Annotated in this window: 54 protein-coding genes (2 of these 54 cut by a window edge); 36 read left to right on the top strand and 18 right to left on the bottom strand. The window is 69.8% G+C overall.

Features of this window, described 5'->3' with window-relative positions:
* The 9 genes from ACSQ2G_RS16800 to ACSQ2G_RS16840 form a co-directional block, all read left to right on the top strand.
* Positions 1-1280 carry the 3' portion of a porin gene (locus ACSQ2G_RS16800; RefSeq protein WP_436032772.1) on the top strand. It extends 190 nt beyond the left edge of the window, so the window shows 1280 of its 1470 coding nt (coding positions 191-1470); its start codon lies beyond the left edge, outside the window; the stop codon is at positions 1278-1280.
* Positions 1281-1413: 133 nt separating this feature from the next.
* A complete protein-coding gene (locus tag ACSQ2G_RS16805) occupies positions 1414-2466 on the top strand; it encodes a sulfate ABC transporter substrate-binding protein (RefSeq protein ID WP_436032774.1) in 1053 nt (350 codons plus the stop codon).
* A gap of 157 nt (positions 2467-2623) precedes the next feature.
* Positions 2624-3745, top strand: a complete 1122-nt coding sequence (lovK, locus tag ACSQ2G_RS16810) for a photosensory histidine protein kinase LovK (RefSeq protein ID WP_436032776.1) — start codon at positions 2624-2626, stop codon at positions 3743-3745.
* A gap of 17 nt (positions 3746-3762) precedes the next feature.
* Positions 3763-4230, top strand: coding sequence for a response regulator (locus ACSQ2G_RS16815; protein WP_436032778.1), 468 nt, complete (start codon positions 3763-3765; stop codon positions 4228-4230).
* A 2-nt stretch (positions 4231-4232) separates the two neighbouring features.
* Positions 4233-4517, top strand: a complete 285-nt coding sequence (locus tag ACSQ2G_RS16820; RefSeq protein ID WP_436032780.1) for a SemiSWEET family sugar transporter — start codon at positions 4233-4235, stop codon at positions 4515-4517.
* A 250-nt stretch (positions 4518-4767) separates the two neighbouring features.
* Positions 4768-5682, top strand: coding sequence for an acetylglutamate kinase (gene argB, locus ACSQ2G_RS16825; RefSeq protein ID WP_436032782.1), 915 nt, complete (start codon positions 4768-4770; stop codon positions 5680-5682).
* Positions 5679-6341: a pyrimidine 5'-nucleotidase gene (locus ACSQ2G_RS16830; RefSeq protein WP_436032784.1), complete on the top strand. Its 663-nt coding sequence runs from the start codon at positions 5679-5681 to the stop codon at positions 6339-6341. Before argB ends, ACSQ2G_RS16830 begins: the two co-directional genes overlap by 4 nt.
* 1 nt (position 6342) lies before the next feature.
* A complete protein-coding gene (gene dapD, locus ACSQ2G_RS16835; protein WP_436032785.1) occupies positions 6343-7188 on the top strand; it encodes a 2,3,4,5-tetrahydropyridine-2,6-dicarboxylate N-succinyltransferase in 846 nt (281 codons plus the stop codon).
* 134 nt (positions 7189-7322) lie between these two features.
* On the top strand, positions 7323-8624 hold the full coding sequence (locus ACSQ2G_RS16840; RefSeq protein ID WP_436032787.1) for a leucine-rich repeat-containing protein kinase family protein: 1302 nt from the start codon (positions 7323-7325) through the stop codon (positions 8622-8624).
* Positions 8625-8656: 32 nt separating this feature from the next.
* On the opposite strand, the gene pseG is transcribed toward ACSQ2G_RS16840, so the two are convergent.
* From pseG to ACSQ2G_RS16855, 3 genes are all read right to left on the bottom strand, one after another.
* Positions 8657-9715 (bottom strand): UDP-2,4-diacetamido-2,4,6-trideoxy-beta-L-altropyranose hydrolase, encoded by a 1059-nt coding sequence (pseG, locus tag ACSQ2G_RS16845; RefSeq protein WP_436032788.1) that lies wholly within the window; start codon positions 9713-9715, stop codon positions 8657-8659.
* Positions 9712-10428: a cytidylyltransferase domain-containing protein gene (locus ACSQ2G_RS16850; RefSeq protein ID WP_436032903.1), complete on the bottom strand. Its 717-nt coding sequence runs from the start codon at positions 10426-10428 to the stop codon at positions 9712-9714. Before ACSQ2G_RS16850 ends, pseG begins: the two co-directional genes overlap by 4 nt.
* Positions 10429-10811: 383 nt before the next feature.
* Positions 10812-11294 carry a cupin domain-containing protein gene (locus ACSQ2G_RS16855; RefSeq protein WP_436032905.1) on the bottom strand — a complete coding sequence of 161 codons (483 nt, stop codon included), beginning with the start codon at positions 11292-11294 and terminating at the stop codon, positions 10812-10814.
* A gap of 52 nt (positions 11295-11346) precedes the next feature.
* Between ACSQ2G_RS16855 and dapE the strand changes: the two genes are divergently transcribed.
* Positions 11347-12501: a succinyl-diaminopimelate desuccinylase gene (dapE, locus tag ACSQ2G_RS16860; protein ID WP_436032789.1), complete on the top strand. Its 1155-nt coding sequence runs from the start codon at positions 11347-11349 to the stop codon at positions 12499-12501.
* On the top strand, positions 12501-12941 hold the full coding sequence (locus ACSQ2G_RS16865) for an EamA family transporter (RefSeq protein ID WP_436032791.1): 441 nt from the start codon (positions 12501-12503) through the stop codon (positions 12939-12941). The genes dapE and ACSQ2G_RS16865 overlap by 1 nt, the downstream gene beginning before the upstream one ends.
* Before the next feature lie 197 nt (positions 12942-13138).
* On the opposite strand, the gene ACSQ2G_RS16870 is transcribed toward ACSQ2G_RS16865, so the two are convergent.
* The 3 genes from ACSQ2G_RS16870 to ybaL all read right to left on the bottom strand — a co-directional run bounded on the left by ACSQ2G_RS16870 (position 13139) and on the right by ybaL (position 17757).
* Entirely contained in the window at positions 13139-15265 is a 2127-nt protein-coding gene (locus tag ACSQ2G_RS16870; protein ID WP_436032793.1) for a M13 family metallopeptidase, read from the bottom strand.
* Positions 15266-15345: 80 nt separating this feature from the next.
* Positions 15346-15846 carry a copper chaperone PCu(A)C gene (locus tag ACSQ2G_RS16875; RefSeq protein WP_436032795.1) on the bottom strand — a complete coding sequence of 167 codons (501 nt, stop codon included), beginning with the start codon at positions 15844-15846 and terminating at the stop codon, positions 15346-15348.
* Positions 15847-16107: 261 nt separating this feature from the next.
* Positions 16108-17757 carry a YbaL family putative K(+) efflux transporter gene (gene ybaL / locus ACSQ2G_RS16880; protein ID WP_436032797.1) on the bottom strand — a complete coding sequence of 550 codons (1650 nt, stop codon included), beginning with the start codon at positions 17755-17757 and terminating at the stop codon, positions 16108-16110.
* 71 nt (positions 17758-17828) lie between these two features.
* On the opposite strand from ybaL, the gene ACSQ2G_RS16885 reads away from it, so the two are divergent.
* A complete protein-coding gene (locus ACSQ2G_RS16885; protein ID WP_436032799.1) occupies positions 17829-18092 on the top strand; it encodes a helix-turn-helix transcriptional regulator in 264 nt (87 codons plus the stop codon).
* A 39-nt stretch (positions 18093-18131) separates the two neighbouring features.
* Positions 18132-19904 (top strand): cation:proton antiporter domain-containing protein, encoded by a 1773-nt coding sequence (locus ACSQ2G_RS16890; RefSeq protein ID WP_436032907.1) that lies wholly within the window; start codon positions 18132-18134, stop codon positions 19902-19904.
* Between the two features lie 213 nt (positions 19905-20117).
* Here ACSQ2G_RS16890 and ACSQ2G_RS16895 read toward each other — a convergent pair whose 3' ends face one another.
* Positions 20118-21617, bottom strand: a complete 1500-nt coding sequence (locus ACSQ2G_RS16895) for a serine hydrolase (RefSeq protein ID WP_436032801.1) — start codon at positions 21615-21617, stop codon at positions 20118-20120.
* A 165-nt stretch (positions 21618-21782) separates the two neighbouring features.
* On the opposite strand from ACSQ2G_RS16895, the gene ACSQ2G_RS16900 reads away from it, so the two are divergent.
* The 8 genes from ACSQ2G_RS16900 (at position 21783) to ACSQ2G_RS16935 (ending at position 31023) form a co-directional block, all read left to right on the top strand.
* Complete coding sequence (locus ACSQ2G_RS16900) at positions 21783-22427, top strand: TetR/AcrR family transcriptional regulator (RefSeq protein WP_436032803.1); 645 nt, start codon at positions 21783-21785, stop codon at positions 22425-22427.
* Complete coding sequence (locus ACSQ2G_RS16905; protein WP_436032805.1) at positions 22424-23410, top strand: HlyD family secretion protein; 987 nt, start codon at positions 22424-22426, stop codon at positions 23408-23410. The genes ACSQ2G_RS16900 and ACSQ2G_RS16905 overlap by 4 nt, the downstream gene beginning before the upstream one ends.
* A complete protein-coding gene (locus ACSQ2G_RS16910) occupies positions 23407-24333 on the top strand; it encodes an ABC transporter ATP-binding protein (protein WP_436032807.1) in 927 nt (308 codons plus the stop codon). Before ACSQ2G_RS16905 ends, ACSQ2G_RS16910 begins: the two co-directional genes overlap by 4 nt.
* On the top strand, positions 24330-25505 hold the full coding sequence (locus ACSQ2G_RS16915; protein ID WP_436032809.1) for an ABC transporter permease: 1176 nt from the start codon (positions 24330-24332) through the stop codon (positions 25503-25505). Before ACSQ2G_RS16910 ends, ACSQ2G_RS16915 begins: the two co-directional genes overlap by 4 nt.
* Before the next feature lie 327 nt (positions 25506-25832).
* Positions 25833-27038, top strand: coding sequence for an outer membrane beta-barrel protein (locus ACSQ2G_RS16920; RefSeq protein WP_436032811.1), 1206 nt, complete (start codon positions 25833-25835; stop codon positions 27036-27038).
* Positions 27039-27506: 468 nt separating this feature from the next.
* The gene (locus ACSQ2G_RS16925) at positions 27507-29387 is read left to right on the top strand and encodes a ribonucleoside-diphosphate reductase subunit alpha (RefSeq protein WP_436032813.1); all 1881 of its coding nucleotides are present in this window, start codon (positions 27507-27509) and stop codon (positions 29385-29387) included.
* A 182-nt stretch (positions 29388-29569) separates the two neighbouring features.
* Positions 29570-30577, top strand: coding sequence for a lipid A-modifier LpxR family protein (locus tag ACSQ2G_RS16930; RefSeq protein WP_436032815.1), 1008 nt, complete (start codon positions 29570-29572; stop codon positions 30575-30577).
* 116 nt (positions 30578-30693) lie between these two features.
* Positions 30694-31023 (top strand): hypothetical protein, encoded by a 330-nt coding sequence (locus ACSQ2G_RS16935; RefSeq protein WP_436032817.1) that lies wholly within the window; start codon positions 30694-30696, stop codon positions 31021-31023.
* Here the strand turns inward: ACSQ2G_RS16935 and ACSQ2G_RS16940 are convergent.
* The 3 genes from ACSQ2G_RS16940 to ACSQ2G_RS16950 form a co-directional block, all read right to left on the bottom strand.
* Positions 31013-32365, bottom strand: coding sequence for a patatin-like phospholipase family protein (locus ACSQ2G_RS16940; protein ID WP_436032819.1), 1353 nt, complete (start codon positions 32363-32365; stop codon positions 31013-31015). The genes ACSQ2G_RS16935 and ACSQ2G_RS16940 overlap by 11 nt on opposite strands.
* Before the next feature lie 20 nt (positions 32366-32385).
* Positions 32386-33099 (bottom strand): PAQR family membrane homeostasis protein TrhA, encoded by a 714-nt coding sequence (trhA, locus tag ACSQ2G_RS16945; protein ID WP_310086164.1) that lies wholly within the window; start codon positions 33097-33099, stop codon positions 32386-32388.
* A 268-nt stretch (positions 33100-33367) separates the two neighbouring features.
* Positions 33368-34138, bottom strand: a complete 771-nt coding sequence (locus tag ACSQ2G_RS16950; protein WP_436032821.1) for a sulfite exporter TauE/SafE family protein — start codon at positions 34136-34138, stop codon at positions 33368-33370.
* Between the two features lie 424 nt (positions 34139-34562).
* Here ACSQ2G_RS16950 and ACSQ2G_RS16955 point away from each other — a divergent pair, with 424 nt between their 5' ends.
* The gene (locus ACSQ2G_RS16955) at positions 34563-35225 is read left to right on the top strand and encodes a DUF998 domain-containing protein (protein WP_436032823.1); all 663 of its coding nucleotides are present in this window, start codon (positions 34563-34565) and stop codon (positions 35223-35225) included.
* Between the two features lie 77 nt (positions 35226-35302).
* On the opposite strand, the gene ACSQ2G_RS16960 is transcribed toward ACSQ2G_RS16955, so the two are convergent.
* Positions 35303-35974: a glutathione S-transferase family protein gene (locus tag ACSQ2G_RS16960; RefSeq protein ID WP_436032825.1), complete on the bottom strand. Its 672-nt coding sequence runs from the start codon at positions 35972-35974 to the stop codon at positions 35303-35305.
* Between the two features lie 136 nt (positions 35975-36110).
* On the opposite strand from ACSQ2G_RS16960, the gene ACSQ2G_RS16965 reads away from it, so the two are divergent.
* Positions 36111-37151, top strand: coding sequence for a ribonucleotide-diphosphate reductase subunit beta (locus ACSQ2G_RS16965; RefSeq protein ID WP_436032827.1), 1041 nt, complete (start codon positions 36111-36113; stop codon positions 37149-37151).
* A 398-nt stretch (positions 37152-37549) separates the two neighbouring features.
* Here ACSQ2G_RS16965 and ACSQ2G_RS16970 read toward each other — a convergent pair whose 3' ends face one another.
* The 3 genes from ACSQ2G_RS16970 to ACSQ2G_RS16980 all read right to left on the bottom strand — a co-directional run bounded on the left by ACSQ2G_RS16970 (position 37550) and on the right by ACSQ2G_RS16980 (position 39794).
* Positions 37550-37945: a YidB family protein gene (locus ACSQ2G_RS16970; RefSeq protein WP_310086182.1), complete on the bottom strand. Its 396-nt coding sequence runs from the start codon at positions 37943-37945 to the stop codon at positions 37550-37552.
* Positions 37946-38033: 88 nt separating this feature from the next.
* Positions 38034-38453, bottom strand: a complete 420-nt coding sequence (locus ACSQ2G_RS16975; RefSeq protein WP_436032829.1) for a DUF6491 family protein — start codon at positions 38451-38453, stop codon at positions 38034-38036.
* Positions 38454-38534: 81 nt separating this feature from the next.
* Positions 38535-39794, bottom strand: coding sequence for a dicarboxylate/amino acid:cation symporter (locus tag ACSQ2G_RS16980; protein ID WP_436032831.1), 1260 nt, complete (start codon positions 39792-39794; stop codon positions 38535-38537).
* 208 nt (positions 39795-40002) lie between these two features.
* Between ACSQ2G_RS16980 and ACSQ2G_RS16985 the strand changes: the two genes are divergently transcribed.
* Entirely contained in the window at positions 40003-41457 is a 1455-nt protein-coding gene (locus tag ACSQ2G_RS16985; RefSeq protein ID WP_436032833.1) for an AMP nucleosidase, read from the top strand.
* Positions 41458-41610: 153 nt separating this feature from the next.
* Here the strand turns inward: ACSQ2G_RS16985 and ACSQ2G_RS16990 are convergent, their stop codons facing one another.
* Entirely contained in the window at positions 41611-42366 is a 756-nt protein-coding gene (locus ACSQ2G_RS16990) for an alpha/beta fold hydrolase (protein ID WP_436032835.1), read from the bottom strand.
* Positions 42367-42464: 98 nt separating this feature from the next.
* Between ACSQ2G_RS16990 and ACSQ2G_RS16995 the strand changes: the two genes are divergently transcribed.
* The 5 genes from ACSQ2G_RS16995 to ACSQ2G_RS17015 all read left to right on the top strand — a co-directional run bounded on the left by ACSQ2G_RS16995 (position 42465) and on the right by ACSQ2G_RS17015 (position 47747).
* The gene (locus ACSQ2G_RS16995; RefSeq protein WP_436032837.1) at positions 42465-43061 is read left to right on the top strand and encodes a hypothetical protein; all 597 of its coding nucleotides are present in this window, start codon (positions 42465-42467) and stop codon (positions 43059-43061) included.
* Positions 43062-43102: 41 nt separating this feature from the next.
* Positions 43103-43876: a tyrosine-protein phosphatase gene (locus ACSQ2G_RS17000; RefSeq protein WP_436032839.1), complete on the top strand. Its 774-nt coding sequence runs from the start codon at positions 43103-43105 to the stop codon at positions 43874-43876.
* Positions 43877-44108: 232 nt separating this feature from the next.
* Positions 44109-45560, top strand: a complete 1452-nt coding sequence (locus ACSQ2G_RS17005) for an MFS transporter (protein ID WP_436032841.1) — start codon at positions 44109-44111, stop codon at positions 45558-45560.
* A 52-nt stretch (positions 45561-45612) separates the two neighbouring features.
* Complete coding sequence (gene pabB / locus ACSQ2G_RS17010; RefSeq protein ID WP_436032843.1) at positions 45613-46965, top strand: aminodeoxychorismate synthase, component I; 1353 nt, start codon at positions 45613-45615, stop codon at positions 46963-46965.
* A complete protein-coding gene (locus tag ACSQ2G_RS17015; protein WP_436032845.1) occupies positions 46962-47747 on the top strand; it encodes an aminotransferase class IV in 786 nt (261 codons plus the stop codon). The genes pabB and ACSQ2G_RS17015 overlap by 4 nt, the downstream gene beginning before the upstream one ends.
* Here the strand turns inward: ACSQ2G_RS17015 and ACSQ2G_RS17020 are convergent.
* The 3 genes from ACSQ2G_RS17020 to ACSQ2G_RS17030 form a co-directional block, all read right to left on the bottom strand.
* Positions 47740-48276: a TadE/TadG family type IV pilus assembly protein gene (locus ACSQ2G_RS17020; protein ID WP_436032847.1), complete on the bottom strand. Its 537-nt coding sequence runs from the start codon at positions 48274-48276 to the stop codon at positions 47740-47742. The two genes, ACSQ2G_RS17015 and ACSQ2G_RS17020, sit on opposite strands and share 8 nt — an antisense overlap.
* On the bottom strand, positions 48273-48842 hold the full coding sequence (locus tag ACSQ2G_RS17025; protein ID WP_436032849.1) for a TadE/TadG family type IV pilus assembly protein: 570 nt from the start codon (positions 48840-48842) through the stop codon (positions 48273-48275). Before ACSQ2G_RS17025 ends, ACSQ2G_RS17020 begins: the two co-directional genes overlap by 4 nt.
* Before the next feature lie 159 nt (positions 48843-49001).
* Positions 49002-49418, bottom strand: coding sequence for a pilus assembly protein N-terminal domain-containing protein (locus tag ACSQ2G_RS17030; protein ID WP_436032851.1), 417 nt, complete (start codon positions 49416-49418; stop codon positions 49002-49004).
* Positions 49419-49730: 312 nt separating this feature from the next.
* On the opposite strand from ACSQ2G_RS17030, the gene ACSQ2G_RS17035 reads away from it, so the two are divergent.
* The 7 genes from ACSQ2G_RS17035 to ACSQ2G_RS17065 form a co-directional block, all read left to right on the top strand.
* Positions 49731-49907 carry a Flp family type IVb pilin gene (locus ACSQ2G_RS17035; RefSeq protein WP_436032853.1) on the top strand — a complete coding sequence of 59 codons (177 nt, stop codon included), beginning with the start codon at positions 49731-49733 and terminating at the stop codon, positions 49905-49907.
* Between the two features lie 76 nt (positions 49908-49983).
* On the top strand, positions 49984-50154 hold the full coding sequence (locus ACSQ2G_RS17040; protein WP_436032855.1) for a Flp family type IVb pilin: 171 nt from the start codon (positions 49984-49986) through the stop codon (positions 50152-50154).
* Between the two features lie 243 nt (positions 50155-50397).
* Positions 50398-50910, top strand: a complete 513-nt coding sequence (locus tag ACSQ2G_RS17045) for an A24 family peptidase (protein WP_436032857.1) — start codon at positions 50398-50400, stop codon at positions 50908-50910.
* Between the two features lie 200 nt (positions 50911-51110).
* Complete coding sequence (gene cpaB / locus ACSQ2G_RS17050) at positions 51111-52001, top strand: Flp pilus assembly protein CpaB (protein WP_436032859.1); 891 nt, start codon at positions 51111-51113, stop codon at positions 51999-52001.
* Positions 51998-53761 (top strand): type II and III secretion system protein family protein, encoded by a 1764-nt coding sequence (locus ACSQ2G_RS17055; protein WP_436032860.1) that lies wholly within the window; start codon positions 51998-52000, stop codon positions 53759-53761. The genes cpaB and ACSQ2G_RS17055 overlap by 4 nt, the downstream gene beginning before the upstream one ends.
* A gap of 10 nt (positions 53762-53771) precedes the next feature.
* Positions 53772-54485: a CpaD family pilus assembly protein gene (locus tag ACSQ2G_RS17060; protein WP_436032861.1), complete on the top strand. Its 714-nt coding sequence runs from the start codon at positions 53772-53774 to the stop codon at positions 54483-54485.
* Positions 54485-54965, top strand: the 5' portion of a protein-coding gene (locus ACSQ2G_RS17065) for an AAA family ATPase (RefSeq protein ID WP_436032863.1). Its footprint extends 1085 nt past the window's final position; the window shows 481 of its 1566 coding nt (coding positions 1-481); it begins with the start codon at positions 54485-54487; its stop codon lies off the right edge, out of view. Before ACSQ2G_RS17060 ends, ACSQ2G_RS17065 begins: the two co-directional genes overlap by 1 nt.

Below are 54965 nucleotides of genomic sequence, written 5' to 3' on the forward strand. Positions count from 1 at the left end.
ACCTGAAGGCCGCGACCGCCGCCAGCCTCAAGGACGTGCGCACCGCCCAGGCCCAGACCACCGTCAGCATCGCCGGCGGCAAGCCCACCATCGCCTCGGGCGACGGGGCCTTCAGCGCCAACATCCACGCGGTGATGCAGCTGGACGCCACCTGGTACAACCAGGACAGCGGCCAGCCCGCGACCACCACCGGCCGCGACCTCAACAGCGGCACCAACTTCCGCCGCGCCCGCCTGGGCGTCGACGGCCGGGCCTTCAAGAACTTCGACTACGGCGTGCTGCTGGACTTCGGCGGCGCGGGCACCGACGGCGCGGGCCAGCTGCAGGAGCTGTACCTGCAGTACAACTACGCGCCGTTCAAGGTGAAGGTCGGGGCGTTCGCGCCGAACCTGGGCCTGGAGGACGCCGCCTCGACCAACGGCTCGCTGTTCCCCGAGCGTCCCTCCGGTTCCGAGGCCACCCGCGGCCTGGCCGGCGCCGACCGCCGCATCTCGCTGCAGGCCCAGGCCGTGGGTGAGCGCTGGCTGATCTCGGGCGCGGTGACCGGGGCCAAGGCCGGTGACGGCGCCACCTTCGACGAGCAGCTGGGCTACGTGGGTCGCGTCGCCTTCGTCCCGTTCAAGGGCTATGACTGGCTGACCCATGTCGGCGTCAACGCCAGCCGGATCGCCCAGCCCGCCCAGACCGCCGTGGCCGGCGCCTATCCGGTCACCGTGGAAGACCGTCCCGAGCTGCGCACCGACGGCACGCGCCTGGTCAGCTCCGGCGCCATCGACTCGTCGGGCGCCCGCCACTACGGCTTCGAACTGGCCGCCCAGAAGAAGAACTTCCTGATCCAGGGCGAATATTTCGACATCGCGCTGGACCGCCGCAACCGCGCCGCCAACGTCACCGACCCGAAGTTCTCGGGCTGGTACGTCGAGGGCGGCTGGGTGCTGACCGGCGAGCAGCGCAAGTACAACCCCGCCAACTTCGCCTTCGACGCCCCGACCATCGCCAACCCGTTCGATCCCAAGGCCGGCAAGTGGGGCGCCTGGGAGCTGGCGGCCCGCTATTCGGTGCTGGACCTCAACCACCACGAATATGCGACCGTGGCGGCCGACCGGGTGCGCGGCGGCGTGCAGGAGATCGCCACCGTCGGCCTCAACTGGTTCCCCAATTCGGTGACCAAGTTCTCGCTGGACTATCTGGACGTCGACGTCGACCGTCGCGACGCCGCCGCGGTCCAGATCGGCCAGAGCTACAAGGCCGTCAACCTGCGCAGCCAGTACGCGTTCTAGAACTGGGCGGAGCCACGTCCCTCTCCCTTCGCGAGGGAGGGACGTGGACCGACGCCCGGCGCGGCGTCGCCAGCCAGGGCCAGGCTGGTCGCGATTTTTCAAGATCCATCTTCTCAAGCGAGGCGACATCGCCATGACCCAAGATCTCAAGACCCCCACGCGACGCGGCCTGCTGGGCTCGGGCGCGGCCGGCGCCGCGGCCCTGGCCGTTCCCGCCGCCCTGGCCGGATCGGCCCACGCCCAGGGCGTCAAGCCGCTGACCCTGCTGAACGTCAGCTACGACCCGACGCGCGAGCTCTACAAGGACATCAACGCCGCCTACGCCAAGTACTGGAAGGACAAGGTCGGTCAGACCCTGACCATCAACCAGAGCCACGGCGGCTCGGGCAAGCAGGCCCGCTCGGTGATCGACGGCCTGCAGGCCGACGTGGTCACCCTGGCCCTGGCCTATGACATCGACGAGATCGCCGCCAGGGCCAAATTGCTGCCGGCCAACTGGCAGTCGCGCCTGCCGCAGAACTCCACCCCCTACACCTCGACGATCGTGTTCCTGGTCCGCAAGGGCAATCCCTGGAAGATCAAGGACTGGGGCGACCTGATCAAGCCGGGCATCGATGTGATCACCCCCAACCCCAAGACCTCGGGCGGGGCGCGCTGGAACTACCTGGCCGCCTGGGCCTGGGCCCTGAAGCAGCCGGGCGGCAACCCGGCCAAGGCCGAGGCCTTCGTCGGCGAGCTGTTCCGGCACGTGCCGGTGCTGGACACCGGGGCGCGCGGCGCGACCACCAGCTTCACCCAGCGCGGCCTGGGCGACGTGCTGCTGTCGTGGGAGAACGAGGCCTATCTGGCGCAGGAGGAACTGCCGGGCAAGTTCGACATCGTCTATCCGTCGCTGTCGATCCTGGCCGAGCCGCCGGTCGCCCTGATCGACAGGAACGTCGACCGCCACAAGACCCGCCTGGCGGCCGAGGGCTACCTGAACTTCCTCTACAGCCCCATCGCCCAGGACCTGATCGGCAAGAACTACTACCGTCCGCGCAACGCGGCCGCGGCGGCCAAGTACGCCTCGCGGTTCAAGGCGATCCCCCTGGTGACCATCGACGACACCTTCGGCGGCTGGAAGAAGGCCCAGGCCGCCCACTTCGCCGACGGCGGCGTCTTCGACCGGATCTACAAGCCGAAGTAAGGGGCCAGGCCTCTCATTAACGACCCAGACGACCATGGCGGCGGAAACACTTGGTGTTTCCGCCGTTGTGCGTTCTGTTCGCCTGTCTGGAACCCGACTTGCCAGCCGGCGTTCTCGGAAACCACGGGGCAGGTCAGAAGGTCGGGCTTCTCACGAAATGACGGACATCTTGCGGTCGGAGCGCGCGGCGGAGGAACTGGCCGCCGAACATGGCGTCGGGGATCCGTTCGCCGCGGCGATCCGCGCCGCCCGCACGGCGATGATCGTCACCGACGCCCATCAGCCGGACAATCCGATCATCTTCGCCAATGACGCCTTCCTGGGCCTGACCGGCTATCACCGCGACGAGGTCATCGGCCGCAACTGCCGTTTCCTGCAGGGACCCGACACCGATCCCGCCGCCATTGGCGCCCTGCGGCGCGCCATCGCCCACGGCGAGGAGGTCACGATCGACATCCTCAACTACCGCAAGGACGGCACGACCTTCTGGAACGCCCTCAGCCTGTCGCCCGTGCACGGCAAGAGCGGCCAGATCGACTACTTCTTCGGCTCACAGCTGAACATCAGCGACAAGAAGCGGGTCGAGTTCGAACTGGGCGACGCCCGCGACCGTCTGGAGGCCGCCGTCGAGGCCCGCACCGCCGACCTGACCCAGGCCCTGCAGCAGAAGACCGCCCTGCTCCACGAGGTGGACCACCGGGTCAAGAACAACCTCCAGCTCATCTCGTCCCTGCTGCTGCTGCAGAACCGCCGCGTCACCGACCCGGCGGTCAAGAGCAGCCTGCGGGGCATGCTGGAACGGGTCAGCGCCATCGCCACCGTCCATCGCCGCCTGTTCCAGAGCGACGACGTCGAGCGCTTCGACGTCTCGGCCTTCGTGCGCGACCTGGTCGGCGACATGGTCGGGTCGGCGCGGCGCGACGACATCAAGGTCCGGCTGGACCTGGAACGGGTCGATATCGCCGCCTCCAAGGCCGCGCCCCTGGCCCTGGTGCTCAGCGAGCTGTTCTCCAACGCCCTGCGCCACGCCTTCCCGCCCGAGACTCTGAACGGCCGCCAGGGCGAGATCTTCGTCGGCATCGCGCGCCAGGACGGGGACTTCCGGATCGAAATCACCGACGACGGCGTTGGACTAGAGAGTTCCGCATCGTCGGGCGGATTCGGTCTGACCATCGTCCAGCTGCTGTGCCAGCAGCTCAAGGCCCGGACCGAGACCACGCCCGCCGACCCCGGGACGCGCGTCGTGGTGCACCTGCCGATCAACGGCGTTCATCACTGAAGAAGGCTGATCTGGTGATGACCGAGCGCCCGCTCGACGTTCTGATCGTGGAAGACGAGGTCCTGCTGGCCACCGAACTGGAGTATTTGGCCGAGGAGGTCGGGTTCCACTCGGTGGGCCTGGCCATGAGCTCGGACGAGGCGGTGGCCCTGGCCTGCGACCTGCATCCGGACCTGGCCCTGGTCGACGTCCACCTGCGCGACGGCCCCACGGGCGTCGAGGTGGCCCGCACCATCCATGACGACTGCGGCGGCGTGGCCCTGTTCATGACCGCCAACGTCAAGCGCCTGCCCGACGATTTCGCCGGCGCCTGCGGGGTGATCGGCAAGCCCTATTCCGAATATGGCGTGAAGACCGCCCTGACCTATCTGACGATCTGCCTGCGCAAGGGCCTGGCCCCCGGCCCGCCGCCGTTGGGGCTGGAGCTGTCGCCGGCCTATGCCGAGCGCTGGGGCCTGACGACCACCCTGCCCCAAGCCGTCTAGGCATGGGCCCCACGCTCGCGGCCCCCTTGGTCGTTTCAGCCATAGGCACGGCCGCCGCCCTGCTGTCGATCACCAGCTTCGCCCCGCAGATCGTCAAGATCTGGCGCGAGAAGGACGCCTCGTCGGTGTCGCTGCGGACCTATGTGGTCACCGTCGCCGGCTTTTCCTGCTGGATCGCCTATGGGGTGCTGATCGAGGCCTGGCCGGTGATCGCCTCCAACACCGCCTGCCTGCTGATGTCGGGCGCGGTGCTGGCGCTGAAGTGGCGGTTCGACCGGAAGGGCTGAACCCGACCCCATCAAGGTTGTCATCCCGGAAAGCGCGCAGCGCTTGTCCGGGACCCAGGACAGCCGCACAGCTTCAGCCCAGTCCCCTGGATCCCGGACAGCCTCTGCGAGGCTTCCGGGATGACAACGGTGAGGGGCGATGGGAAATCTTGGGGCCCGGCGCGGTTCCCTTCAAAACTTCAGGCGACGCGTGACACGTGTCCCCACGTCCGCTATCGAGGCGCGCCTTTCGCCTTACAGGACCGCCGCCTTGACCGACGTCGCCGAGGAAGCGGGCTGGGCCACCGCCAAGACCCTGGCCGAAGCCCTGCCCTACATCCAGATCTACGACCGCGAGACGGTGGTGATCAAATACGGCGGCCACGCCATGGGCCAGGAGCAGGTGGCCAAGCTGTTCGCGGCCGACGCCGTGCTGCTCAAGCTGCTGGGCGTCCATCCCGTCGTGGTGCACGGCGGCGGCCCGCAGATCAGCCGCATGCTCGACAAGGCCGGCGTCAAGTCGACCTTCGTCGACGGGCTGCGCGTCACCGACGAGGCGACGATGGAAGTGGCCGAGATGGTGCTGTCGGGGGCCATCAACAAGGAAATCGCCAACTGGATCACGCTCGCGGGCGCTGAAGCCGACGTCCGCGGCGTGGGCCTGTCGGGCAAGGACGCCCGGATGATCACCGCCGAGAAGGTCACCCGCACCCGCAAGGATCCGGACAGCAACATCGAGCAGGCCGTCGACCTGGGCTTCGTGGGCGAGCCCACCAAGATCGACCCGCACATCATCCAGGCCCTGCTGACTTCCGAGACCGACTACATCCCGGTGATCGCCCCGATCGGCGTGTCCGAACAGGGCCAGACCTTCAACATCAACGCCGACACCGTGGCCGGCGCCCTGGCCGGGGCGCTGAAGGCCAAGCGGATGCTGATGCTGACCGACATCGCCGGGGTGCTGGACGGCGAGGGCCAGCTGATCCGCCAGATGACCGTCGCCGAGGCCCGCGGCCTGATCGAGAGCGGCGTGGCCAGCGGCGGCATGATCCCCAAGCTGGAGAACGCCATTCACGCGGTGGAGTCCGGCGTCGAGGCCGTGGTCATCCTGGACGGCCGCCGTCCCCACGCCATGCTGGTCGAACTGTTCAGCGAGCACGGCGCGGGTACGCTGATCTCGAAATGAGCGGGCCCGACCTGACGCACGTCGAGACCTGGCTGTTCGACCTCGACAACACCCTTTATCCGGCCGAATGCGAGTTCATGGCCCTGATCGAGGGCAAGATGACCGACTTCATGGAGAAGGCCACCGGCCTGCCCCGCGACGAGGCCCGGGCGATCCAGAAGCGCTACTACACCGAGCACGGCACCACCCTGGCCGGACTGATGGCCCACCATGGCATTGAGCCGAAGGAATTCCTGGACGAGGTGCATGACGTCTCGATGGACTGCCTGACGCCCGACCCGGCGCTGCGGGCGGCGATCCAGGCCCTGCCCGGTCGCCGGCTGGTGTTCACCAACGGCTCGCTGGGCCACGCCGACCGGGTGCTGAACCACCTGGGCCTGGCGCAGCTGATGGAGGACGTCTTCGCCATCGAGACGGCCGACTACCTGCCCAAGCCGGCCATGGCCACCTTCGAGAAGGTGGTCGCCCGCCACGCCCTGGCCCCGCCGGCCACCGCCTTCTTCGAGGACAGCGAGAAGAACCTCGCCCCCGCCGCCCTGCTGGGCATGACCACCGTCCTGGTCGGCGCCCACGCGGCCGCCTCGACCGCGCCTTTCGTCCATCACCGCACGCACGACCTCGCCGGGTTCCTGACCTCGGCGCGCCTGAAGGAAGCCTGAGATGACCTCTCTCCCCCTCGCCGACCTGCAAACCGAAGTCGAAGCCGCCTGGGAGGCCCGCGACGGCGTCTCCACCGCCACCACCGGCCCGGTGCGCACGGCGGTCGAGGAGACCCTGCTGATGATCGACGCCGGCAGGGTGCGGGTATCGGAAAAGATCGACGGCGAATGGACCACCCACCAGTGGCTGAAGAAGGCCGTGCTGCTGTCGTTCCGCCTCAACCCCAACAAGGTCATGCACGCCGGCACCCTGGGCGGCGCGGTGGGTCCGTGGTGGGACAAGGTTCCCAACAAGTTCGACGGCTGGGACGCCCCGCAGTTCGAGGCCGCCGGCTTCCGCGCCGTGCCCGGCTCGATCGTCCGCCGCGGCGCCTATGTCGGCAAGAACGTCATCCTGATGCCGTCGTTCGTCAACATCGGCGCCTATGTCGACGACTCCACCATGGTCGACACCTGGGTGACGGTCGGCTCGTGCGCCCAGATCGGCAAGCGCGTCCACCTGTCGGGCGGCGTCGGCATCGGCGGCGTGCTCGAGCCCCTGCAGGCCAACCCGACCATCATCGAGGACGACTGCTTCATCGGCGCGCGTTCGGAAGTGGTCGAGGGCGTGGTTGTGGGCGAGGGCTCGGTGCTGTCGATGGGCGTGTTCATCTCGGCCTCGACCAAGATCATCGACCGCGCCACCGGCCAGATCCACATGGGCAAGGTGCCGCCCTACAGCGTCGTGGTGCCCGGCAGCCTGCCCGACAAGAACGGCGGCCCCAGCCTGTCGTGCGCGGTGATCGTCAAGACCGTCGACGCCAAGACCCGGTCGAAGACCTCGATCAACGACCTGCTGCGCGACTGAATACGGCAAAAGCCCCCTCCGGCCCTTCGGGCCACTTCCCCCAGAGGGGGAGGATCTGCGCAGTGCTAGATGCTCCCCCTCTGGGGGAGCTGTCGCGAAGCGACTGAGGGGGCGTCGCCGTCCATGGAGAGCTGATGCCGACCGCCACCCTGGCCGAACTGCGAGCCGGCGACCTGGCCGGCGCTCGCGAACTGCGGCTCCGCGAGGGGCTGACCGAGTTCCCGCGCGAGATCTTCGCCTTGGCCGAGACGCTGGAGGTGCTGGACCTCAGCGGCGCCGCCCTGACCAGCCTGCCCGACGACCTGGGCCGGCTGACCCGGCTGCGGGTGCTGTTCTGCTCGGGCAACCGGTTCGAGCGGCTGCCGCCCAGCCTGGGCGACTGCCCGGCGCTGAGCCAGGTCGGTTTTCGCGGTTGCGGCCTGCGGGAGGTCCCGGCCGAAGCCCTGCCCCCGGGCCTTCGCTGGCTGACCCTGACCGACAACGCCATCGAAACCCTGCCGGCCCCGCTGGGCGAGCGGCCCTTGCTTCAGAAGCTGATGCTGTCGGGCAATCGGCTGGAGGCCCTGCCGGACAGCCTGGCCGGCCATTCGCGGCTGGAACTGCTGCGCTTGTCGGCCAACCGCTTGGAGGCCCTGCCCGGCTGGCTGGCCGAGGCGCCGAGCCTGGCCTGGCTGGCCTGGGCCGGCAATCCGTTCGACCACGGCGCGCCGCCGCCCGGGAGAACCGTCGCCTGGTCGGCCATGCGGCCGGGACGTCCGTTGGGCGAGGGCGCCTCGGGCCAGGTCCAGGCGGCCGACTGGATCGACGGCGCGGAGATCCGTCCCGTCGCCCTGAAGCTGTTCAAGGGCGCGATGACCAGCGACGGCCTGCCCGAACGCGAGATGGCCGCCTGCCTGGCCGCCGGCGAGCATCCGAACCTGACCGGCGCCCTGGGCCAGCTGGCCGACCATCCCGACGGCGCCCAGGGCCTGCTGATGGCCCTGCTGCCGCCGGACTGGCGGGTGCTGGCCGGCCCGCCCAGCCTGGAGAGCTGCTCGCGCGACGTCTACGATCCCAGCCTGCGCCTGGACCTGGATGTCGCCCTGCGCATCGCCCTGGATGTCGGCGCGGGAGCCCTGCATCTGCACGCCAAGGGCCTGTCGCACGGCGATCTCTACGCCCATAACGTCCTGTGGGACGGCGGGGCCGGTCGGGCCGTGCTCAGCGATCTGGGCGGCGCCTCGTTCCTGCCGGGCGGTCCCGACGATCCGCTGGACCGCCTGGATGTCCTGGCCTGGGGACGGCTGCTGGGCGAATTGCTGGAACGCTGCGAGGACGAGAGTCCGGCCGCCATCCGCGCCCTGCGGGCCGATTGCACGCGACCCGAGGTCGCCGGCCGCCCCTCGATGGCCCAGGTCGTGGATGTCCTGGCCCGGAACCTGCCCGATCTGGACTGAAAGTCTGAAGCAACCTTCGGGTTTTCCCGCCGCTATCCAGCCCGGCGTCGCGCGATCAGGTCCAGGAAATGCGCCGCGACCCGCGCCGCCCCTCGCCCGTCGCAGACCGCGGCCGAGGCCGCCGACAGGCGATCGCGCAGCGCAGGGTCGGCGAGCAGGCGGGAAAGCTCGGTCGCGAAGGCGGTGTCGAAGTCCGGATCGGCGACGTCCAGGGCCAGGACGGCGTCGGCCTCGGCCAGGGCCTGGCTGGCCTCGCGCTGATTGGCGGCCAGCACCAGCAGCAGGGTGGGCAGGGCCAGGACGCAGCGCTCCCAGGTGCTCGAGCCCCCGGCCCCGACGGCCAGGTCGGCCTGGAGGGTGAGCCGCGGCATGTCCTGGCTGTCGACATGCAGCGCCAGGCGAGGCTCGCGCCCGGCCAGCGCCCGCAGCCCGGGCAGGCTGGGCGCGCCGGAGCCGAGCACGACGTCCAGGACGGCGTCGCCGACCAAGGGCAGCATCAGGTCCACGACCCGCCCGGTGATCGCACCCACGTCGGTCAGGCCCAGAGACACCAGGATGCGCCGCACGGACGGGGCGCCGGCGCGGCGGGCCAGGGCGTCTCGGCGCAGGGCGGCGAAGGCGGGACGGACCGGGGCGTGGTTGGGCCCCAGCAGCCGCTCGGCGCCGGCCGGGACCAGGCCGTCATAATCGGCCGCGTCGCGGGTCGGACCGGAGTCCAGCACCAGGTCGGCGGCCAGCGGGCGGTCGGCCAGGTCGTCGATGACCAGGGTCGGCCGGCCGGCGGCGATGGCCCGGTGATCGGGGGCGGACAGGCCGTAGTGGTCGATGACCACGGCGTCGTGGCGCCGCGCCAAGTCCGCCGCGCGTTCGATCAGTTCGGCCTGGGTGAGGTCGCCGGTGGCGATGGACGAGATCCCGCCGCCGAACGCGTCGAACACCGCCTTGGCCGCCGGGGCGACCAGGAACCGGCAGGTCGCGCCGGCGTCTTCCAACGCCCGGGCCAGGGTCAGGCTACGCATGACGTGGCCCCCGCCCACGCGGGGACCGGCGTCGGCGATGAAGAGGATGGCGGGGCGGGACGCCGCCCTCACAACCGCCTGGCTCCGCCGAACGTCGCCAGGTCCGGCCGCTGTTCCAGCAGCGCCCGCACGTCGGCCGAGGTGAAGGCGCGGTCGGCGGGATACAGCGCATCATAGACCGCCGCCACGAAGGCGTAGTCCGCCGGGCTCTCGACCGCCCAGTGAACCTCGCCCTGGTCGGGCAGGGCCAGCAGGGCCAGCGACGACCAGCGGACCGGCGTCGGCGGCGCCTCGGGCCCGTCTCCGGCCCGCAGCCGCGGCGCCGCGCTCTCGGCGGCCAGGCGGCGAAGGCCCTCGGCGGTGATCACCTCCACCCCCTGGCCGGCCGGGAAGGCCGCGCCGGGCGAGCGGTTGGTGGTGTGGTCGGCGCCCTCGGACAGGTGCAGGGCGATCGTCGCGTCGATCAGGTCGGGGTCGATCAGCGGGCTGTCGTCACTGATGCGCACGACATGGTCGGCCGGATGGGCGTCCAGGGCCCCGGCCAGCCGGGCCAGCTCGTCCTGGGGCGGACCGCGATGGACGGCGACAGCCTCGCGCCGGACCATCGCCTCCAGCACGTCATCGGCGGGATCGGTCGTGGTCGAGACCACGATCCGGTCCAGGCGCCGGGCCCGCGCCATCCGCTCGATCTGGCGCACGACCAGCGGCGCCCGGGCCAGCGGCATCGACGGCCGGCCCGGCAGGCGTTCGGAACCCATGCGGGCCTGGAGGACGGCGAGGATCAGCGGCGGCCGACCCGCCGGGCGGCCGGCAGCGCCATGGATATCGGACCGAGAAGAGCTTGAACGACCGGACCCATTCCGTCCTCCACACGCCCCCGGACCATAGCGCGCCGGGCCATGCCGGACAAGAAACCGGCCACGGCCCAACCCCGCGCGCCAGGGCTATCGCATATGGCCAAAAGCGGTTGTCATCCCGCCTCGGGTCGCGTGAGCGGTCCGCCTAACGGCGGACTGGGCGCGCAGCGCGAAGATCCGGGACCGAGGCGTGAACTCAGAGCTTCCGGCGGTCCCGGATCTGCGCTCGGCTTCGCCGAGCTTGTCCGGGATGACAGCTTTTTTCAGAGCAAGTCCATATGTGACAGCCCTGCCGCGCGCCGGGGCGCCCGCTACGCTTTGGACGGATAGGGCGTGCCGTCCTTGTGTCGATAGAAGTCCTCCCCAGCCCGCGCGACCATGTCGATGTCGGCATAGGTGCAGGTGTCCTGGCCGGGCCGGCGCGAGCCCATCTCCAGCAGCACCGCCTCGCGGTCGGAGCGGTTCTCCAGGTGGTGGCCGTTGGCGACGCCGGCCTTGAAGCCCGCGCAGTCGCCGGCCCGCAGGACGGTCTCGCCGGCCCCCTCGCCCAAGGAGTCCTCGACCAGCACCACCTCGCCCTCGACCACGAAGACGAACTCGTCCTCGGCCGAATGCCAGTGGCGCTGGCTGCTCCACTGCCCGGGCGGCAGGCGCATCAGGTTGACGCCGAACTGGTCGAGTCCCGCCAGGTCGCCCAGGGCCCAGCGCCGCCGTCCCTGGCACTTGGCGTCATGGGGCGGCGGATAGTCGGTTCCGATCCGTGTGGGCGCGGCGGGGATGTCGATCTTGGGCATGGCGGTGTTCTCGGGTTTGCGTCGGGCGTCGGGGGAGCCTAAAGCCAGCACGATGACCGACACCAGCCTCTCCCTCGACCCCGTGGCCCTCGCTCAGGCGCTGATCCGCCGTCCTTCGGTGACCCCGGCCGACGAGGGCGCGATGGACGTGCTGCAACGCCAGCTGGAGGCCCTGGGTTTCGCCTGCCGCCGCATGAGGTTCGGCGAGATCGAGAACCTCTACGCCCGGCGCGGGACCGCGCGGCCCAACCTCTGCTTCGCCGGCCATACCGACGTGGTGCCGGTCGGCGACAAGACGGCCTGGACCGCCGGTCCGTTCGAGGCCGAGATCAAGGACGGCGTGCTCTACGGCCGCGGCGCGGTCGACATGAAGAGCGCCATCGCCGCCTTCGTCGCCGCTGTTTCCCGTCTGCCGCAGGACCTGCCCGGCTCGCTGAGCTTCCTGATCACCGGTGACGAGGAGGGCGTGGCCGAGGACGGCACGGTCCGCGTCGTCCAGGCCCTGGCCGCCGAGGGCGAGGTCATCGACCACTGCATCGTCGGCGAGCCGACCAGCGCCAACCTGCTGGGCGACATGGTCAAGATCGGCCGGCGCGGCAGCATCAACGCCTGGATCGCCGTCGACGGCAAGCAGGGCCACGTGGCCTATCCGCACCGCGCCGCCAACCCGATCCCGGTGATGGTCGACATCCTCTCGCGCCTGCAGAGCCGGGTGCTGGACGAGGGCTATACGGGCTTCCAGCCCTCGAACCTGGAAGTCACCACGGTCGATGTCGGCAACACCGCCACCAACGTCATCCCGGCCAGCGCCAAGGCGCGGATCAACATCCGTTTCAACCCGGCCCACAAGGGCAAGGACCTGGCCGCCTGGATCGAGCACGAGTGCCGCGAGGCCGCCGAGGGCTTCTCCGGCCGGGTCGAGGCGCTGTGCAAGATCAGCGGCGAGGCGTTCCTGACCGAGCCGGGCGTCTTCACTGACGTGATCGTCCAGGCGGTGGGCGACGCCACCGGCCGGGTGCCGGAGCTGTCGACCACCGGCGGCACCAGCGACGCCCGGTTCATCCGCAGCCTGTGCCCGGTGGTCGAGTTCGGCCTGGTCGGGGCGACCATGCACGCCGTCGACGAGCGGGTTCCGGTGCAGGAGATCCAGGACCTGGCCAACATCTACCAGGCCCTGATCGGGCGCTATTTCGCGGCCTTCGCCTGATGGGCCGCGCGGCCCTGGCGAGCTGGCCCTTCTGGGCGCTGGCCTCGGCGGTGTTCGCGGCCCTGACCGCCATCCTGGCCAAGGTCGGGATCGACGGCGTCGGCTCCAACCTGGCCACCTTCATCCGCACCGTGGTGATCCTGGGCTTCGCGGGCCTGATCCTCACCGTGGCCGGCGAGTGGCGCGGGCCGGGTTCGATCGCCCCGCGCTCGTGGCTGTTCCTGGTGCTGTCGGGCCTGGCCACGGGCGCTTCGTGGCTGTGCTATTTCCGAGCCCTGAAGCTGGGCGAGGCGGCCAAGGTCGCGCCCGTCGACAAGCTGTCGGTGGTGTTCGTGGCGATCATCGCCGCCGTGTTCCTGGGCGAGAGGCTGTCCGCGCTGAACTGGCTGGGGGTGGCCCTGATCGCCGCCGGCGCGGTGCTGGTGGCGGTGCGGGTCTAGGGACCACGGACGCGGTCTCGATCGCCGAGACGGCGGCGACCTCGGAACCGGCCGACGCCTGGCGGACCCGGGGAGCACCCGACCTGACGCGTCAGGCCGGATGCTCCGTCGGACGTTTTACGCCCTCACCCTCCCAAGCTTCGCTTGGGCCCCTCCCTCTCCCCATGGGAGAGGGTTCAAGACGCTCCTGAAGCCAACTACCAGATCCGCACCCGGTCCTCCGGCGCCACGTACAGCTTGTCGCCCGGCTTGACGTCGAAGGCGCTGTACCAGCCGTCCTGGTTCCGGATCGTGCCGTCGACGCGGTAATAGGCCGGCGAGTGGGGGTCGCTGACCACCTGCTGGCGCAGCGCGTCGTCGCGGATCTTCGAGCGCCAGACCTGGGCCCAGCCGAGATAGACGCGCTGGTCGCCGGTGAAGCCGTCGAGCACCGGGGCCGGCTTGCCGTCCAGCGAGGCGTGGTAGGCCTGCAGGGCGAAGGCCAGGCCGCCCATGTCGCCGATGTTCTCGCCCATGGTCAGGGCGCCGTTGACCTTGGCCCCGGGCAGGGGCTCGAAGGCGCCGTACTGGGCGCCCAGCTTGTCGGCCTGGGCCTTGAACTTGGCGGCGTCCTCGGCGGTCCACCAGTCGCGCAGCACGCCCTTGCCGTCCGACTTGCGGCCCTGGTCGTCGAAGCCGTGGCTGATCTCGTGGCCGATCACCCCGCCGATGCCGCCGTAGTTGACGGCCGGGTCGGCGTCCGGATGGAAGAATGGGGCCTGGAGGATGGCGGCCGGGAAGACGATCTCGTTGTTGACCGAGTTGTAGTAGGCGTTGACCGTCTGCGGGGTCATGCCCCACTCGGTCTTGTCGACCGGCTGGTTCAGGCGCTCGACGTCGTGGCGCCACTCGAAGGCGCCGGAGCGCAGGGCGTTGCCGTAGACGTCGTCGGCCTTGATCACCAGCTTGGAATAGTCGCGCCACTTGTCGGGATAGCCGATCTTGACGGTGAACTGGGCCAGCTTGTCCTCGGCCTGGGCCTTGGTTTCCGGCGACATCCAGTCCAGCGTCTCCAGGCGCGCCTTCAGCACGCCGCGGATGTTGCCGACCAGGTCGATCATCTTGGCCTTGGACTCCGGCGGGAAGTAGCGGGCCACATAGACGCGGCCGACCGCCTCGCCCAGCTGGTCGTTGACCGAGGCGACGGCGCGCTTCCAGCGCGGCTTCTGCTCGGGCTGGCCGGCCAGGGTCTTGTTGCGGAACGCGAAGCTGGCGTCGACGAAGCGCTTGGACAGCAGCGGCGCGGCGCCGTCGGCGACCTTGAACGCCTGCCAGGCCTTCAGGGTGTCCAGCGGGGTGTCGGCGTAGATCTTGGCGAACTTGGGGAAGGCGGTGTTGGTGGTCACCACCACCCGGTCGATCGCCGGCAGCTCGGTCCCGACCAGATAGCGGTTCCAGGCGAAGCCGGGGGTCAGCATCTGGAGCTCGGCCAGGGTCATGGGGTTGTAGGTCTTGTCGCGGTCGCGGCGCTCGGCGCGGGTCCAGGAGGCCTCGGCCAGCTGGGTCTCGAAGGCGACGACGGCCTTGGCGTTCTCGGCCGGCTTGTCCCAGCCGATCAGGGTCAGCATCTGGGCGACATAGGCTTCGTAGGCGGCCTTCTTCTCGGCGAACTTGGCATCGAGATAGTAGTCGCGGTCGGGCAGGCTGAGGCCGCCGGTCGTGGCGTAGACCGCGTAGCGCGTCGGGGCCTTGGCGTCGGGGCTGATCCCCAGGCCCAGGATCGCCGAGAAGCCGGTGGTCGGGTTGCGGCCCATCAGGGCGGTGAAGTCGTCCTTGGTCCCGACCTTGCGGATGTCGGCCAGTTCGGGGGCGATCGGCTTGGCGTCCAGCTTTTCGGCCAGGGCCTCGTCCATGAACGCCTTGTAGGCGGCGCCGATCTTGACCGTGTCGGCGTCGGGGGCCTTGCTCGCGGCGGCCTCGGTGATGATCGCCTTGGTGCGGGCCTCGGACAGCTCGGCCAGCTTGTCGAAATTGCCGTAGCGGGTGCGGTCGCTGGGGATGGCGGTGTTGGCGTCCCAGGTCCCACTGGCGAACTTGTAGAAGTCGTCGCCCGGCCGGGCCGAGCGATCCATGCCGGCGACGTCGAAGCCCCAGGTCCCGTAGCGCGGCGACTCCAGCGACATGGTCGCCGGACCGGCCGCCGGGGTGTCGGCGGCGACGAACAGCGACTGCAGGGTGCAGGCCTCGTTCAGGCAGGCGTGGTCGTGATCCTCGCGCGCGCTCGCGCCGAAGGCCGAGAGGGACAGCGCGGCCATGGCGGCGGCGGCGAACCAGATTCGTTTCATGAAGCAGCGATCCGTTGAAAAACCGAACCGCGACTTGGCCATCAATAGGGGCGTTTCGTCCCTTACTTTTTTGTCATGTTTCAGTGGTCGTGGTGCATGCCGGCCATCGGATCGGTCGCGGCCGGCCCGGCGCCCGCCTTCGGGGCGCCCGATTCCACCGCCAGGTCGACGCGGATCCGCCGGCCGCCGTCGAACACCAGGGTCAGCGGGACCTTGCCGCCCAGGGCCTGGGCGCGGGTCAGGCCCATCAGCATCAGGTGATAACCGCCGGGCGCGAAGGCGACCTTGGCGCCGGGCGCGATCGTCAGGCCGTCGGTCACCGGCCGCATCGACGAGACCCCGCCCGCCTGGCTGGTCTGGTGCACGGTCACCGAACGGGCGGCGGGGCTCTGGACCATCAGCAGCCTGACCGGCTTGGCCCCGACATTGGCCAGGGTCAGGTAGCCGACGCCGTTCATGCCGGCCTGGGCGGGCCGCGTCCACGGATGGCGGATCTCGATCCCGCCGACCCGGTAGTCGGCCGCGAAGGCGGGCGCCGCGGCGGCCAGGACGACGGCGAAGGCGAGGGCGAGGCGGTTCATGACGGTTCTCTGCATCGAAGCTTCATGCCCGGTTCGGCGGGCGTTGGTAAAGCGACCTGTTGAAACGATGACGATGTGGAGCTCGACGCCGTCGAACTCGTCTCCGATGTTGTCATCCCGGCCGCAGCGAAGCGGAGAGCCGGGACCCAGGACCACCGCATTGCGCCGGCCCTGGGTCCCGGACAGCCTCTACGAGGCTTCCGGGATGACAACTGTTGTTGGTCAAGATCTTCCAAAACGCCGGACGTGAACACTCGCCCCCTAATGCGCGCTTGCCGGCGCCGCGCGCTTCGGGGCCAGGGCCAGCATGCCGCGGGCGATCTCCTGCTCGCCGATCAGGGCGTGGTCGGCGCCCATGCCGGTCAGCAGGTCGACATCGTTGTCGGTATAGGCGCGGGCGATGATCTTGACCCTGGCGTTGGCGGCGCGGGCCTGTTCGATGATCCGGGCGGCCTCGAACGGGCTGGGCACGGCGACGAACAGGTGGGTGGCCTCGGCTAGGCCGGCCCGCAGCAGCACCTCGGGCCTGACCGCGTTGCCCTGGACCGCCTCGAAGCCGCCGGCCCGCAGGTCGTCGGCCCGCTCGCTTTCGTCCTCTATCACCACCAGCGGCATGCGGCCCTTCAATCCCTCGGCCACGGCCTTGCCGACCCGGCCGTAGCCGACCAGCACGCCGTGCGGCTGGGCCGCCAGCGCCGGGACCGCCGGCTCGCCCGTCCGCCCGATGAGCTTGGGCAGCACCTTGTCCAGCACCGCGAACAGCAGCGGGTTGAGCAGGATAGACAGGATGGCCCCGGCCAGGATCAGGTCCTGGCCGTCCTTGGGCAGCAGCTTCAGCGACACGCCCAGGCTGGCCAGGATGAACGAGAACTCGCCGATCTGGGCCAGGCTGGCCGAGATGGTCAGGGCCACGCTTTGCGGGCGCTTGAAGGCGACGACGATCAACCAGGCGGCCAGCGACTTGCCGATCACGATGATCGCCAGAGTGGCCAGCACGGCCAGGGGCTCGCGCAGGATCACCGACCAGTTGAACAGCATGCCGATCGACACGAAGAACAGCACCGCGAAGGCGTCGCGCAGGGGCAGGGTCTCGTTGGCGGCCTGCTGGGAAAGCTCGCTCTCGGCCATGATCATGCCGGCGAAGAAGGCCCCCAGGGCGAACGAGACGCCGAACAGCGCCGCCGAACCGAACGCCACGCCCAGGGCGATGGCCAGCACCGCCAGGCGGAACAACTCGCGCGAGCCGGTGTGGGCGATGCGGTGCAGGATCCACGGGATCACCCGGCGGCCGACGATCAGCATCAGGGCGACGAAGGCCGCGACCTTGCCGATGGTCATGGCGAAGGCGCCGAACAGGCCTCCGGGGCCGGGCGGCGGGGCCTCGCCGCCCAGGATCCCCGACAGGGCCGGCAGCAGCACCAGGGCCAGCACCATGGCCAGGTCCTCGACGATCAGCCAGCCGACGGCGATGCGCCCGCGGTCGGTCTCGATCAGCCGCCGCTCCTGCAGGGCGCGCAGCAGCACCACGGTCGAAGCCACCGACAGGGCCAGGCCGAACACGATGCCGGCCCCGAGCGTCCAGCCCAGCAGGTGGGCCAGGCCGATGCCCAGGACGGTGGCGGCCAGGATCTGGACCACGGCGCCGGGGATGGCGATCTTGCGCACCGCCATCAGGTCCTTGACCGAGAAGTGCAGCCCCACCCCGAACATCAGCAGGATCACCCCGATCTCGGCCAGCTGCGGGGCCAGCTCCTGGTCGGCCACGTAGCCGGGGGTGAACGGGCCGACGACCACGCCGGCCACCAGGTAGCCGACCAGGACCGGCAGCTTCAGGCGGTTGGCGAGGGCGCCGAACACGAAGGCCAGGCCCAGGCCCGCGACGATGGTGGCGATCAGCGAGGTGTGGTGCAAAGGCGCTCCTTGACGGTCAACATTTTCGGGCGTACTCAACCAATATGGGTGACGATGCCCAGGAGCACCAGATGCCCCACGCCAAAATTCTCCTGCCGGCCCAGTGCCGGGGCGCGCGCGGCCTGCTCAGCTGGTCGCAGGGCGAACTGGCCGACCGGGCGGGCGTGTCGCGCAGCACGGTCAAGGACTTCGAGACCGAGCGCCACGCCCTGCACCATAGCACCGAACGCCTGCTGATCGACGCGCTGGAAGCCGGCGGCGTCACGCTGATCCCGCCCGGCGGCGACCATGGGGCCGAGGCCGGGGCGGGCGTAAGACTGAAACTGGCCAGCTAGGAACGCGCCAAGAGGGGGCAAGACCACGTGAACCACGCGATGTCGCCGGCGGACTACAAGGACCTGGTGCTGTTCCTGGCCACGGCGGGCATCGTCGCGCCGCTGTTCAAGCGGCTGAAGCTGAACCCGATCCTCGGCTTCCTGATCGCCGGGGTGGTCCTGGGCCCGTTCGGCCTGGGCGCCCTGAGCCGCAGCTTCCCGTGGCTGGACTACGTCACCGTCGACAACCCGCAGGAAATCGCCCAGCTGGCCGAGTTCGGGGTGGTGTTCCTGCTGTTCATGATCGGGCTGGAGCTGTCGTGGGAGCGGCTGCGGCTGATGCGCAAGCTGGTGTTCGGGCTGGGCGCCCTGCAGATGATCGGCTGTTCGCTGGCCCTGGGGCTGATCGCCATGGCCCTGGGCCAGCCGCCGGTGGCGGCCCTGGCGATCGGCGCGGCCCTGACCCTGTCCTCCACCGCCATCGCCGTGCCGGTGCTGGTCGAGCGCAAGCGGCTGCACGCCGAGGGCGGCCGGGCCACCTTCTCGGTGCTGCTGTTCCAGGACCTGGCGGTGGCCCCGATCCTGATCACCCTGGCGATCCTGGGCCGCGGCGACGGAACCTTCGGCCTGGGCGACCTGCTGGCCCTGGGCCCGGCGGCGGTCGGACTGGGGGCGATCGTGCTGTTCGGCCGCCTGGCCCTGCGGCCGATGATGCGCTCGGTGGCGAAGGCCAAGAGCGAAGAGATGTTCATGGCCGCCTGCCTGCTGGTGATCATCGGCGCGGGGCTGGTGGCGTCGCTGTCGGGCCTGTCGATGGCCCTGGGCGCCTTCGTGGCCGGCATCCTGCTGGCCGAGACCGAGTACCGCCACGAGGTCGAGGTCAAGATCGAGCCGTTCAAGGGCCTGCTGCTCAGCCTGTTCTTCGTGTCGCTGGGCATTCGCCTCGACCTGTCGCTGCTGGTCGCCTCGCCGGCCCTGGTGCTGGGCGTCGCGGTCGGCCTGCTGGTGGTCAAGGGCGTGATGATCATGGGGCTGGGCCGGCTGTTCGGCCTGTCGAACCGGGCGTCCATCGAGGCCGCCCTGACCCTGGCGGCCGGCGGCGAGTTCGCCTTCGTGATCCTGGACAACGCCATGGCGGCCAGCGTGGTCTCCGACCAGATCGGCCAGGCCGTGCTGGTGGCCGCGACCCTGACCATGTTCCTGATCCCGCTGCTGTCGGGCCTCGGCGGGCGACTGGCCAGGAAGGCGGCGGCGCCGGTCAGCGAGGCGCCCGACCTGGTGGGCCTGCACAGCGAGGAGCCGGCGGGCCGGGTGCTGGTGGTCGGCTACGGCCGGGTCGGGCGGCTGGTCGGCGACATGCTGGACCGCCACGACCTGCCGTGGATCGCCATCGACCGCGACCCCGGCTTCGTCCAGCAGGGCCGCCGCGCCGGCCACCGGGTCTATTTCGGCGACGCCTCGCGGGTCGAGCTGCTTGAGCGCTGCGGCCTGGACCATGCCCGGGCCGTGGTGGTGACCATGGACTCGCCGGAAGCGGCCGAGGCGGTGGTGGCCACGGCGCGCGGCCATCGCCCCGACCTGACCATCGTCGCCCGGGCCCGCGACGCCCGCCACGCCGCCCGGCTCTACGAGCTGGGCGCCACCGACGCCGTCCCCGAGACCATCGAGGCCAGCCTGCAGCTGTCGGAAGCCGTGCTGGTCGACATCGGCGTACCCATGGGCCTGGTCATCGCCTCGATCCACGAACGCCGCGACGAATACCGCAAGGTCCTGAACCGGCCGGACGCCCTGGGCGGCAAGCGCAAGCGGCTTAGGGACGCGGGAAGGGTGTAGGGGCGGTTTTTGTCTGTTGAGCCGCTGACTTTTGATCCGCTCATCCCGGCGAATGCCGGGACCCAGATGGAATGGCTTCGAGGCTGACGCCAAAGGCTCTGAACCCTTCCAATCAACCTCACCGCCAAGGGATCTGGGTCCCGGCATTCGCCGGGATGAGCGGATCAGAAAAGTGGTGGTTCAAGAATAGAAGGCCACGTCCAGGCCGCCGCCCTACTGCCCGGCCTCGATCTTCGCGATCATCTTGCCGGCGTTGTCGTTGGCCGGGTTCAGCGCCAGCGACCGGCGATACTCCGCAAGGCCCCCCTCCCTGTCGCCGGTCGCCGCCAGCGCCTCGGCGTAGCTGTCGTGGGCGTTCCAGCTGTCGGGGTGCTCGGCGACATTGTAGCCGAACAGCGCCTTGGCCTCGGCCGGGCGCGGCGCGAACAGCAGGCGGTAGCCCCAGCCGTTGACGCGCTCCTCGGTGAGATGAAGCTCCGGAAAGCGGCGGCGCGCGTCGGCGACCGAGGCGGCGACGTCGGCGTAGCGGCTCTGCTCGAGCGCGGCCTCCAGCGCCGCCAATCCGCGGGGGCGGCCGAACAGCGCGTCGTGCGCGGCGTCGGCGGCCGACTGCAGCGCGCCCTCCAGCCCCGCGCGATTGGCCAGCAGGACGATGCCGTAGCCCTTGTCCGGATAGAAATCGCAATAGCTCGAGAAGCCGAAGGTGCCGCCGCCGTGGCGCAGGTAGACTTGGCTGTCGGCGGTCTTGGCGATCATCCAGTGGAAGCCGATCGCGCCGGTGTCCGGCGCCCCCCAGGCCGGCTGGTGGGTCAGGGCGATGGCGGGATCGCGCGCGGCCAGTTGGGCGGCGAGGTAGCGCGCCATGTCCGCCGCCGAATAGCGCAACCCGCCGGCCGCGCGGACCACGGGGGCGGTGAGCGCCGGCGTCGCGGGGCCGTTGGGATCATAGCCCTGCGCGACCAGGGCGGTCGACGGCGCGGCGACGCCCGAGGCCATGCCCAGCGGCCGCTCGACATACTGGGCCAGCAAGGCCTCGTACGGGCGGCCGTAGAGCCGTTCCAGCACGATCCCGACCAGCTGCGAAGCGACGTTGGAATGGCGCGGCGCGGCGCCGGGGGTGTCGACCAGGCTGGCCGTGCGCAGGTCGGCCATCAGCTTCTCGGACGTATAGCCCTCAAGGAGCTTGGCGGCGATGAACGGGATCTGCTCGGGCTTGGCGTCGCCGATCGCTTGGCGCCAGTCGGGCAGGTTGTCGGGCAGGGCCGAGGTGGTGTCGACCAGGTCGATCAGCCGCACGGGGCGATCGCCGCGCGCGAGGTTGTCGTAGCCCGGGGGCAGGTATTTGTGCACGTCGTCCGAGGCGGCCGCGCGGCCCTCCAGGATCGCATGGGCCAGCAGCAGGCCGGTGAAGGTCTTGGAGATCGAGCCGATCTCGTAGACGCTGCGCTCGGTCGCTGGCGTGGAGTCGCCGCGCGTGATCAGGCCGGCGTTGTGAAAGCGGGTGCGTCCGCCGTGCACGACGGCGGCGGAGATGCCGTCGACGCGGCCCGTACGCACGAACTCCGCGACGATCGTTCCGACCGGATCCGCCGCCGGGGCCGCGTTCGCCGGGCCGGACAGCGCCAGCGGGATCGCCGGCGCCAGGGCGAGCAGCTCGCGCCGCGCCATGCCGCTTACGCGCGAGGTCGAGGAAGTCCGGGCGATGATGGTCATCAGGGAGGTCCGCTGCCGAGGTTCGCGAGGCAACCTAGGGGCGGCGCGGCCTTCGACATAGTGACATCGGGTTCACCTGCGGGGCCTGGGCTTCGCCGAAGCTTGCGATCGTCGCGATTTCGTATATAACTGACCCGTCAGTTATATACATCGAGCGCCCGCGCCATGCAGACCGGCCAGCCCAAGTGGCGACGACGCAGCGAGGCCCGGCCCGGCGAGATCATCGCCGCGGCGCTGGAGGTGTTCTCCGAAAAGGGCTTCGCCGCCGCGCGGCTGGACGACATCGCCGCCCGGGCCGGGGTCTCCAAGGGGGCGCTCTACCTCTATTTCGAGACCAAGCAGGACCTGTTCCGGGCGGTGGTGCGCGAGACGATCGTCCCCAACCTGGCGACCGTCGCCGGCTTCGTCGCCCAGAGTCCCCTGCCGTTCGGCCAGCTGATCCGCCTGGCCTTCGCCCGCGTCGCCGAGGTGATCACCGAGGGCCGGCTGGGCGCGGTGGTCAAGATGGTGATCGGCGAGTCGCGGAACTTCCCCGAACTGGCCAAGGTCTGGCACGAGGAGGTGGTCTCGGTGATGCTGGGGGCGATCAGCGCGGCGGTGGTCGCCGCCCAGGCGCGCGGCGAGGTGCGGCCCGGCGATCCCCAGCTCTATGTGTTCAGCCTGGCCGGGCCCCTGCTGCTGGGCGTCTTGTGGCGCGAGGTGTTCGTGCCGGTCGGGGTCAAGCCGATCGACCTGAAGGCCCTGCTGGCCCAGCACGCCGAGGTCGTCCTGCAGGGCATGCTGGTCCAGCCGGCGGAGGGGCGCGCATGAAGCCGCAGGTTCGCATCGTCCTGGCCGTCGCCATGCTCGGGCTCGTGGGCTTCGTCGCCTGGCGGCTCTGGGGGCCGGGCGCGGCCCATCCCCGGCGGCTGTCGGGCTATGTCGAGGGCGAGACGCTGTATGTCGGAGCCTCGGCGGCGGGGCCGGTCAGCACGGTGTCGGTGCAGCGCGGTCAGCGGGTCGCCGCCGGCCAGCCGCTGTTCGCCCTGGACGCCGCCCAGCTGGTCGCCGCCCGCGACCAGGCCGCCGCCCAGGCCGCCGCGGCCCAGTCCCAGGCCCTGGACGCCGCCAAGGGCCAGCGGCCCGACGAGCTGGCGGTCTACGACGCCCAGCGCGCCGCCGCCACGGCCGCCCTCGCCGAGGCCCAGGCCGACTACAACCGCATCGCGCCGCTGGCGGCCAAGGGCATCTACGCCCCCGCCCGCCTCGACCAGGCGCGCGCCGCGCTGAAGACCGCCCAGGCCAATGTCCGCACCGTCGAGCAGCAGCGTCGGGTCGGAACCCTGGGCGGGCGAACCGACGCCGTCCGCGCCGCCGAAAGCCAGGCCGCCGCGGCCCGCGAGCAGCTGGCGGTCGTCCAGAACCGCCTGGACCAGATCAGCCCCAGGGCCCCGGTCGCCGCGCGGGTGCAGGACGTCTTCTACCAGCCCGGCGAGTGGGTGGCGGCCAACCAGCCGGTGGTGGCCCTGCTGGCCGACAACCGGGTGCGCCTGCGCTTCTACGTGCCCCAGGCCGAGGTCGCGCTCTACCGGCCAGGGACGCGGATCGCCTTCGCCTGCGACGGCTGCAAGGCCGGGCTCGGGGCCCGGATCAATTTCGTCAGTCCCCGGGCCGAGTTCACCCCGCCGGTGATCTACAGCCGCGACGCCCGCGACCGGCTGGTGTTCCTGGTCGAGGCCCTGCCGGACCATCCGGCCGACCTGCCGCCGGGCCTGCCGGTCGACGTGGTCCCGCTGAAGGCCGCGGGCCGGTGAGCGTCGCCGACCTCGCCGTCGACGTGCGCGGCCTGGACAAGTCGTACGGCGACAAGCACGTGGTCCAGGACCTGACCATCCAGGTGGGGGCGGGCAAGATCACCGGCTTCCTGGGCCCCAACGGCTCGGGCAAGACCACCACCCTGCGCATGCTGTGCGGCCTGCTGACCCCGGACGGCGGCGAAGGGACGGTGCTGGGCCTGGACTTCCGTCGCCGCGCCGAGGCGGTCAAGCGCCAGACCGGCTACATGACCCAGAAGTTCTCGCTCTACGAGGACCTGTCGATCCGCGAGAATCTGGACTTCACGGCGCGGATCTACGGCCTGGATCGCCGGCGGGAGCGGGTGGACGAGGCCCTGGACCGCCTGGGCCTGGCCAATCGCCAGAAGCAGCTGGCCGGCAGCCTGTCCGGCGGCTGGAAGCAGCGCCTGGCCCTGGCCGCCTGCGTGCTGCACGAACCGCGCCTGCTGCTGCTGGACGAACCCACGGCGGGCGTCGATCCCCAAGCGCGAAGGGAGTTCTGGGACGAGATCCACGCCCTGTCGGCCGAGGGCCTGACCGTCATGGTCTCGACGCACTACATGGACGAGGCCGAGCGCTGCCACGACATCGCCTATATCGCCTACGGCCGGCTGATGGCGCGCGGCACGCTGGATGAAGTGATCGGCCAGTCGGGCCTGACCACCTTCCGCGCCGAGGGCCCCGGGGCCGACCGCCTGGGCCGCGAACTGGCCAAGGCGCCCGGCGTGGCCATGGCCGCGCCGTTCGGCGCCGCCCTGCACGTCAGCGGCCAGGACCGCGCGGCGCTCGAGGCCGCCATCGCCCCCTACCGCAAGCCGCCGCTGACCTGGACCGAGGTCTCGCCCACCCTGGAGGACGTGTTCATCCAGCTGATGGCCTCGTCGAAGGACAACTTCCAATGAGCGCCCCAAGGAGCGCCAAGTCTTCCGATCCGGACGCGCCTGGCGATCGCGGCCTGTCGCTGAACCGAATCCTGGCGGTGCTGACCAAGGAATTCATCCAGCTCACCCGCGACAGGCTGACCTATGCGATGATCCTGGTCATGCCGATCGTCCAGCTGCTGCTGTTCGGCTACGCGATCAACAGCGACCCGCGCGACCTGCCGACGGCGGTGCTGGTGCAGGACCACGGACCGATGGCCCGCTCGGCCCTGTCGGCCCTGGCCCACAACGGCTATTTCAAGATCGTCCGCGAGGCCGCTTCGCCCGAGGAACTGGACCAGGCCATCGCCCGGGGCGAGGTGCAGTTCGCCCTGACCATCCCCGCCGACTTCACCCGCCGGGTGGTGCGCGGCGACGACGCCCAGATCCTGGTCGAGGCCGACGCGTCGGACCCCGCCGCCACCGGCGGGGCCATCGCCGCCCTGGCCAACCTTCCGCGTACCGCGCTTTCCCGCGACCTGGTCGGAGCCGCCGCGCGACTCGACGGCGACCCGTTCGAGGTGGTGATCCACCGGCGCTACAATCCCGAGGCCATCACCGCCTACAACATCGTGCCGGGCCTGCTGGGCGTGGTGCTGTCGCTGACCCTGGTGATGATGACCTCGCTGGGCATGACCCGCGAATATGAGCGCGGCACGATGGAGAGTCTGCTGGCCACCCCGGCCAAGCCGATCGAGGTGATGATCGGCAAGCTCTCGCCCTATGTGGTGGTGGGCCTGATCCAGACGGTGGTGATCCTGGTCCTGGCGCGGGTGCTGTTCGCCGTGCCCATGGCGGGCGGCTGGGACGCCCTGGCCGTGGGCGTGGTGCTGTTCATCCTGGGGTCGCTGTCGCTGGGCTTCCTGATCTCGACCGTGGCCCGCAACCAGCTGCAGGCCGTGCAGATGTCATTCTTTTACATTCTGCCGTCGATCCTGCTGTCGGGCTTCATGTTCCCGTTCCGCGGCATGCCGGCCTGGGCCCAGGCCCTGGGCAGCGTGATTCCCGTGACCCATTTCCTGCGGGTGGTGCGTGGGTCTTTACTTAAAGGACTGGGCCTTCTGGACCTGTGGACAAGTCTCGCGGCCCTGGCGGTATTTGTCGTGGCCATCGCCGCCGCCGCCATGTCGCGCTACCGGCGGACGCTGGACTGAGGTAGCCGGCGCCCCTTGTGCGCCGCGGTGAATTCATCCTCGGATGCGGCGCTTTTAAGCATGCCGGCGATGCAAAAAGCGCGCAAGGCCTTGCGCTGCGCGGATTCACATGCGAACCGATACCACGCTGGCGCTTTTTCCGGGACAGTCAGCCGAAACGCTCGGAAGTTGATTTCTGTGGGGGCGGTCAGGTGTTCGCGGCGTCTTCCCTATGGGGCGCCGAAACCTGGCGGGTGTTGCTCTGCTGACACTTTCGCGGATCGCGCGCCTTGGTATAACAATGCTCGGTCGGTCTCGGCCGGTGCAGGGCAATAGAGGGCTCTTGATATGAAACTTCAACTCCTGGCGGGAGTGGCTCTGGCCGCGGTGTTCGCCGCTGGCGCCGCTTCGGCCCAAGAGACCGGCTGGTACGGCGCGGTCGACCTTGGCTACCACTGGCCCGAGGGCATCACTACCGAATCCGAACAGATCCTGCGGGACGGCGCTGCGGCGCACTGGACCTGGTCGACGGATAACGACTGGGCCGGCTTCGTCCGCCTGGGCTACCAGTTCAACCCGAACTGGCGCGCCGAAGTCGAGGGCGGCTATCGTCCCGGCGACCTGACCAGCGTCCGCGGCAACCCGGTCCGTCAGCAGCCGATCGGCCTCTGCACCCCCGGCGTGACCCGCACCGCGGCCGCCCCGACCTGCGGCAGCCCGTCGGGCTCGATCGACTCGTGGTCGCTGATGGTCAACGTCCTGTACGACTTCGCGCCGGAATCGTGGATCAACCCGTATCTGGGCGCCGGCGTCGGCATCAACCGCCTGGACGTCAGCGCGCTGGGCCAATACAGCGGCGTCGGCCCGGTCACCGCGACCAACCCGGCGATCCAGAACCTGACGGCCGACGACGACGATATCGCCATCGCCTGGCAGGCCATCGCCGGCGCCTCGATCAAGGCGACCGACAAGCTGAAGGTCGATGTGACCTATCGCTGGTTCGCGACCCAGGACCACAGCTGGCAAACCACCAGCTCGGGCCCGATCAACCCCGGCGCGTTCGAAGGGCAGTACAAGGATCAATCGCTGACCGTCGGTCTGCGGTACTCCTTCGCGGCTCCGCCGCCCCCGCCGCCCCCTCCTCCGCCCCCGCCGCCCCCGCCGCCGCCTCCCCCGCCGCCTCCTCCGCCCCCGCCGCCTCCGCCGCCGGTGGCCTACGAGGCCAAGGAATTCATCGTCTACTTCCCGTTCGATCAGTACGTGCTGACGCCGGAAGCTCAGTCGGTGGTTTCGGAAGCCGCGAACTACGCGACCTCGGGTCACGCCACCAAGCTGGTGGTCGTCGGTCACACCGACACCTCGGGTTCGCCGAAGTACAACGCCAAGCTCTCGGAGCGTCGTGCGAAGGCCGTGGCTGACGCCCTGGTCGGCGCCGGTGTCGCCGCCGACACCCTGGCCGTTGACTGGAAGGGCGAAAGCGCCCCCGCCGTCGCCACCGGCGATGGTGTGAAGGAACCGCTGAACCGCCGTTCCACGATCTCGATCAACTTCTAAGATCAAGATCACGACAAAGTTGAGGGCCCGGCGGAAACGCCGGGCCCTTTTCTTTTGTCTCGTCTCCTTGCCTCGACCGCCGTCGCGCCAGGGTGGGGAAGCCGAGAAATGAAGGCCAGGGATGCGCCGTGGGCGTCGGATCGCCCGTCGGCGGGAGGCTGGCCGAAGCAAGCGCCTTTCGATGGAATCCGGTCCGCGATCGGATCACTTCTTTGTGGCCCGCGACAGCACGTCGCAGCCGCATTCGCCCTTGCCGTGCAACCCTTTGATCCTACCCAGCATCTTCTCGGCCACCGTCGTTCGTTCACAGCTTGTTAAGAAAAAACTCGCCCGCGGGGCGCATCTCGTCGTTGACGAGTCATTAGCCACTGTGGCCCCATATGTGGGCTGAGGGGGCTCCTCGGCCACAAGATGTAGCGGCTGGGCGGGGCGATCCCTTTTCCGGAACACGCTGATTGATTATGGATTTTGATCATGAACGGCAGTGAAGCGGCGAAGACGACGGCTATTCCCCAGGCCCGCACCGGCGGGATGAAGGCCGAACGTCCGAAACTGGCGCTGGTGCGCAAGGTCGAGGTCGATCGCTCGCGCGACGCCCTGCTGACCGATTTCGGCAAGACCACGCTGGAAGACCGCTACCTGCTGCCGGGCGAGTCCTACCAGGACATGTTCGCCCGCGTGTCGACGGCCTTCGCCGACGACGCCGACCACGCCCAGCGCGTCTACGACTACATGAGCCAGCTGTGGTTCATGCCGTCGACCCCGGTGCTCAGCAACGGCGGCGCCGAGCGCGGCCTGCCGATCAGCTGCTTCCTGAACGCCGTCGACGACAGCCTGGACGGCATCCTGGGCGTCTGGAACGAGAACGTCTGGCTGGCGGCCAACGGCGGCGGCATCGGCACCTACTGGGGCGGCGTCCGGTCGATCGGCGAGAAGGTCAAGGGCCAGGGCCAGACCAGCGGCATCATCCCCTTCATCCGCGTGATGGACAGCCTGACCCTGGCGATCAGCCAAGGTTCGCTGCGCCGCGGCTCGGCGGCCGTCTATCTGGACATCCACCACCCGGAAATCGAAGAGTTCCTGGAGATCCGCAAGGCGTCTGGCGACTTCAACCGCAAGTCCTTGAACCTGCACCACGGCATCTCGATCACCGACGAGTTCATGCACGCCGTCCGCGACGGCCACAAGTTCGGCCTGCGCTCGCCCAAGACCAACGAGGTCCTGCGCGAGGTCGACGCCCGGGCCCTGTGGCAGAAGGTGCTGGAGCTGCGCCTGCAGACCGGCGAGCCCTATCTGATCTTCTCCGACACCGTGAACCGGGCCATGCCCCAGCACCAGCGCGAGCTGGGCCTGAAGGTCCGCCAGTCCAATCTGTGCAGCGAAATCATGCTGCACACCGGCGTCGACCACCTGGGCAACGACCGCACCGCCGTCTGCTGCCTGTCGTCGGTCAACGCCGAGACCTTCCTGGAGTGGCGCGACCATCCGATGTTCATCGAGGACATCATGCGCTTCCTCGACAACGTCCTGCAGGACTTCATCGACCGTGCCCCGGACGCCGCCTCGACCGCCGCCTACGCGGCCATGCGCGAGCGCTCGGTGGGCCTGGGCCTGATGGGCTTCCACAGCTTCCTGCAGAGCCAGAACGTGCCGTTCGAGAGCGCCCTGGCCAAGAGCTGGAACATGCGGATGTTCAAGCACCTGCGCCGCGAGGCCGACAAGGCGTCGATCGCCATCGGCCAGGAGAAGGGCCCCTGCCCCGACGCCGCCGAGCGTGGCTCGCTGGAGCGCTTCTCGCACAAGCTGGCCATCGCCCCGACCGCCTCGATCTCGATCATCTGCGGCGGCACCTCGGCCGGCATCGAGCCGATCCCGGCCAACATCTACACCCACAAGACCCTGTCGGGTTCGTTCGCGGTCAAGAACCCCTATCTGGAGCGTCTGCTCGAGGAGAAGGGTCAGAACACCGACGCGGTCTGGGGCTCGATCCTGGAGAACGAAGGCTCGGTCCAGCACCTGGACTTCCTCAGCCAGGACGACAAGGACGTCTACAAGACCGCCTTCGAACTGGACCAGCGCTGGGTGGTCGAGCTGGCCGCCGACCGCACGCCGGAAGTCTGCCAGAGCCAGTCGGTGAACATCTTCCTGCCCGGCGACGTCGACAAGTGGGACCTGCACATGCTGCACTGGCAGGCCTGGGAGCGCGGCGTGAAGTCGCTGTACTACCTGCGCTCCAAGTCGGTGCAGCGAGCGTCCTACGCCGGCTCGGACGTGGCGGTGGCGGGGCCTCTCAACGGCTTCGACGCGCCGTCCAAGACCGACTACGAGGAATGCCTGGCCTGCCAGTGATCCGGCCCGGGCGAACGCTCGGCAAGTCCTGAAAATCAACGGCGTCGCGGACCTCCGCGGCGCCGTTTTCGCGTCGGGAACCATCGCCCGCAAGAAATGTTCATGACGTGGGGATTTGTCCCATGGACGTCACTCGGATTCCGAGTAGGCTTTCGATGGGGATATGGGTTCTGGGGACCTGAATGCGTGCTTGCACGGCGTTTGTCGCGATCTTGGGGGTGAGCGCTCTGGCTGTCGCCGCCGCGCAGGCCGCGCCGATGCGGTCCGCCCCGACAAAAGCCGCCAAGTCGTCAAGGCCTTCAGATAGGGCGTTCAGCGCCGTCCGCAAGCCTGCCTCGCCCAGTTTCGTCGTCGACCTGCGCGCCGGCGCGCCCGTGGACCTGGGCGTCCGCAACGTCCGGCCCGCCACCAGCAGCGCGGTCGGCTTCGCCGAGGCGCCCGCCACCAGGACCGGCCGCGACAGCGATCCCACCTTCGCGCTCTCGCCCGCCGGCGCCCATGGCGACGCCGGCCTGCTGGACGCCAACCGCTATTACGAGGGCCGCGGCCCGGTCACCTGGCGGTCCAACGCCTTCGTGGTCGGCGAGGGCCATCACGCCGTCGACTCGGTCCGCGTGTCGGTGGCCAGCGTCGCGCCGCTGGGCCAGACCCGGCCCCTGGCCCTGGTGCGGCCCGAACAGGACAGCTTCGAGGACCGCGACGTCGACGTCACCGTGACCCGCGGCTGGCCGGCGGCCGTGTCGCTGGGGGCCGGCAAGTACGCCCTGGACGTCACGCCGCACGCCGGCCTGGGCATCGGCGGGGCCGGCGGCTCGGCCGAGGCGGGCGCGACGGTGCGGTTCGGCAAGAAGATGGGCGACCAGGTGGTCAACTCGCTGGGCGTCGAGGACGGCCGCCAGTTCGGCCAGCAGGGGCGCTGGTACATGTTCGCCGCCGCCAGCGGCCAGGCCGTGGGCCTGAACATGCTGCGCAGCGGCGACGGCGACTGGAGCCGCGCCGGGGTCACCACCGACGCCAGCAGCAAGCTGGTCGGCGACGGCCAGGCCGGCCTGGCCTGGCGCAAGGGGCCTATGCAAGCGTCGTTCGGCTATGTGCACCGCAAGATCAGGGCCAAGGACCAGATCATGGGCATGGCCACCCAGAAGGACGAGATGGTCGCCTTCTCGTTCAGCCTGAGGCCGCACTGGTAGGACAGCCGCGCCGGCGCGATGTGCTTCGGCGCTTGAGTTTCGGGCCCAGATCATGCAGCTAGCGCCCGTCCTTCACCGAGCCTTCAGCCGGGCCTCCAGCCGAGCCATCCAGCGTCATGAGCGATAGCGAGCCTCCTCGCCGCAAGATCCTGAGCCTGAAAAGCGGCGTCGCCGCGCCGGGCGGCCCGCCGCCGCTCGAGCGCATCCCGCGGCCGGCCGGCGCCAAGCGCGTCGTGATGAGGGCTCCGGAGCCGCCGCCCGCGCCGCCGCCCACGGGCGACTTCAAGTGCAAGCCCTGCGGCGCGCGCTTCGACCCGCCGGCCGAGCTGGCCGACGAGGACTCGGTGCGCTGCCCGTCGTGCAACGCCCGCCTGGGCCTGGCCGCCGACTTCCGGGCCGATCCGCCGCGCGTCGAGAAGCTGCGCGCCCGCTACCTCAAGAAATAGGCTCTTCCCGTTCGACGCCGGGGCCCACCGCCGGATTGGCCCCCGGATCGGCCGCCAGGTCGATGGGCGGTTCGTCCGGCGCGGCCAGGGCCGGCGTCAGGATCGGATCCTTGACCGTCTGACGCCGCGTCGCGGCCTGGCGCCTGAACAGGCCACGCCACAGGGGCTCGGGCGCCGGGATGGCGCTGGACCACAGCCCGCCGCTGATCGCCAGGGCCTCGGCGTCGTCGAAGGTCCGCCGCATGAGCGCGGTCTCGAACTTCATCATGTTGAAATGCGAGAAGCTGGCCGGGATCGAGGCGGACCAGAGCGGCAGGCTGTGGCGGGCGCAGAAGCCGGCGGCCACGCTCAGCGCCTGACGGTACGAGAACCGCAGCATGGTCTCGAAGCTACGCCCCATGATCGAGGCCACGCCGGGCTGGGTGGTGAGGGGCGAGGGATCGAGCACGGTGTTGAAGATCACATAGACCCGGCCACGCCGCAGGCGCTGGCCCAGCTCGCGCCAGCGCAGCAGGGCGTCGGGCATCAGGAACAGCGGCGCGGCGATGCCGCCGTCGGCGTGCATCTCCTGATAGCGTGTCACGCCGCCCTCACCGTCAGGGGCCTCGACATCGATCAGCTTGGGCGGGAACAGGCCCGGCAGGGTGGCCGAGGCCACCAGCACGTCGCGGAACAGCCGCACGGCCGCCTCGCCGCCCCGGCTGGCGATCTCGCCCATGTCCCAGATCGTCGCCTTCTGGCTGTCGAGGTTGGTGGTGGCGATCAAGAGGCGCCGGCCGCGGGCGTGCTCGCCAGCGATGGCTTCGATCATCTCCAGGTCGACGAACGGCGCGACCAGCCCGTCCAGCGACTCGCCGCGGAACAGGCTGGGTCCCAGGGTCGGACCCAGGCGCTTGAGGCTGAGCAGGTCGGCCGCGTGGCCGCCGACATAGGCCTCGGCCAGGCGGTCGTCCCAGGTCGGGCCGAGGAAGGCGAACGGCGCGATCAGGGCGCCGGTGCTGACGCCGGTGACGATGGCGAACCGCGGCCGGGTCCCGGCCTTGGTCAGGCCCACCAGGGCCCCGGCCCCAAAGGCGCCGCCGGCCGCGCCGCCGGACAGGGCCAGGATGTTGAAGTCGTCGCGGCCCAGCAGCGGCCGCAGCGGGGCCAGGCGGTCGGCGACGCTGCGCAGGGCCTCGTCGGCCTCGTCGATGCTGAGCCGCACCCCGGGAAAGCCGGCGGCCTCGATGGTATTGTCGGCGTGGCCCAGCGGGGCGGGCAGGCGTTTGCCGCGCTGGGCGTTCGCCGCGCGGTCCCGGAAAAAGCTCTGGACGGTCTTCTTGGAGTCCGGCGGGGTGTTCAAGGCGCGTCCAACCTACGAGGTCAGGGGTGACCGCTCGAGGCCAGGACCACCCCGACCAGCACGGCGGCGTAGTGCAGGCCGGCGCCGCCGATCACGTGACCATGCCAGATCGCCCGCCGGAACTTCAGCCGCTTCATCAGGTAGAACACCGTACCTGTCGAATAGATCACCCCGCCGAGCGCGAGCAGCAGCAGGGCCGCCCAGCCCATGCCGGCGATCATCGGCTTGATGGCCACCAGCACCAGCCAGCCCAGGGCCAGGTACAGGCCGACCCAGAAACGCTTGTCCAGGCCCGGCAGGAACAGCTTGGCGGCGACGCCGATCCCGGCCACCGACCACACCGCCGTGGTCATGCCGATCGCCCACCAGCCGTGCAGGTTCTGGGTGGTGAACGGGGTGTAGGAGGCGGCGATCATGATGAAGATGCCGGCGTGGTCGAAGCGGCGCAGCAGCGGCCGCCAGCGGGCCTTGGCGAAGTTGTAGGCGGTCGACAGCGACAGCATGGTGATCAGGCCGACGGTGTAGACGGCGATGGCCGCCACCTGGCTCAGCGAGCCCAGCCCGAAGGCCAGGCCCAGCATGATGCCGCCGCCCAGCAAGGCGCAGGCCAGGCCGGCCAGGTGCACCACCAGGTCGGCGCGCTTGGCGCCGGGCGTCGGATAGTGGTTGGCCGCGACCGTCGCCGGAACCTGCGCCGCGGGCGTGGTCGGGATGATGCTGGTCGTCTCGGTCATGGCCCCACTCTACGCGCGATCGGTGACATATAAACGCCGATCATCGTGGCTGGGATAGGGCCGACGATGTTATTTCGCTCAGCCGCCGCTCGCCGGTGAGAGCGCCGCGAAGTGGCGGAGGCCCAAACGCGTTGTCATCCCGGAAGCCTCGCAGAGGCTGTCCGGGACCCAGGGGACTGGGCGAAGGCCTTGCGGTTCCCCTGGGTCCCGGACAAGCGCTGCGCGCTTTCCGGGATGACAACCTTGTGGGATCAGTTGCGTAAGCGCCTCAGCCCAGCAGGCCATGCGCTCCGTCCCAGGCCAGCTTGGCCCCGACCGCGATCAGCAGCAGGTAGATGACCTTGTAGAAGCCCTCGGCCGGCACGCGGCGCACCAGCCAGACGCCGGCCCAGGTCGAGGCCAGGGCCAGGGGCAGCAGCACGGCCGCCGTGGTCAGCACCTGGGGCGTGAACTGGCCCAGGGCGACATAGGCCGGGACCTTCATCCAGTTGACCGTGGCGAAGAAGATGGCGCTGGTGCCGATGAACACGTCGCGCGGCAGGCGGCGGGGCAGGACATAGATTTGGAACGGCGGGCCGCCGGCGTGGGCAACCTGGCTGGCGAAGCCGGCGACCGCGCCGCACAGGGCGCCCAGCCAGGGCCGGCCGGGTCCGGCCTCGACCGCCTCGGCCGCCTTGACCGCCCGCTCGGCCCACAGGCGCTGCAGCGAGAAGGCGATCGAGATCACGCCGATCGACAGCTCGACCGCCGCCACCGACACCCGGGCCGCCAGCAGCCAGCCGACGAAGACGCCGGCCGCCGCGGCCGGCAGCATCAGGAGCAGCAGACCCCTGTCCCAGGTCCTGCGGAACGACCAGACGCTGACCACGTCCTGGGCCAGCAGGATCGGCAGGGTGATCGCCGCGGCCAGCACCGGCGAGATGACCAGCGCCATCAGCGGCACCGCCACCACCCCGATCCCGGCGAACCCGCCCTTGGCCAGGCCCAGCAGGATCACGGCGGGAATGGCGACGGCGTAGAACAGCGGATCGGTCAGCATGGGTGGGTGTTAGCAGGGTTGCGGCGGGTTTCCCAAGGGGCCGTGCGGCGAACACTTGCCCCCTACGGGCCTTCGGCCGTCTTCCCCCACAGGGGGGAGAGCCCCGCCGCCGGCGCCGCGCTTGAGGCTCCGCCCCCTGTGGGGGCGGACAGACCGCGAAGCGGTCAGGTGGGGGCAAGTGTCAGCGGGCAGGGCTCTCGACTTCGCCCCTCCGACTTTCGCCGACCTTCGTGGGGCGGATGCTGGCCTTCACCAAGCTGACATTGGGAATGTCAGTGAGGGTGGGATTCGGTCGCCCCCGGGGCCATTTTCGCGAGAGCTTCACTGCACGCACAGGTCGAGCTTGCATTTCACCGCTGGCCCTGTGTTCTTTGAATTCCCGCTCGGAACCCTGGGACGAGCCTGGCAGCGATGGGATCGCATCATGGGTCAACAAATCGCCGATCGTCGGCTCGTTCTGTCGAGGCGCTTCGCCGAGGTCGCCCTTGCGTGTTTTGGCTATTTCATCGTTGTGCTTGTCCTGCTGCACGGTCTGCGGCCGGACTACACACCCGTCGATCATATGATCAGCGACTATGCGGTCGGGCGTCTTGGCTGGGTGATGACGACGGCCTTCGTGGCGCTGGCCATGGGCTGCCTGATGCTCGGATTGGGAATGGCCGCAGCCGGCCCCAAATCCTTGCCGGGCCGCGCCGCTGTGTTGCTCCTGTGGGTCGTGACGCTGGGCTCGTTGGTGACGGCGATCTTTCCCACCGACCTTGAGACGGCGGCCACGACAACAACGGGCAACATCCACACCGCCAGTTTTCTGGTCAATGTGTTTAGCGTGATCCTGTGCGCGTTGCTCTTCGCCGTCAGCTTCCACCAAAGCGAGGACTGGCGCGGGTATCGGTGGATTGGCTTGGCTTTGGCGATCGCCTTGCTCGCGGCGTTCGTCGCCCAGTTCCTGACCCTGCATCGGGGCGCGCCCTATGGCCTGACGAACCGTCTCTTCGTCGCCGTGCTCATGGTCTGGTTCCTGGCGACCGCCAGGCAACTCCGCCGCGTTGCCCTTCTTCGGCAAAGCGCCCTGACGGCCAAGGCGTAGCTGGGCGGGGCAACCGTCCGCTGTGGGTCGAAATAGGAACTTGGAGGCCATCCAAAATCCTCGGGTTAGATTCTCCCCTACCCCGCCGCCCCCTGGCTCTCCCAGCCCTCGACGAACGGGAACCGCGCTTCCCAGAACGCCGCCAGCCGCGGATCGGCGTCCACCCGCTTCACCACCTCGCTCATCTTCGGCGCGACCTCGTAGAACCGCTTGCGACGCGGCCCCCAACGGCTGACCACGGCGACATAGAGGTCGAGCACGGTCAGGTCGTCGCCCAGGAGATACCGGCCGGGCGATAGCTGGCTTTCCATCATGCCCCAGCACGCGGCGATGCGGTCGGCGGTCGCGGCCTTGATCCGGGCCTGGACCTCGGGATCGGGCCCGCCCAGGCGCGAGGGATCGTCGCGCACCCAGAACAGCGAATAGATCGAGGCCGGCACGAACACCATCCAGCGCAGGAACTGGCCGCGCAGGGGCGAATCGGGCGACGGAGCCAGCCGCGCCTCCGGGAAACGGTCGGCCAGCCAGATCAGGATGGCGGCGCTTTCGGTGATCGTCTCGCCGTCGGGCGTGACCAGGGCCGGGATTTGCCTGAGCGGATTGACCCCGGCCACCTTGGCCTGCTGGGCCGCGCCCTCCCAGGTCGGCGCCTCGACGACGTCATACGACTGCCCCAGCAGGGTCAAAGTCGCTTCGACCGGCACGGACCCCGAGCCAAGCGCGCCATAGATGGTGTAAGCTTGATTCATCTTTCGTTACCCAATCTACCCACAACATGTTGTGTGCTGCGACGTCGTGACCACTAGATGATCCCGACCGCTGCGGTACCAAGAGACTCTAGACCGTCCGTCCGATTCGCGTCCGCCTGCCCTGGAGCCGTCCTCGATGTCCGCCAAGCTGATCACCACGCCCGGCCTGCTGACCCCCTCCGGCGCCTACAAGCCCTTCCGCTATCCGTGGGCCCACGACTTCTGGAAGAAGCAGCAGCAGGTCCACTGGATGCCCGAGGAAGTGCCGCTGGGCGAGGACCTCAAGGACTGGGCCGTCAAGCTGAACGACAAGGAACGGAACCTGCTGACGCAGATCTTCCGCTTCTTCACCCAGTCCGACGTCGAGGTCGCCGACAACTACATGGAGCGCTACGGCCGGGTGTTCAAACCCACCGAAGTGAAGATGATGCTGTCGTCGTTCGCCAATATGGAGACCATCCATATCGCGGCCTACGCCCTGCTGCTGGAAACCATCGGCATGCCGGAGAGCGAGTTCGGCGCGTTCATGGAATACCAGGCCATGCGCGACAAGCATGACTTCATGCAGAAGTTCGGCGTCGATTCCAACGCCGACATCGCCCGCACCCTGGCCATGTTCGGCGGCTTCACCGAGGGCCTGCAGCTGTTCGCCTCGTTCGCGATGCTGATGAACTTCCCGCGCTTCAACAAGATGAAGGGCATGGGCCAGATCGTCTCGTGGTCGATCCGCGACGAGAGCCTGCACTGCGAAGGCATCATCAAGCTGTACCACACGTTCAACAAGGAGACCGGGGCGGTCACCAAGGCCGTGGCCGACGACATTGTCGACTGCTGCAAGACCGTGGTCACCATGGAGGACGCCTTCATCGACCTGGCCTTCGAGCAGGGCGACGTGCAGGGCATGACCCCCAACGACATCAAGCAATATATCCGGTTCATCGCCGACTGGCGCCTGCGCCAGCTGGCCCTGCCGGAAGTCTACGGCGTGAAGGAAAACCCGCTGCCCTGGCTGCAGTCGCTGCTGTCGGGCGTGGAGCACGCCAACTTCTTCGAGGCCCGGGCCACCGAATATTCCAAGGCGGCCACCCGGGGCCAATGGCACGGCGCGGAAGGCGTGTGGTCGAGCTTCGACACCATGCTGCAGAAGCGCTCCGAGAACACCCTGCCGGCGGAATAGAACAGCCACAAGAAGCAGGGACAAACGGGGATAACATGCCGCCGCCCTCGCAAGGGGGCGGCGTTTCTTTGCCTGTGGGCGTGTTCAGGGTCCATGCCCACCTACGTCCGTCATCCCGGGCGTTGTGCCGGAGCTATCGCCTCTGGATTTGCTCCGAAAAAAGCTGTCATCCCGGACAAGTTCGGCGAAGCCGGGCGCCGATCCGGGACCGCCGCAAGCGCCGAGCTCACGCGTCGGTCCCGCACTTTAATGTGGGGAATTTAAGATGCGGGGAACCCAAGCAGCCTTGGACATGGCGTCCCACTCGGCTTGGGTCCCCCGAACAAGTCTGGGAGACGGAATTTTCGAGTTGATGAAGCGCTAGATGACCGGCATAGGCGCGGCCCTGTTGGCGGCGGCTACGTCTTGAGGAAGCCCCCCAGCAGGTCGCCGACCGCGCCGCCCAGGCCCTCGGTCGGCAACTGGCCGCCGGGCGTCAGGCGGTCGACCAGGCCCGGCAGCAGCTCGGCCAGCTTGGCCGCCCCGACCTGCGGATCGACGCCCAGCTTCTCGGCGAACTGGCCGATCGCGCCCGAGCCGAGCACGGCCTGGATCTGTTCGGCCGAGATCGGGTGGTTGGCCCCGGTGGAAACCCAGGACTGGGCGATCTCGCCGAGGCCGCCCTTCTGGAACGCTTCGACGAGACCGCTGACGCCGCCAGCCGCGCCCTGGCTGGCGATGGTCTCGACCAGGCTCGAAAGGTCGCCGCCGCCATGGCCGCCGACGGCGCCCATCAGATTATCCAGCAAGCTCATGCGACTCTCTCCGGCTGACAGGCGTCCGGAAGCGGGCGCCAGGGAAATCCAAGGTCCGACCGTGAGCGGGTCGCGACGACGCGCGCCTCTACGGCCGGTCCTTCTTCGGGATGGCCGCGACCTGCTCGGCCGAGAGCTTGGTGATCGACTTGGCCATGATCGGCATGGCGAAGCCGAAGCCGTCGGACACCCGCAGGTCCAGGTCCATCGGATGGCAGACCTGGTCGATGCCGCGGACCACCGACACCAGGTGCACGCCGGGCGAGGTCAGCTGGCTGGTGCCGTGCGACAGCTCCACCTGGTAGACGTCGCGGTTGCGCACCTTCAGGTACAGGGTGTCGCGGTCGGGGGCGCTCCAGCCGTCCCAGTCGGACAGGTAGAAGCAGGTTCGGGCCGGCTTGGCGACGGCCTTGGCGTCGTCGGGCGCGTTGGCGGCCAGGGCCGGCGCCGAGGCGGCCAGGAGCGCCGTCGTCAGCAGGCCGGCCCGGATCATGGATTTGACGTTCATGGCGGTCTTCCTAACCGATGTCCCTCGGGGGAAGAGATTGGTCTTCTCCCCCCCGAAGTCAATCGGTCGCGCTTGGCGGCCTCAGGCCTTGGCGGGCTCGGCTTCGGGCTCGGGATCGTCCAGCTCGCCCTCCCACTTGGCGACCACCGCGGCGGCGACGGAGTTGCCGACCACGTTGGTGGCGCTGCGGCCCATGTCCAGCAGGTGGTCGACGCCCAGGACCAGGGCGATCCAGGCCTCGGGCAGGCCGAAATAGGTCAGGGTGGCCATGATCACCACCAGCGAGGCGCGCGGCACCCCGGCGATGCCCTTGGAGGTGACCATCAAGAGCAGCAGCATGAAGATCTGCTGCTGGAGGCTCAGGTGCACGCCGTGGGCCTGCAGGATGAACATGGTGGCGAACGTGCAGTACAGCATCGAGCCGTCGAGGTTGAACGAATAGCCCAGCGGCAGGACGAACGAGACGATGCGGCGGCGGATGCCCAGCTTGGGCAGGGCGTCGAGGATGCGCGGATAGGCGGCTTCCGAACTGGCGGTCGAGAAGGCCAGCAGGGCCGGCTCGCGGATGGTCGCGAACAGCGGCAGGGCTCGCTTGCCCAGCACGACGAAGGCGGCCAGGAACAGCAGCAGCCACAGGGTGGCCATGGTGGCGTAGAAGCCGATCACGAACTTGCCGTAGACCAGCAGCATCGAGATGCCCTGGTCGGCGATGGTCGAGGCCAGGGCGCAGAAGATCGCCAGCGGGGCCAGCTTCATCACGAAGCCGGTGACCTTCAGCATGATCTGGGCGCCCTGTTCGGCCAGCTCCAGGATGTGCGGGGCCTTGTTGTCCAGCGAGGCGACGGCCGTGCCGACGAACAGGCTGAACACCACGATCTGCAGGATCTCGTTCTTGGCCATGGCGTCGAAGATCGAGGTCGGCACCAGGTGGGTCAGGAAGCCCTGCAGGGTGAAGGTCTCGGTCGAGGCGGCCGGGGCGTTGGCCGCGGCGTTGGTCGCCTCGTTCAGCACCAGGCCCGCGCCGGGATGCAGCAGGTGCACCATCAAAAGGCCCAGCAGCAGCGAGACGGCCGAGGCGCTGATGAACCAGCCCATGGTCTTGGCGCCGATCCGGCCGACGGCGGCGGCGTCCTCCATGTGGGCGATGCCGGCCACCAGGGTGGTGAAGACCAGCGGGGCGATGATCATCTTGATCAGCCGCAGGAACAGGTCGGTGCCCATCTTGAACCACTTGACCGCCTCGGCGGTCTGGGCGGGGTCGAGGTACTGGTTGCAGGCCCAGCCCACCAGGATCCCCAGGACCATGGCGGCGATGATCAGGTAGGCGAAACGTCGGTTCATGGGTTCCCCAGTGGCTCCCCCCTCGAGCGCGGACGCTCGAGCGCTTTGGTGTCGTCACGGGGGTGAGGCTTTCCGCTTCGCGCCGCCGCTCAGGTCGTTGCGACCCTTGTGGCCGACGAAATCGGCTTCGTCCATGCCCCAGGGCCCCTGGCGAGCCCACTTCCGGCCTTAGCCTAGAAAAGCCCGCGGAACGCTGATATAGGGCGCCATGTCAAACCAAGAAAAAGCAATCGCCGCGGTCGAGCGGCTCAATCAGGAATACGAACGCGCCGTCGACGCCCTGCGGACCGCGCTTCGCGCCTATCTCGAACATGGGACCCGGCCCGACCCGCAAACGCGGTTCGACGGCACGTTCGCCTATCCCGAGCTGCGGCTGATCTACGATCCCGAGGCCCTGCCGCCCAAGCTGGCGCGCTCTTACGCCCGGGTCAGCCGGCCCGGCGTCTACGCCACCACGATCACCAAGCCCAATCAGTTCCGCGACTATCTGGTCGAGCAGCTGACCCTGCTGATGAACGACTTCCAGGTGGAGATCGAGATCGACCGGTCCAGCCAGGAGATCCCCTATCCCTACGTGCTGGACGCCAGCATCGACCTGAACCAGGCCGACGTCCGCAGCGAGGACATCGCCCGCTTCTTCCCGACCACGGACCTGGCCTTCATCGGCGACGAGATCGCCGACGGGGTCTGGAACCCGGCCATGGAGGAGAACCGGCCGCTGGCCCTGTTCGACGGCCTGCGCACCGACTTCTCGCTGGCCCGCCTGAAGCACTACACCGGCGCCCCGGCCGAGCACGTGCAGCAGTTCATCCTGTTCACCAACTACCACCGCTATGTCGACGAGTTCGTGCGCTGGGGCATCGAGCAGCTGGGCCAGGAAGGCGGTCCCTACGAGGCGCTGTCGTGCTCGGGCGGACTGATGATCACCGCCAACACCGCCAATCCCGAACTGGCGGTGGCCGAATCGACCTGGCGCAAGCACCAGATGCCGGCCTACCACCTGATGGCCCCCGGCGGCCGGGGCATCACCCTGGTCAATATCGGCGTCGGCCCGTCCAACGCCAAGACCATCTGCGACCACCTGGCGGTGCTGCGCCCGCAGGCCTGGCTGATGATCGGCCACTGCGGCGGCCTGCGCGACACCCAGACCATCGGCGACTACGTGCTGGCCCACGCCTATCTGCGCGACGACCACGTGCTGGACGCCGTGCTGCCGCCCGAGATCCCGGTGCCGTCGATCGCCGAGGTCCAGCGCGCCCTCTACGACGCCTCCAAGGCGATCAGCGGCGACTCGGGCGACCAGCTGAAGAAGCGCCTGCGGACGGGCACTGTGGTCACCACCGACGACCGCAACTGGGAACTCCGCCACAGCCTGTCGGCCCTGCGCTTCAACCAGAGCCGGGCCGTGGCCATCGACATGGAATCGGCGACCATCGCCGCCCAGGGCTACCGCTTCCGGGTGCCGTACGGGACGCTGCTGTGCGTGTCGGACAAGCCTCTGCACGGCGAGATCAAGCTGCCGGGCCAGGCCAACGCCTTCTACGAGCGGGCGATCAGCCAGCACCTGCAGATCGGGATCCTGACCTGCAAGCTGCTGCTGGAGGAAGGGCCGAACCTGCACTCGCGCAAGCTGCGGGCCTTCGACGAGCCGCCGTTCCGGTGACGTCGCCAAACTAGATCCTCCCCCTGTGGGGGAGGTGTCGGCGAAGCCGACGGAGGGGGGCGTGACCGGCCGATGGCCGCATCCAGGGTCGATGATCCAAAAACTCCCCCCACCGATCGCTGCGCGATCGCCTCCCCCACGGGGGGAGGTTCTTTATTGAGCGGGCTCCAGAAACCCCACGATCGCCTCCGCCAGCGCCGGCTCCATCACCGCGCTCAGGTGGTCGCCCGGGACCCGGACCCCGCGCGCGTCGGCCATCATCGCCGCCAGCGCCTCGGCCGAGCCGTTGTCGTCGTCGCGCTGCCCCGCCACCACCAGGCTCGGGACGTCGATCGCCGCGATCTCGTCGGCCGAGGTGGCGGCGAACGAGGCCAGCACCCCCAGCATGGCGTCCGGTTTGAGACCGCCGGCCGCCATCATCGCCTGGACCCGCCGGCCAGCCCGGGGATCCTGGGCCGCGTCGCCGTGGCGCACGGCGTCCTCGAACATCGCCGCCCGCGCCCCGGCCGCCATCAGCCCGCGCTCGCCCATGCCCGCCAGGACCAGCTTGCGCGGCCGGGCCCCCCGCACCGCCATCCGCATCGCCGTGCGCGCGCCCAGCGAATAGCCGACCAGGTCGTAGTCGCTCAGGTGCAGGTGGGCGGCCAGGGCCTCCTGGTCCATGGCCAGCACGTCGCGCGGCCAGGCGGCCGGATCGGTCGGGGCGTCCGAGCGGCCATGGCCCCGCAGGTCGGGCGCGATCACCCGGCGGCCGGCGGCGGCCACGGCCGCGGCGATCCCGGGCAGGAACCAGTTGGCCTCGGCGCTGGCCAGGAAGCCGTGCAGCATTAGGGTCGGCCAGCCTTCGCCGAGCGTGCGGTAGCCGATGGAGACGCCGTCGAAGCTCTGGAAGCGGTGCAGGTCGGTCATCGCGGCAGCTTGGCGCCGCTCGCCCGCCAAGGTCCAGGTTCTTGACGGCGCGAGGCTCCCGTCGCAACTTGAGGTGGTTCGAGGTGCGGAGCGCGTCCATGTCCCTGAAGGTTCTCGTCAAGGCCCTCGCTGCCACGGCCGCACTCGTCGCGGCCTGCGCCCCGGCCAACGCATCGCCCGTCGTCTATGCCGACGGCCTGAAGGTCTTCCAGGACGTCTGCGTCACGCCGGCCTCGCACGCCGAGATCCTGAGCGCCGCGCGCGCCACCGGCTGGGACAGGCTCGCGGACGAGGCCGTGCCGGCGGTGGTGCGCGGCAACGGCATGGTCGGCCTGCAAGATGTCCGCCAAGGCGAAGTCGGCGGGACTCCGGTGCTGGTCGCGGTCGGCGACCTGGGCGGCACGTCGTTCTGCCGGATCTATTTCCGCCCCGTCGCGCCGGCGACCATGATCCAGCGCCTCGGCGCCGAGTCGGTGCTGGGCGCGCCGCTGGGCCCGTCGGACTTCGACGGGCCGATGAACTTCCCCGCGGGCTGGAAGGCGACGGGTTGGCATGTCAGCCGGCAGTCGCAGTGGCGCGCCGTCCACTACAGCTACGATCCCGACGGCCAGGGTCCGAACGCGGCCTGGCAGGCCATCGAGATCACCCGGGCGATCCGGCCGGTGAAGGTCAAGGGCCTTCCGACCTTCGGCTAGCCGTCTCGCTTTCGTCACCGCGCGGCGCTAACAAGCGCGCCATGACCCGTCACATTCCGCTGCAAGGCGTCGAGAACTTCCGCGACTTCGGCGACTACGCCGCCGGCGCGGGCCGGCTGAAGACGGGGCTGCTGTTCCGCGCCGCTCACCAGGCCCAGGCCACTGACGACGACCTGGTGGCCATGGCGGCGCTGGGCGTCGTGACGATCGTCGACCTGCGCCGGCCCAACGAGCGCCAGCGCGATCCGTCGCGGCGCTGGGCTGGTTTCGCCGCCGAGGTGATCGACAACGACCTGGGCGTCTCCGGCGAGGACCCCTGGCACGCCTTCCTGCGGGACTCGGACCTGTCGGTGAGCTCGATCCGGGGCTATCTGGTCCAGTACTACCGCCGCGCGCCGTTCGCCAAGCGGCACCTGGACCTGTTCCGCCGCTACTTCCAGGCCCTGGCCGCGGCGCGCGGTCCGGTGCTGATCCACTGCGCGGCCGGCAAGGACCGCACCGGCCTGCTGGCCGCCCTGACCCACCATGTGGCCGGGGTCGGCGACGACGACCTGGTCGACGACTACCTGCTGACCAATGACGAGGCGCGCTTCGCCCGGCGCGGGCCGGTGTTCGCCGACCTGCTCGAGGCCGAGCTGGGCCGTCGCCCGTCCGACGCCGCCGTGCGCGTGGCCATGGGCGTGGAGGCCGACTACCTGGCCGCGGCGATCGCCGAGATCAAGGCCCGCCACGGCTCGCTCGACGGTTATCTGGAGCAGGCGGTCGGGCTGGACGCCGAGGGCCGCGAGGCGGTGCGGGCGCATATTCTGCTGTAGGCGCGCGGGACGCCCCCTCCGTCACGATGCGTATTCGCATCGCGCCACCTCCCCCGCGATGCGGGTGAGGAGCGAGGGTCCTTCTCCTCCCCCGTGAAACGGGGGAGGTGGCCGCGAAGCGGACGGAGGGGGCGTCCTCCGCATTCCCCCCGTGACAAACGCTCGTTTCAAAGCCACGCTCCTATCCAAGTCGCCGCGCCAGACGGCGACCCTGTGCATAGGGTGGAACAGCATGAGTGAGGTCTCGGCCGCCGCGGCGGTCCCAGCGCCAAACACTTTGGAGGGGGAGCCCGTCGCCCCGCTGAAGTCGGGCCTGCCGCGCGGCGCCCTCGCCTGGATCCTGCAGCAGGGCGCGCGCGACCCCTATGTGATCCTGATCACCATCTACATCTTCTCGCCCTACTTCTCGCGGGTGCTGGTCGGCGATCCGGTGGCGGGCCAGGCCCTGGTGGCCAACATCTCCACGACCTACGGCCTGCTGACCGCCCTGACCGCGCCGCTGCTGGGGGCGATGATCGAGCAGTACGGGCCGCGCAAGCCGATGCTGGGCGGGGTGCTGGCGGTGATGGTCCCGGCCCTGGTCGCCCTGTGGTGGGCCATGCCGGCCGGCGGCCTGCCGCTGATGGCGACCAGCGCCCTGCTGATCGTGCTGGGCCTGGTCTACAACTGGGGCGACGTGCTGAGCAATTCGCTGCTGGGCCGGGCCGCCGGCGACGTCCCGGGCCGCGCCGCCCTGATCTCGGGCCTGGGCTACGCGGTGGCCAACGGCCTGTCGGTGGCCCTGCTGATCTTCATGCTGTGGGGCATGGTGCTGCCCGGCCAGGTCGACTGGCCCGGCGTGCCGCACGCGCCGCTGTTCGGCCTGGACCCGGCCAGGAACGAGCCCAGCCGGATCTCCGGGCCGATGGCGGCGGCGGTGATGCTGCTGGGCGCGATCCCGTTCTTCCTGTGGACCCCCGACGCCGCCCGCACCGGCCGCGGCTGGACAGCCAGCCTGCGGGCGGGGATCGCCCTCTTGCGCGACATCTTCGCCAACCTGCGCGGCCACCGCGACGTCGCCCTCTTCCTGGGCGCGCGCATGCTCTACAACGACGGCATGACCGCGCTGCTGGTGTTCGGCGGCCTGCTGGCGGCCGGGCTGATGAAATGGGGCGCGCTGGAGATGCTGGCCTACGGCATCTCGCTCAGCGTCTTCGGGGTGATCGGCGGCCTGGTGGCCCCCTGGTTCGACCGGGTCCTGGGGCCGCGCAAGGCGGTGCAGATCGAGATCGCCGGCTCGCTGGCGGTGCTGGTCGCCACCCTGGGCATGGGCCGCGAGAAGATCCTGTACTTCTGGACCTACGACCCGGCGGCCCACGCGCCGATCTGGAACGGGCCGCTGTTCCGCACCGCCCCGGAGCTGATCTATCTGGGCCTGGGGCTGCTGATCGCGGTGTTCGTCACCGCCCAGTACGCGTCGAGCCGCACCCTGCTAATCCGCCTGTGCCCGGCCGACAAGACCGCCGCCTTCTTCGGGCTGTACGCCTTGTCGGGCACGGCCACGGTGTGGCTGGGCTCGCTGCTGGTGGCCGTGGCCACCGCGATCTTCAAGAGCCAGGTCGGCGGCTTCCTGCCGATCGCCGCCCTGCTGGGGCTGGGGTTCTGCGGCCTGTTCCTGGTCCGCGGCGGCGACCCGGAGACCTGATCCGACGCGCGAAGTCGTAGCCTCGGGGCGCGGGGGGCGGTATCACCCGCCGATGCGTCACGTCGTCCTCATCAGCGCCCCCTGGCGCGACCCGGTCTGGGCCGCGGCCCCGTGGCGGGACGAACCCTTCGCCTGCGCGATGATCTCCGGCGGCCAGGCGGGGCGGTGGTCCTACCTGCTGCGCGAGCCGGACGCCACGCTGACGGTGACCGCCGAGGATCCCCGCGACCCGTTCGCCGCCCTGGCCGAACTGGTCGGGCCGCCCCAGGCCGTGGATCCCGAGGGGCCGCCGTTCCAGGGCGGCGTCGTGGGCCTGGCCGCCTATGAGCTGGGCGACCGGGTCGAGCGCCTGGGCCTGCCGCGCACCGGCTGGCCCGACCTGGCCTGCGCCCGCTATCCGGCCCTGCTGGCCTTCGACCACCTGCAGCGCCAGGTGCTGGCGATCGGCCGCGGCGGCTCGCAGAGCTTCGCCCGGGCCCGGGCCGAGGCGGCCCTGGGCTGGCTGGACGCCGCCTCGCCCACGCCGTACGACGGCCCGCTGTGCGAAGCGCTGAGCGCCAGCGACGGCGAGGCCTACGAGGCGGCCGTGGCCCAGGTGGTCGAGCGCATCGTTGGCGGCGAGATCTTCCAGGCCAACATCGCCCGCGCCTGGACCGGCCGACTGGTCGCCGGGGCCCATCCGTTCGACCTGTTCGCCCGCCTGCGCGCCGACAGCCCCGCGCCGTTCTCGGCCTATCTGCGCCTGCCGGGCCGGGCCCTGGTGTCCAACTCGCCGGAACGGTTCCTGAAGGTTACCGCCAAGGACGGGGCGGGCGACCTGACCATCGAGACCCGGCCGATCAAGGGCACCCGGCCGCGCGGCGCCGACCCGGCCGAGGACGCACTGCTGATCGCCGAACTGTCGGCCAGCGCCAAGGACCGGGCCGAGAACCTGATGATCGTCGACCTGATGCGCAACGACCTGGCGCGGGTCAGCCCGCCCGGCAGCGTCGCGGTCCCCGAGCTGTTCAAGGTCGAGACCTTCGCCAACGTCCATCACCTGGTCTCGACGGTGACCGGCAAGCTGGCGCCGGGCCTGGCCGCGGCCGACCTGCTGCGCGCGGCCTTCCCGCCCGGCTCGATCACCGGCGCGCCCAAGGTCCAGGCCATGAAGGTCATCGCCGAGCTGGAGACGCCGCGCGGGCCCTATTGCGGCTCGCTGTTCTGGGCCGGGGTCGACGGGGCGCTGGAGTCCAGCGTGCTGATCCGCACGGTCGGCCTTGAACAGGACCGGGAGGGTTGGCGTTTGGAAGCCAGGGCCGGGGCCGGCGTCGTCGCCGACAGCGACCCGCACGCCGAGCGCCTGGAGACCGAAGCCAAGTTCGCCGCCCTGCGCCGGGCCCTGATGGAGCCGCCCCGCGGATGATGACCCCACCCGACGATCGCGGCCTCTTGCTGGGCGACGGCCTGTTCGAGACCATGCTGTGGACGGGGGGCGACATGCCCCACCTCGACGCCCACCTGGCCCGCATGGCGGCCGGTTGTGAAACCCTGGGCCTGCCGGTCTTCGACCTCGCCGAAGCCCAGGTTCGGTGCCTGGCCGCGCCGAACGAGGCAGGGCTGGACGAGGTCCGCGCCGCTGTGCGCCTGACCCTGACGGCCGGATCCGGCGGCCGGGGGCTGGACCGTCCGGCCGCGCCCGTGCCCCGCCTGATGGCGACGGCCGCCGCCGCGCCGCTCGTGACCACGCCGGTCGACCTGGTCCTGGCCAAGACCCGCCGCAACGAAGGCTCGCCCGCCGCCCGGCTGAAGACCCTGTCCTATGTCGACAACGTCCTGGCCCGGGCCGAAGCCAAGGCGGCCGGCGCCGACGAGGCGGTGATGCGCAACAATCGCGGCGACCTGGCCTGCGCCGGGGCGGCCAACCTGTTCTGGGTGGCGGGCGGCTCGCTGTTCACCCCGGCCCTGCATTGCGGCGTGCTGGATGGCCTGGCCCGGCGGCGGGCGATGGCCGCGGCGCGCGAGCTGGACGTCGAGGTCCACGAGCTGGCCAGCGGCGCCGAGGCCCTGGACGCGGCCGAGGCGGTGTTCCTGACCAACAGCCTGATCGGCGTGCGGCCGGCGCGGCGCTTCGAGGGCGAGACCTTCGGGCCCCACGCGCTGGTCGAGCGCCTGCGCGAGGCGCTGCGCGACCCGTCAGCTACTTGACGCGCGTCACCTGCTCGGAAAGCCGCGGCTTCAAGTAGTAGGTGCGGCGGAAGGTCAGCGCCTGCGGGATCATGAACTTGAACACCGAATTGTACTCGTAGCTGGCCTTGCTCATGATCACGCTCTTGCCGGCGGGCAGCACGCTGACGGGAATGTCGAGCACGGCGTTGCGCGCGGGGCAGTCGACCGGCGCGTTGGAGGGGTCCGACCAGGCGACCACGTCCTTGCCGTTGGCGTCGGAGACGATGCTGACCAGGCACAGCCGCAGGGTCGAGGTCGGGAACGGCGACATCAGCACGTTACCGACGCTGAACAGGTCGTCGCGGCGGGCGTCGGTCAGCTGCTGGTCGCGGGCCACAATGTCGCCGATCGAGGCGGTCAGGTGGCTCAGGCGCCGCTGGGCCAGCATCGCCTGGGTCATCTCGGCCATGCCGAAGTAGAAGATGATCAGCACCGGCGCGATCAGGGCGAATTCGACGGCCGAGACGCCGCGGCGGTCGCGCCAGAACCGGGAGAGGCGGCGGGTCATGTGCATTTGATCGGGACTGGCGTTTCGGAATAGGGCTCGTTGGCGAACACCGCCGCGAACGTGATCCGGCGATCGCCGGGCGTACCGCCGACCGCCTCCTGCAGCAGCGGGGTGATCAGCGGCCACTTGTAGTAGCCGCGCACCAGCACGATCGACTTAGGGCCGCCGGGATCGAAGCAGGTCTTGCCGTCCGCGGGCGGCGGCAGGTTGGCGGTCTGGGCGAACGAGGGCAGGACGCGGACGTCGAGGATGAGCGAGGTGGCGCACGATGCGCCCAGCCAGGACATTTCGCCGCACACCGCGGTCTTGAACGTCGCGACGTCGCCGTTGCTGGCCTGCAGCGCTCCCGTGCGGATCGTGCGGTCGGCATTGGCCAGGGCGTTCTCCAGGCTCATCGAGACCAGGAACGCCAGGCCCAGCTCGATGATCGCGAACACCAGGAGGAGAAAGGGAATAGCCACGAAGGCGAATTCGATCGCCGCCGCGCCGTCGTCGGCGCGGGCGAAGCGGCGCAGCAGGCCCAGGCGGGCCAGAAGCTGGCGATGGTGTCGGGCTTGGTCGGCCATGGCGGTGTCCGCGTCAGCGCCTTCGGGAACGGCAGGCGGCGCAATCTAGGCCGCGCCTCCCTAATCAGGGGTTTAGAGACCCTGGAACAAGCCGCGCGATGCTCTAGGGGCTGTGGACGGGATGATCTTGGGCCGCCAAACGCCTAACTGTCCACAGCTCTAGGGGGTTGGCGCGGCGCCGCCGGCCGGCGCGGCCGTGGTGGTGTTCAGCAGGGAGCAGCGATCGCCGCAGGCATAGGTCGCGGCGCTGACGCCGCGCTGGACGACGACGGCCTGGGACGGGACGTTGGAGACCACCACGTCCCGGTCGGCCAGGGCCCGTCCGTGGGCGTCGAAGACCAGGACGGTCGTGGCGCCGGCCTTCTTGCCCAGCACCACCAGGGTCCGCTCGTTGACCAGGCTGACGTCGGCCACCGTCGGATCGCCCACCACGATGTCGCGCACGGGCGCGGACAGCATGATGCGCGCGGCGGCGCCGGCGCTGATCGAGAGCGGCGCGGACGGGCTTTCGGCGGCGGCGACCGTGGCGACGGAGAGGCTCAGACCGGCGCAGAAGGCGAGAGTCAGGCGGCGCATGAAGATGTTTTCCCAGGCTTTGTACGCGGCCAGCATGCCTTGGAATGGTCAATAAAGAACTAAGCTCACCGCTTGTGTATTCTTTCCGACACTTGAGAAACCGTTGCCGCGTAAGGGATTTTTGCGCCTCTCCACGGGTCACAGTTAAGGAAAGATAATGGTAAACTAAAATAAACCAAGGAAAAAACTTATGAAACCATCGTCTATTTACTAGGCATTAAGTGAAGTCGGCGAAATTGATCGTGTTTTCGGGGGTGAGCAAGTCGACACGGCTTGAGAGCCCAGATCCACTTACTGACCAGGAGATCCACCATGTCGAAGTTTGTCACCCGCTTCCTGAAAGACGAATCCGGCGCCACGGCCATCGAGTATGGCCTGATCATCGCTCTGATCGCCGTCGTGATCGCCACCATCGTCACCACGCTGGGCGGCAGCCTGAAGTCCGCCTTCACGAAGGCCGACGACGCCGTCAACGGCAACGCCAAGTAAGCCGCCTACGCTCGAAAAAGGAGGCCTCGGCAGCAATGCCGGGGCCTTTTTTGTCCCTGGATCGAGGAACCTCAGCATGTCGAAGTTCATCACCCGCTTCCTCGACGACGAAGCCGGAGCCACGGCCATCGAGTACGGGTTGATCATCACGATGATCGCCGTCGTGATCGCCAGCGTCGTGGGCGTGCTCGGCGGCCACGTGAAAGCTGCGTTCCAAAAAGGCGACGACATCTTCAAGGCCAGCTAGAGCATTTCCCGACCTGATTGCATCAGGCCGGGGCTCTAGGTTTTTGTTTTTGCGCATTTTCTTCACGCGAACCGGAATCCACTTCGCTCGAAAATGCTCTAGGCCCCGGTTTTCCGAAAGGCGGCCCGCGTCCGTCGGCCGAGCCTCGAGATTCTGGTCCGCGGGCCGGATTTTCGCCGGCCGGGAAACCATTGCTTCATGCGATGCGCGCAGACTGGCGTCGATCAAACAGGCTAGGCCGCCATGCAGACCTTTCAGTTCGCCCTGCTGCTTCTCTTCCCCGCGCTGGTCGTCGTGGCCGCGCTGAAGGACGTCACCAGCTACACGATCCCCAACTGGATCTCCCTGGCCCTGATCGTCGCCTTCCTTCCCGTGGCCCTGATCAGCGGCGCGTCCCTGACGGCCGTGGGCGCCTGCCTGGCCGCCGGCGTGGTCGCCCTGCTGGTCGGCATGGGCATGTTCGCGGCCGGCTGGATCGGCGGCGGCGACGCCAAGCTGTTCGCCGCGGCCGTCCTGTGGCTGGGCTGGCCCGCGGCCCTGCCGTTCATGCTGGTGACCGGCATGGCCGGCGGCGCCCTGACCCTGGGCATCCTCAGCCTGCGCTCGGGCTGGTTCGAACCGGTCCTGGCCGGCAGCCCCGCCTGGATCCGCAAGCTGGGCGCTCCCGGCGGCGACATTCCCTACGGCGTGGCCATCGCGATCGGAGCCCTGGCGACCTTTCCGCAAGGGGCCCTGGCCCTGGCCATCGGCGCCTAGCGTCCAGGCGGTTCCGACGGCCCTGGTCCCGCGTCAGCCTGTCGCGTCGCCTGGCCGCCTTTCGAAGCGGCGCCTTTAGCCGCTGTTAACCATGGGGGCGCGAACATCGGACGCGGCCAGAAGGGTCGTCCCGACGATTCGTGCGTGACCGCCTGAAGGCGGCTCGCCCCGCCAGCATCCCCGTCGCTAGAGCCCGCCGCATGAATCCTCTTCGCGCCATGATCGTCCTGGTCGCCGCCGTCGCGGCCATCGGCCTGGCCGTGGTCATGCAGAAGGTGATGGGCGGCAAGCCCGCGCCCGCCCCGATCGTCCAGACCTCCGCCCCGTCCGCCAAGCCCATGACCCAGGTTCTGGTCGCCAAGCGCGACCTGGCCATCGGCGCCCGCCTGGCCGCGGGTGACGTCGACTGGCAGCCCTGGCCGTCCGACGCCGTCAACGCCGCCTTCATCACCAACGGCGCGGCCGACCCCGTCCCAACCAAGGCGACCGCCAAGGCGGCCAAGGCGGTCGGCGACGCGGCGGGGACGATGATCGGCGGCGTCACGCCCGAGAAGGCCGTCGAGGGCGCGATCGTGCGCGACCCGATCCTGGCCGGCGAACCCATCACCCCCCGCAAGATCGTCCGCGGCGGCGAAGGCGGCTACCTGTCGGTGGTCCTGGGCCCCGGCAAGCGCGCCATGGCCATGCCCGTCACCTCCGAGACCGCCGTCGGCGGCTTCATCCTGCCCGGCGACAGGGTCGACGTCATCCAGACCCGCGAGGCGCAGAGCGTCGGCGAAGGCGAAGGGGCCGCCGCCAAGCAGACGGTCGCCGAGACCATCGTCCAGAACGTCCGCGTGCTGGCCCTGGACCAGAGCACGGCGGCCGAGAAGGACGCCAAGACCATCGTCGCCTCCACCGCCACGCTCGAGGTCGGTCCGGCCGAGGCCGAGGCCCTGGCCCGGGCCAAGGCCAGCGGCCCGGTGACCCTGACCCTGCGCGCCTATACCGACCTGGGCGGCCCCTCCGGCCTCGCGGTCGCCTCCCAAGATTCCGCCGTCGTCCGCATCAACCGCGGCGGCCAGACCTCCAGCACCTCGGTCCGCCCATGATCCGCCGGCTTTCTTCCGCCTCGCTGGCGGCCCTCCTGGTCCTGGCGCCGTCGACCGCCGTCCTCGCCGACGGCCCGGCGGCCGGCACCCACCTGTATCGGACGCCGGCCCGCATGGCGTCGCGTCCCATGACGGCCCCGATCATGGCAGCGCCCGCCGACCAGGTGCTGCGCATCGACCTGACCAGCTCGGGCGCCCAGAGCCTGGCCCTGTCGCGCGGCAAGTCGGCGATCATCGAGCTGCCGGTCGACGTGCGCGACATGCTGGTGACCAACCCAGCCGTGGCCGACGCGGTGCTGCGCGGCCCGCGTCGGATCTATGTCATGGGCATGGCCCTGGGCTCGACCGACGCGGTGTTCTTCGACGCCTCGGGTCGCAAGATCCTGAACCTGGCGATCCGCGTCGAGCAGGACTCCACGGCGCTGGAGGACACCCTGCGCCGCGTGCTGCCCAACGCCAGCATCCAGGTGCAGGCGATCCGCGACAGCGTGATCCTGACCGGTTCGGTCGCCAATACCGGCGAGGCGGGCATGGCCTCGCAGATCGCCAGCAAGTTCGTCGAAAAGCCCGACAACGTGCTGAACATGCTGACCATCGCCGGCAAGGACCAGGTGATGCTCAAGGTTCGCATCGTCGAGGTCCAGCGCAACGTGATCAAACAGCTGGGCGTCTCGACCGACCTGCTGTTCAACGACGGCTTCAAGAGTTACAGCCTGGGTCGCTCGAACACCTTCGGCGTCAACGGCGCGCTGGTGGGCGGCGGCGGCGCCTGCTACGGGCGCGACAACACCCGCACGACCAATGTCGCCAATACCGCCACGTCGAATGGCAGCAGCAGCTCGTCATCGACCAACAACACCAACAGCACGAGTACTTCGGCGGACTGGACCGGCAGCCTGGGCCAGGTGTCCAGGACCGTTTACGACATCAACGGTAGGCCGGTGACGGTCCTGGCGGATCAGACGGGCGTCCTCCATCAGGTCAACGGCAGCACAACCGGCTCGACCACCGGCTTGTCGAGCGTGCTCAGCAGCGTGGCGACGACGGCCTTCAAGACGGTGACCGGCAACAAGCTCAGCGGCTGCCTGCAGGCCTTCGAGCGCGTGGGCTTGCTGCACACCCTGGCCGAACCCAACCTGACCGTGGTGTCGGGCGAGGCCGGCAAGTTCCTGGTCGGCGGCGAGTTTCCGGTGCCCGTGGCCCAGGACTCCAGCGGCCGGATCTCGCTGGAATTCAAGCCGTACGGCGTGGGCCTGGGCTACACGCCCGTGGTGATGTCGGGCGGCCGCATCTCGCTGAAGCTGTCCACGGAAGTCTCCGAGCTGACCAGCCTGGGCGCCTTCACCCTGGCCAGCACCACCGGCGGCACCAATCTGAGCGTGCCGGGCCTGACCGTGCGGCGGGCCGAGACCACGGTCGAGCTGCCGTCCGGCGGCTCGCTGATGATCGCCGGCCTGCTGCAGCAGACCAGCAAGCAGGACGTCGACTCGCTGCCGGGCATGACCAACCTGCCGATCCTCGGCTCGCTGTTCCGCTCGCGCGACTATCTGAACGGCGAGACCGAACTGGTCGTCATCATCACCCCCTACATCGTCGACCCGACCCGGCCGCAGGATCTGCAGACCCCGGCCGACGGCCTGCAGACGGCCAGCGACATGAGCACGGTCCTGCTGGGGCGGCTGAACAAGGTGGTCAAGGCGCCGATCGGCGCGAACAGCGGGCGCGCCTACCAGGGCCCCGTCGGCTATGTGATCGAGTGAGAACGCGGACATGACGCGACCCCATCCTTCTTCGTCCCGCACGGCCTCGAGACTGGCCGCCGCCGGTCTGGGCCTGGCGTTGCTGACCGCCTGCGCCTCGTCGGGCGCCGGTTCGGACCCGGCCGCCGCGCCGCGCACCGCCTCCCAGCAGTGGGAAGACCGCGTCCATGTCGACGGCCGGCCGGACGAGGTGCTGCTGGTCATTCACGCCGAAGGGCTGTCGCCCGCCCAGAACCAGGCCCTCGACGGGCTGCTCGGCCGCTGGCTGAAGGCCGAGGCGCGCGAGATCGTGGTCAGCGCCCCGATCGGTGGCGCCGGCGGCGAGATCGCCGGCCGCATGGCCATGGCCGCCCGCCAGCGCCTTGTCGCCATGGGCGCGCCGCCCGCCAAGGTGCGGGTCGTCGGCTATGACGCCGCCGGCGCGCCGGACGCGCCGCTGAAGGCCGGCTTCCTGCGCTACATCGCCCAGATCCCGCAATGCGGCGCCTGGGAGAACATCACGGGCACCCGCAACAACAAGGCCTACGAGAACTTCGGCTGCGCGGTGACCGCCAACATCGCCGCCCAGGTGGCCAATCCCGAAGACCTGCTGGGCCCGCGCCCCGAGACGCCGATCGACTCCGGCCGCCGGGCGACCGTGCTCGACAAGTACCGCAAGGGCGAGGTCACCTCCTCGGCCAAGGACCAGCAGTCCAACGGCGTCATCTCCAAGGCGGTCAACTGATGACCACGCGCAACGATCACGATCCCTTCGACCTCGGCTTCGAGGCCGACGACGATTTCACCGTTCCCGCGGCCGCCGGAAGCGACCCGTGGCGCGGCGCGCCGCCGGAACGTTCCGGCGCCGACGACCCGTTCGCCGATTTCCCGCCCGTGCGCGAAACCGTTGCCGCGCCGTTCGCGGACCTGCCGCCGCCGGCCGAGCCCTATGCGCCCAAGCCGCCGACCGCCGCGCCGGTCGCCGCCGCCTCGCCCGCGGCGACCCGGATGGCCCCGGTCGAGGCGGCCGAGCCGGTCGCGCCGGTCGTCCATCCGGTCGGCGCCGCCCAGGCCCTGGTCCAGGAAGTCCTCGCCGCCGCCGACGCCGACATGGGCGAGGCGGCCGTGCCGCGCATCACCATCCACGCCTTCTGCGCCCGGCCCGAGACCGTCGCCCTGGTCGAGGCCGCCTCGGCCGACCGCCGGATGGCCCGCGCCTCGACCA

Source organism: Caulobacter sp. LjRoot300 (assembly GCF_964253875.1).
Classification (GTDB): domain Bacteria; phylum Pseudomonadota; class Alphaproteobacteria; order Caulobacterales; family Caulobacteraceae; genus Caulobacter.

Coding starts and splice junctions, on each gene's coding strand:
- ACSQ2G_RS17045 (WP_436032857.1), top strand. CDS start 50,398: ATGCAGACCTTTCAGTTCGCCCTGCTGCTTCTCTTCCCCGCGCTGGTC.
- ACSQ2G_RS16840 (WP_436032787.1), top strand. CDS start 7,323: ATGCCGACCGCCACCCTGGCCGAACTGCGAGCCGGCGACCTGGCCGGC.
- ACSQ2G_RS17060 (WP_436032861.1), top strand. CDS start 53,772: ATGACGCGACCCCATCCTTCTTCGTCCCGCACGGCCTCGAGACTGGCC.
- ACSQ2G_RS17015 (WP_436032845.1), top strand. CDS start 46,962: ATGATGACCCCACCCGACGATCGCGGCCTCTTGCTGGGCGACGGCCTG.
- dapE (WP_436032789.1), top strand. CDS start 11,347: ATGACCGACACCAGCCTCTCCCTCGACCCCGTGGCCCTCGCTCAGGCG.
- ACSQ2G_RS16890 (WP_436032907.1), top strand. CDS start 18,132: ATGTCGCCGGCGGACTACAAGGACCTGGTGCTGTTCCTGGCCACGGCG.
- ACSQ2G_RS16905 (WP_436032805.1), top strand. CDS start 22,424: ATGAAGCCGCAGGTTCGCATCGTCCTGGCCGTCGCCATGCTCGGGCTC.
- ACSQ2G_RS17030 (WP_436032851.1), bottom strand. CDS start 49,418: ATGCGCCGCCTGACTCTCGCCTTCTGCGCCGGTCTGAGCCTCTCCGTC.
- ACSQ2G_RS16975 (WP_436032829.1), bottom strand. CDS start 38,453: ATGAACGTCAAATCCATGATCCGGGCCGGCCTGCTGACGACGGCGCTC.
- ACSQ2G_RS16915 (WP_436032809.1), top strand. CDS start 24,330: ATGAGCGCCCCAAGGAGCGCCAAGTCTTCCGATCCGGACGCGCCTGGC.
- ACSQ2G_RS16995 (WP_436032837.1), top strand. CDS start 42,465: ATGTCCCTGAAGGTTCTCGTCAAGGCCCTCGCTGCCACGGCCGCACTC.
- lovK (WP_436032776.1), top strand. CDS start 2,624: ATGACGGACATCTTGCGGTCGGAGCGCGCGGCGGAGGAACTGGCCGCC.
- ACSQ2G_RS16885 (WP_436032799.1), top strand. CDS start 17,829: ATGCCCCACGCCAAAATTCTCCTGCCGGCCCAGTGCCGGGGCGCGCGC.
- ACSQ2G_RS16870 (WP_436032793.1), bottom strand. CDS start 15,265: ATGAAACGAATCTGGTTCGCCGCCGCCGCCATGGCCGCGCTGTCCCTC.
- ACSQ2G_RS16935 (WP_436032817.1), top strand. CDS start 30,694: ATGAGCGATAGCGAGCCTCCTCGCCGCAAGATCCTGAGCCTGAAAAGC.
- ACSQ2G_RS17000 (WP_436032839.1), top strand. CDS start 43,103: ATGACCCGTCACATTCCGCTGCAAGGCGTCGAGAACTTCCGCGACTTC.
- ACSQ2G_RS17005 (WP_436032841.1), top strand. CDS start 44,109: ATGAGTGAGGTCTCGGCCGCCGCGGCGGTCCCAGCGCCAAACACTTTG.
- ACSQ2G_RS16875 (WP_436032795.1), bottom strand. CDS start 15,846: ATGAACCGCCTCGCCCTCGCCTTCGCCGTCGTCCTGGCCGCCGCGGCG.
- ACSQ2G_RS16920 (WP_436032811.1), top strand. CDS start 25,833: ATGAAACTTCAACTCCTGGCGGGAGTGGCTCTGGCCGCGGTGTTCGCC.
- ACSQ2G_RS17020 (WP_436032847.1), bottom strand. CDS start 48,276: ATGACCCGCCGCCTCTCCCGGTTCTGGCGCGACCGCCGCGGCGTCTCG.
- ACSQ2G_RS16950 (WP_436032821.1), bottom strand. CDS start 34,138: ATGCTGACCGATCCGCTGTTCTACGCCGTCGCCATTCCCGCCGTGATC.
- ACSQ2G_RS16955 (WP_436032823.1), top strand. CDS start 34,563: ATGGGTCAACAAATCGCCGATCGTCGGCTCGTTCTGTCGAGGCGCTTC.
- ACSQ2G_RS16930 (WP_436032815.1), top strand. CDS start 29,570: ATGCGTGCTTGCACGGCGTTTGTCGCGATCTTGGGGGTGAGCGCTCTG.
- ACSQ2G_RS17040 (WP_436032855.1), top strand. CDS start 49,984: ATGTCGAAGTTCATCACCCGCTTCCTCGACGACGAAGCCGGAGCCACG.
- ACSQ2G_RS16965 (WP_436032827.1), top strand. CDS start 36,111: ATGTCCGCCAAGCTGATCACCACGCCCGGCCTGCTGACCCCCTCCGGC.
- ACSQ2G_RS16895 (WP_436032801.1), bottom strand. CDS start 21,617: ATGACCATCATCGCCCGGACTTCCTCGACCTCGCGCGTAAGCGGCATG.
- ACSQ2G_RS16815 (WP_436032778.1), top strand. CDS start 3,763: ATGACCGAGCGCCCGCTCGACGTTCTGATCGTGGAAGACGAGGTCCTG.
- ACSQ2G_RS16820 (WP_436032780.1), top strand. CDS start 4,233: ATGGGCCCCACGCTCGCGGCCCCCTTGGTCGTTTCAGCCATAGGCACG.
- ACSQ2G_RS16830 (WP_436032784.1), top strand. CDS start 5,679: ATGAGCGGGCCCGACCTGACGCACGTCGAGACCTGGCTGTTCGACCTC.
- cpaB (WP_436032859.1), top strand. CDS start 51,111: ATGAATCCTCTTCGCGCCATGATCGTCCTGGTCGCCGCCGTCGCGGCC.
- ACSQ2G_RS16970 (WP_310086182.1), bottom strand. CDS start 37,945: ATGAGCTTGCTGGATAATCTGATGGGCGCCGTCGGCGGCCATGGCGGC.
- ACSQ2G_RS16960 (WP_436032825.1), bottom strand. CDS start 35,974: ATGAATCAAGCTTACACCATCTATGGCGCGCTTGGCTCGGGGTCCGTG.
- ACSQ2G_RS16865 (WP_436032791.1), top strand. CDS start 12,501: ATGGGCCGCGCGGCCCTGGCGAGCTGGCCCTTCTGGGCGCTGGCCTCG.
- ACSQ2G_RS16900 (WP_436032803.1), top strand. CDS start 21,783: ATGCAGACCGGCCAGCCCAAGTGGCGACGACGCAGCGAGGCCCGGCCC.
- trhA (WP_310086164.1), bottom strand. CDS start 33,099: ATGACCGAGACGACCAGCATCATCCCGACCACGCCCGCGGCGCAGGTT.
- ACSQ2G_RS16990 (WP_436032835.1), bottom strand. CDS start 42,366: ATGACCGACCTGCACCGCTTCCAGAGCTTCGACGGCGTCTCCATCGGC.
- ACSQ2G_RS16855 (WP_436032905.1), bottom strand. CDS start 11,294: ATGCCCAAGATCGACATCCCCGCCGCGCCCACACGGATCGGAACCGAC.
- ACSQ2G_RS16985 (WP_436032833.1), top strand. CDS start 40,003: ATGTCAAACCAAGAAAAAGCAATCGCCGCGGTCGAGCGGCTCAATCAG.
- ACSQ2G_RS17055 (WP_436032860.1), top strand. CDS start 51,998: ATGATCCGCCGGCTTTCTTCCGCCTCGCTGGCGGCCCTCCTGGTCCTG.
- dapD (WP_436032785.1), top strand. CDS start 6,343: ATGACCTCTCTCCCCCTCGCCGACCTGCAAACCGAAGTCGAAGCCGCC.
- ACSQ2G_RS17035 (WP_436032853.1), top strand. CDS start 49,731: ATGTCGAAGTTTGTCACCCGCTTCCTGAAAGACGAATCCGGCGCCACG.
- ACSQ2G_RS16805 (WP_436032774.1), top strand. CDS start 1,414: ATGACCCAAGATCTCAAGACCCCCACGCGACGCGGCCTGCTGGGCTCG.
- ACSQ2G_RS17025 (WP_436032849.1), bottom strand. CDS start 48,842: ATGGCCGACCAAGCCCGACACCATCGCCAGCTTCTGGCCCGCCTGGGC.
- pabB (WP_436032843.1), top strand. CDS start 45,613: ATGCGTCACGTCGTCCTCATCAGCGCCCCCTGGCGCGACCCGGTCTGG.
- ACSQ2G_RS16980 (WP_436032831.1), bottom strand. CDS start 39,794: ATGAACCGACGTTTCGCCTACCTGATCATCGCCGCCATGGTCCTGGGG.